The organism is Streptomyces capparidis (genome assembly GCF_054782095.1).
Genome location: NZ_BAAGTD010000022.1, coordinates 1 through 57,671 on the forward strand (window position 1 = coordinate 1; position 57,671 = coordinate 57,671).

Here is a 57,671-nt window from a genome sequence, read left to right on the forward strand (position 1 = left end):
CAGATGCCCACCGGTCCGCGACACCGCCTCCACCAGGAACGACCTGATCTCCCCCGCCAGCTCCACCAACTGCTCGGGGGTGAGCCGGTCCAGATCGCGCGGTCCACGAATACGGGTCAGCAGGCTCACCCGTTCCTCCTCACATCGTGTGTCCGGGGCGTCCTTGCCCCTCGGCAGAGCTGTCCCGGCTCAGCCGGTCCGCCCGAGTCTAGTCTCCGCCCCGGCGGAACGACCCTGACCGCTTGTGGGCCTTACGGGGCGAGCGGGGGCGGTGTGGCGCGCGCACGGGAGTGCCCGGCCCGCGGAGGAAGCCCTCCGCGGGCCGGGCACGTTTCGGTCCCCTGCGGTCGTCCGCGGTCGCGGGCGCGCCGGGTTCAGGCGCGACCGGACGCCTTCTGGGTGCGGCGCGAGACCGAGTCGATCACGACCGCGGCCAGCAGCACCGCGCCGGTGATCATGTACTGGACGGCCGCGGCGACGCCGAGCAGCGCCATGCCGGAGCCGATCGACATGATCACGAGCGTGCCCAGCAGGGCCGACCAGGTGTTGCCCCGGCCGCCGAAGAGGCTGGTGCCGCCGATGACGGCCGCCGCGATGGCGTTCATCAGCAGGTTGCCCTGGCCGGCGTTCTGGTTGGCCGCCGCGATCTGCGAGGCGATGAACAGGCCGCCGACGGCCGCCATGGTCCCGGCGATCATGAAGACGGAGATCCGGATCCAGGCGACGTTGATGCCGGCCCGGCGGGCCGCCTCGACGCTGCCGCCGAGCGCGAAGATCTTGCGGCCGTAGGTGGTGCGGCGCAGCACGAAGTCGAACGCCACGATCACCGCGAGGAAGATCACCAGCGCCAGCGGCAGGCCCTTGTACTGGTTGAGCACGTACGCCGCGGCGTAGGACGGGACGGCCAGCGCGGCCGTGCGCAGCACGATCTCGCTCAGCGGGCGGCTGGGCACGCCGACGGCCTGGCGGCGGCGGCTGTCCAGGAACACGGCGGCGAAGTACCCGGCGACGCAGACCGTGGCCAGGCCGTAGGCGGCGGCGACGTCGCTGAAGTAGTAGGTGGTGAGGTCCGCCACCAGGCCGGAGTCGTCGATGTTGATGGTGCCGTTGTCGCCCAGCACCTGGAGCATCAGGCCGTTCCAGCCGAGCAGGCCGGCCAGGGTGACGACGAACGCGGGCACGCCGATCTTGGCGAAGAAGAAGCCGTGGACGGCGCCGAGCGCGGCGCCGGAGAGCACCGCGAGGATCACGGCCTGCCACTCGGCCATGCCCTCGTTGACGGCGAGGACGGCGAAGATGGCGGCGGCCAGGCCGCTGACCGAGCCGACGGACAGGTCGATCTCGCCGAGCAGCAGCACGAACACGATGCCGACGGCGATCATGCCGGTGCCGACGATGTCGATGGAGAGGTTGGAGAGGTTCTCCGCGGACATGAAGGCCGAGTCCTGGGCCTGGAAGATCGCCCAGATGATGATCAGGCCGATGACGACCGGGAGGGCGCCGATGTCGCCGCTGCGCATCTTGCGCACGAACTCGTCCCAGTACCCCTTGAAGCCCTGCTGGCGCACCAGCAGGCGGGGGTCCACCGCGGGCACGGCGGCAGCGGCGGGCGCGGGGGCGTCCACCTCACCGGTCGGCTTGCGGTCCGGGTCCTTGGTGACGTTGGCACTCACTTGGCAGCCTCCGCGCTGCTGCGGGCCCGCCGGCGGGTCACGGCGTTGTCCGTGGCACCGGTGATGGCCGCGATGATCTCTTCCTGAGAGGTGGACGCGACGTCGAAGACGCCGTTGTTGCGGCCCAGGCGCAGCACCGCGACCTTGTCCGCGACGGCCTTGACGTCGGCCATGTTGTGGCTGATGAGGATGACGCCGAGGCCGCGCTCCCGCAGCCGCTCGACGAGGTCGAGGACCTGGGCGGTCTGCTCGACGCCGAGGGCGGCGGTGGGCTCGTCCAGGATCACGATCTTGGGCTCGCCGAGCAGGGAGCGGGCGATGGCGACGGTCTGCCGCTGGCCGCCGGACAGCGAGGCGATCGGGATGCGCACGCTGGGGATGCGGATGGACAGGGTGTCGAGCAGCTCGCGGGCGCGGCGCTCCATCTCCACCTCGTCCAGGACTCCGGCGCGGCGGATCTCCCGGCCGAGGAAGAGGTTGCCGACGACGTCGAGGTTGTCGCACAGCGCGAGGTCCTGGTAGACGGTCGCGATGCCGAGGTTCTGGGCGTCGTGGGGGCGGTGCACCTGGACGGGCCGGCCCTCCCACTCGATGACGCCCTCGTCGTTCGGGCCGACACCGGCGATGACCTTGACCAGGGTGGACTTGCCGGCGCCGTTGTCGCCCACCAGGGCGACGACCTCTCCGGCGTGGACCTCCAGCTCCACATCGGTCAGCGCCTGGACGGCGCCGAACCGCTTGGAGATCCCGCGCAACGCCAGCACGGGCGTAGCGGACACGATGAACCATCTCCTTCGCCGCCTGAACGGCGGGGGTGCCTCGCCGGCCAGGCGGACGGCGCCTGGTGCGGGCGAGGGAAAGACCGGGGGTGGCGAGCCTTGGCGGCTCGGGCGGGGACACGGTTCCGTCCGGCGCCCCGCCCCGGTAGCGGGGTTTTTTGGTGGGGCGGGGCGCCGGACAGGTCCTGGGCCGCCGGCGCGGGGCGCCGGGCGGGCGGGACACCGGGTCCCGCGGGTGTCCCCGAAGGGGGACGAAAGGTTACTTCAGGCTGATCTTGTCGCAGGCCGCCTTGTACTTGCCCGTGCAGATCTGCTCGACGGTCCACAGACCGTCCTTGACCACCGTGTCGGCGATGTTGTCCTTGGTCAGCGCGATCGGCTTGATAATCTTGGACGGGACGCCCTTGGTGGTGTCGCTGTCCACGGTCTCCGGGGCGACCTTGGAGACGTCCTCGCCGCGGGCGGCGGCCACGGCCATCTCGGCGGCGGCGTCGGCCTCCGGCTTGTACGGCTTGTAGACGCTCATGAACTGCTCGCCCGCCACGATGCGCTGCACGGCGGCGAGTTCGGCGTCCTGGCCGGTGACCGGCGGGACCTTGGAGAAGCCGGCCGCCTTGATGGCGGTGATGATGCCGCCGGCCATGCCGTCGTTGGCGGAGTAGAAGCCGACGATGTTCTCCTTGCCGAGGGAGGAGATGGCGCCCTTGGCGTTCTTGTTGGCCTCTTCCGGCTTCCAGCCGACGGTGTCGTACTCCTTGCCGACGTCCACCTTGCCGTCGAGGACGGAGTGGGCGCCCTTCTTGAAGAAGGCGGCGTTCGGGTCGCCGATGTCGCCGTTCATCATGACGATCTTGCCCTTGGACGCGTCGGCGCCCAGCGCGTCGAGCAGGGCCTGGCCCTGGACCTTGCCGACCTCCTCGTTGTCGAAGGAGGTGTAGCCCTTGATCGGGCCCTGGGCCAGCCGGTCGTAGGCGATGACCGGGATGCCGGCCTGGTCGGCCTTGCGGACGGAGGAGGCGATGGACTTGTAGTCCACCGCGTCCAGGATCAGCGCGTCCACCTTCTTGGTGATCATCGTGTTCACCTGCTGCTGCTGGGTGGACGCGTCCTGCTTGGCGTTGTTGTACAGGACCTCGCAGTCCGCGCACAGCTCCTTGATCTTGGCCTCGATCAGGGGCTTGTCGAACTTCTCGTAGCGCGCCGTCTGGTTCTCCGGCAGGAGCAGACCGATGGTGAGCGCCTTGTCCTTCTTGTCGCCGGAGTCGCCGCCGTTGCCGTCGCCGCCGGACTCCTTGGCCTCACCGCAGGCGGCGAGCACGACGGCCATGGACAGCGCGGTCGTCACGACCGCAGCACGACGCAGATACGTCTTCAAGGGGGGACCTCCCTGACAGGGCCGCACCGTCGCGGCCGAGGTTGCAGCGAAGTCAACTCCGCGCGCCACTATGCCGTCAAGAAGTAAAAACTTAACGACCTGGCAACGGGCCAATTCGTTATCTATCTGAACGCAGCCGGTAGGGGGAAGGCTCCGGGACGCAACCAGGCGCCCGGCGGGGAACGACGGAGGCGGGCCGCGTCCCGTCCACGACCCGCCTCGCCGAGCACCGGCGGCGGATCAGGGGACGGCCTCTATCGCGTCCCGGCGGCGCCGCACCGCGCCCACGCCCGCGCCGCCGACCGGACCGGCGCCCGCGCGCCCGGCGTGGGCGCCCACCGCGGGCGCGTCGTCGGCCGCCTCGAGCAGCGTGGAGTCACCCATCTCGCTGAGCACCAGGGCCAGCGCGCCCAGCACCTCGGCCCGGCTGCCGAGCGCGCCCGGCACCACCGACAACTGCCGCGCCGCGCTGGGGATGGCGTACCTGGCCACCGACTCGCGGATCGGCCCGAGCAGCAGCTCCCCCGCCTCGGCCAGGTCGCCGCCGAGGATCACCCGGCGCGGGTTGAGCAGGTTGCACAGGTTGGCGACGCCCATCCCGACGTGCCGCCCCGCGTCCGAGATGACCCGGCGGCAACCCAGGTCCCCCTGCGCCGCGAGCTGCACCATGCGCGGCACGGTCAGACCCGTGCCGTGGCTGTTCTCCAGCAGCGCCAGCATGTGCCGGGCCGCGGTGAACGTCTCCAGGCAGCCCCGGTTGCCGCAGCGGCACACCGGACCCGACTCGTCCAGCGTGATGTGCCCGATCTCCCCGGCCGTGCCGCCGGGCCCGCGGTAGATCCGCCCGCCCATGACCAGGCCGGCGCCCACGCCGCTGGCGACCTTGATGTACGCCAGGTCCTTCAGCCCCCGGCCGCTCCCCCACACCAGCTCGCCCAGCGCGCCGAGGTTGGCGTCGTTGTCCACGTACACCGGCATGCCGAGCCGCTCGGCGAGCTCCTCGCGCGGCTTGATGCCGCCCCAGCCCGGCAGGATCGCCGTCGAGCCCAGCGCCCCGGACTCCACGTCGATCGGGCCGGGCACGCCCAGGCCCACGCCGAGCACCTTGTCGGTGCTGATGCCGCTGTCCTCGATCAGCTTGGCGACCAGGCGCTCGGCCCGGTCGAAGCCCTGGGCCGCGGAGGCGTCCACGTCGATCGGCTCGGCCTGCTCGGCGAGCACCTGGTGGGCGAGGTTGCCGATGGCCACCCGCAGGTGCGAATGGCCGAAGTCCACGCCGATGACCACGCCCGCGTTCCCGCTCAGGGACACGCTGCGCGCCCGGCGGCCGCCCGAGGAGGTCGGGGTGACCTCCACCGTCCCGTTGTGCCGCAACTCCCGGACGATGTTGGAGACCGTGGCCGCGGACAGGCCCGTCGAACGGGCGATCTCGGCCTGGGTCAGCGATCCGGCCATCCGCACGGCGCGCACGACCCGCTCCAGGTTTGCCCGGTGCAGCGACGACTGCGAGCCCGGAGTCTCCACCACGGTCAATCCACTCCTGCCTCGGCGACGCCGGAAGGAGCGTCGCCGACTTTGACGAAGCCGCGTCGATGAGGCCCCGTCGCCTACAACCTGTGAAGTCTAAGCTGAGCTGTATGGATGATGTTCCGTCAAGGGCAACGAAGAATTTGCCCTCATGATGGGCATCTTTTCCGTCACTTGAACAGGCAAAAATGAGCGAACGGGACATTTGTCCCGCTCGCTCATGTGTTCACAGTAGTAATACTTTAGAGGGGCGGCGCGTACCCGCCGTGGACCCCCCGGCGTCCGCGCGCCCTACTTCAGGGCACCAGCGGTCAGCCCTGCCTGCACCTGGCGCTGGAACACCACGTACACCACCAGCACCGGCAGCATCGCGATCACCAGACCTGCGAAAAGTCCAGACCAGTCCCCCTTGTAGCCCTGGCTCGCGGCCAGCGCGGCCAGGCCCTGGGGCAGCACCATCTTCTCCTGGTCGTTGATTATCACCACGGGCAGCAGGTACTGGTTCCACTGCCCCAGGAAGTTGAAGATCCCGATACTGATCATGCCCGGCTTCGCCATCGGCAGCATGACCTGGAAGAACGTACGGGTGTGCGAGGCCCCGTCCAGCGTGGCCGCCTCCGCGACCGACGAGGGCAGGGTGCGGAAGAAGGCGGTCAGGAAGAAGACGGTGAACGGCAGCGAATAGGCGATGTAGACGAGGATCAGCCCGTGGTACGTGTTGATCATGTCCATGTTGTTCAAGACATAGAACAACGGCACCAGGGCGAGGATGATCGGGAAGCCCATCCCGGCCACGAAGAGGTAGTACACGAAGCGGTTGCCGGGGAACTCGAACCGCGCCAGCACGTAGGCCGCCATCGAGCCCAGCAGCATCGTGCCGATGAGGGACCCGGTGACGACGATCACCGAGTTGAGGAAGTAGTCCCCCATGTCCGCCTTGCCCCAGGCGCGGGACCAGTTGCTCCAGTGCAGGGTGCCGGGCAGCCCCCACGGATCGGTGAAGATCTCGTTGTCGCTCTTGAACGAGCTGACCACCGCCCACAGCAGGGGCAGGGTCACCAGCAGCCCCCACACCAGGAGGAACAGGTGCGAGAAGGCGTTGAGCACCCGCCCCTCGCCGCCGCCGGCCGGGGCCGCGGACGGCGGCGGGAGGTCGTCCTTCCCCGTCGGGAGGGGGGCGGTGGCCGGTCCGGTCCGCGCGGTCGCGGGGTCCTCGCCGGGGGCGGCGCCTGCCTTGGTCGTGTCGGTCATCAGTACTCCAGCCGCTCGCGCCGGCCGAGCCGCATGACGATCCCGGCGAAGATCATGGTGACGATCAGGAGCGCGACGCCGAGCGCGGTGGCGTAGCCGGCCTGGCCGTCGCGGAACGCCTTGCTGTAGACGTAGTAGGTGAGCACCTGGGTGGAGTAGTCGGGACCGCCGGGACCCACGGTCATGATCTGCACCACGGCGAAGACGTCCAGCGCCATGATCCCCATGTACACCCATCCGGTCTGGACGGTGTCCCACAGCAGGGGGAGGGTGATCCGGAAGAACGTCGTGGTCCGGCCGGCCCCGTCGAGCAGCGCGGCCTCGTAGAAGTCCTTGGGGATGGAGCTCATGCCGGCCGAGAACAGCACCACGTAGAAGCCGACGTTCCACCAGATCATCACGGCGGTCAGGCACCACAGCGCCAGGTCGGGGTCGCCCAGCCAGTCCGGCTGGACCGACCCCAGGCCCACCCCCCGCAGGAAGGAGTTCAGCGCTCCGCTGTTGGGGTTGTAGGCGAACTGCCACAGCAGGGCCACGATCGCGATGGACAGCACCTGCGGGAAGAAGTAGACGACCTTGTAGACGCCCGAGCCGCGCACCCCGGCGACGGCCGAGCCCTTCCCGCCCCTGCCGCCGACGTTCAGCATGAAGGCGAAGAACAGCCCGAGCCCCAGGGTGACCAGCGGCAGCACCAGCAGCAGGATCAGGTTGTGCCACAGGGCCTTCCAGAACACGTCGTCGTGCAGCATCCGGTCGTAGTTGTCGAACCCGACCGTGCGGTAGTCCGAGCTCAGGCCCGTCCAGTCCGTGAAGGAGTAGTAGATCGCCTGGACGAACGGCGAGATCACGAAGACCGCGTAGATCGCCAGTGGCAGGGCGAGGAACCCCGCGATGAACCGGTACTTGACGAATGTCCGGTAGTGCCGTGAGTACTTCAGGCCCTGGGGCCTCCCCGGAGCCCGGGGAGCGCCCCCCGCCGGGCCCTGGGTCTTGCGGGCCGCGGTGGCCCCGGGAGCGCTGTCCGCCATCTCACCCTGCCTTCGTCCCTCGTGCCCTGCCCTGCCGTGCCCCGGTGCCGGGGCCGCCGGCCGTGCCGCCGCTGGTGGAGGGGCGCTCAGGTGTGCCTGTACTTCTTGACGGCGTCGTCCTTGCGGGTCTCGTCGGTGTACTTCTGGGCGCGCTTGATGGCCTGGTCGGGCGTCATGCGGCCGGCCATCATCTCGCCGATCACACCGACGCCGATCTTCTCCTTGTTCAGGGCGACGTACCAGTCCTGGAGGCGCGGGTTGAGGATGTTGTCACCCGCCTGCTCCAGCGCCTTGGTGGCGGAGGCCAGGCCCGGCGGCAGGTCCACGCCGGTGGTGCCGCCGTTCATCGAGGTGAGCGAGGAGACGCTCTTGACGAAGTTCCGCGACGCCTGCTCGCCGAGCATGATCCGCAGCAGCTCCATGCCGCCCTCGGGGTTCTTGGCCTTCCTCGGCACGACGAACGGCTCGCCGCCGGAGGCCCAGATGGTGCCGAAGGGCAGCTTGTCGGAGCTGTCCAGGCTGGGCGGGGCGCCCACGGCCATGCCGAAGTCCTTCGGCGTGGTCTTGGAGGACTCGTTCTCCACCCAGGAGCCGTTCGGGATGAACAGGGCCTTGCCCTGGTTCCAGGCGGTCTGCGACTGGATGTGGTCCAGGCCCGGGGTGCCGCGGAGGATGTACCCCTTGGCGTGCAGCTCGTAGTACGCCTCGAACGCCGCCTTGACCGCCGGGTGCTTCCAGGCGTCCGGGTCGAGGTTGTCGATCGCGTCCAGCACCTCCCGGCCGCCGATCTTGCCGATGAACGGGAAGAGGCTGAACGGGATGTAGTAGGGGTGCTTGCCCGCGTAGGTCCAGCCGGCGATGCCCTTCTTCTTGGCCTCGGCGCACACCTTGAGCATGTCGTCCCAGGTGGTGGGGTACTCCCAGCCGTGCCGGTCCAGGGTGGTGCTGGAGTACCAGATGCCGTAGACGGTGTAGGCGTAGTAGAGGATCCACACCTCCTTGCCGGTGAACTGGCCCATCTCGACCACGCCGGGCCGCAGCGTGTCGCGGACCTTCTTGGCCGGGTCGTCGATCGACGGGGCGTCCAGCAGGGGGGTGAGGTCGGTGAGCTGGTCCTGGCCGACGAGGGTGCCCATGTCCATCTGCTCGGCGCCCGAGTTGTCGATCAGGTCCGGCGGGTTCCCGCCGTTGAACCGCGGCTGGAGGGTGGACTGGATCTTCTGGGTGGCGGTGTGCTTGATCTTGCCCTTGGTGCCGGGGAACGCCTGGACGTAGAGCTTCTCGGCGTCCTTGGCGTACTGGTCGCCGAAGCCGCCGTCGAATATCACGACCTCGAGCGCGGCGCCCTCGTTGACCGCGAGGGGGTTCTTGTCGCTCTTCTCGCCCTTGTCGACTTTCTTGTCCCCGTCGTCCCCGCCGCTGGCGCAGGAGGTGAGGAAGGCCGTCGCCGGGGCGGCGACAAGGCCGAACGCGGCCGCGGATCGCATCAGGTCTCGGCGGTTGAAGTCGGATCCCATGCTCAAGTCCTCGCCTTCTCCAGGACTCATGCGGTGCACCGGAATTCCGCCGGCCCTACCGCGCTCACGTGCAACCGGATCGTGCTGGCGCCCCCGGGGACTTCGGTGGGTGGAGCTGTGCGGCAAAAGGCCCCTAGACGGGCACAGGTATAGTCCACTCGCCTTGAGAAAGGCAAGATCACGGACGGTCCGGCGTCCAGTCTTTCCCGAGTTGATACAAGCGCGGCTGACGTCGGGCCAGGCGGGACGGCCCGGCCGGGAAATCCCGGAAAAAGCGGAGGGGCCGCCTCCCCCGGGGCGGGGGAGGCGGCCCCTCGGCGGACCGCCGCGCCGGGCGGGCCCGGCGCGTGGGAGTACCGGGGTGCTCCGCGCGGACTACTTGCGGATGAGCGACCGCAGCACGTACTGCATGATGCCGCCGTTGCGGTAGTAGTCGGCCTCGCCGGGCGTGTCGATGCGGACCACCGCGTCGAACTCCTTGCCGGTGTCCGTGACGACCTTGACCGTCCGCGGGATGCCGCCGTCGTTGAGCGCGATCACCCCGGTGATGGAGAAGGTCTCCTCACCCGTCAGGCCCAGCGACTGCGCGCTCTCCCCCTCGGGGAACTGGAGCGGCAGCACGCCCATGCCGATCAGGTTGGAGCGGTGGATGCGCTCGTAGGACTCGGCGATGACGGCCTTGACGCCGAGCAGCGCGGTGCCCTTGGCCGCCCAGTCGCGGGAGGAGCCGGAGCCGTACTCCTTGCCGGCCAGGATGACCAGCGGGACGCCCTGCTCCTGGTAGTGCTGGGAGGCGTCGTAGATGGTGGTGACCGGGGCGCCCTCGACGGTGAAGTCGCGGGTGAAGCCACCCTCGGTCCCCGGGGCGATCTGGTTGCGCAGCCGGATGTTGGCGAAGGTGCCGCGGATCATCACCTCGTGGTTGCCGCGGCGCGAGCCGTAGGAGTTGAAGTCGCGGCGGTCCACCCCGTGCTCGGTGAGGTACTTGCCCGCGGGGCTGTCGGCCTTGATGGCGCCGGCCGGGGAGATGTGGTCGGTGGTGACGGAGTCGCCGAGCTTGGCGAGCACCCGGGCACCGGTGATGTCCCGCACCGGCTCCGGGTCCTGGCCCATCCCCTCGAAGTACGGGGGCTTGCGCACGTAGGTGGACTGCGGGTCCCACTCGAAGGTGTCGCCGGTGGGCACCGACAGCGCCTGCCACTGGGCGTCGCCCGCGAAGACGTCCCGGTAGCCCTGGCCGAACATCTCCTGGCCGATCGCGGAGGCCACGACCTGCTCGACCTCGGCCTCGGAGGGCCAGATGTCCTTCAGGTACACCGGCTCGCCGTCGGCGCCGGTGCCCAGCGGCTCGCTGGTGATGTCCAGGTCCATGGTGCCGGCGATGGCGTAGGCCACGACCAGCGGCGGGGACGCCAGGTAGTTCATCTTGACGTCGGGGTTGATGCGGCCCTCGAAGTTGCGGTTGCCGGAGAGGACCGAGACCACCGCGAGGTCGTTGTCGTTGACGGCCTTGGAGACCTCCTCCGGCAGCGGGCCGGAGTTGCCGATGCAGGTGGTGCAGCCGTAGCCGACGAGGTTGAAGCCCAGCTTGTCCAGGTACGGGGTGAGCCCGGCGCGGTCGTAGTAGTCCATGACGACCTTGGAGCCGGGGGCCAGGGTGGTCTTCACCCACGGCTTGCGGGTCAGGCCCTTCTCCACGGCCTTCTTCGCCAGCAGGGCGGCGCCGACCATGACGTACGGGTTGGAGGTGTTGGTGCAGGAGGTGATGGCGGCCACCGCCACCGCGCCGTGGTCGATCACGTAGCTGGAGCCGTCGGGGGCGTCCACCGTGGTCGGGCGGCTCGGACGGCCCGTCGCGCCGGCCGCGGCGGACGGGTGGCCGGGCGCGCCGGCGCCGTTGTCCACGTGCCCGTAGGCCGGGGCGTCGCTGGCCGGGAAGGACTCGGCGCTGGCCTCGTCGACCGGGGAGGCGGAGGCGTCCGGGCTGATGGCCGTGTCGGTGACGTAGTGCAGCACGTCACGGCGGAACTGCTGCTTGGCCTCGGCCAGCACGATGCGGTCCTGCGGGCGCTTGGGGCCCGCGATGGACGGCACCACGGTGGACAGGTCCAGCTCCAGGTACTCGGAGAACTCCGGCTCGGCGGCCGGGTCGTGCCACAGGCCCTGCTCCTTGCAGTACGCCTCGACCAGGGCGAGCTGCTGCTCGGAGCGGCCGGTGAGCCGCAGGTAGGTGATGGTCTCGGCGTCGATCGGGAAGATCGCGGCGGTGGAGCCGAACTCCGGCGACATGTTGCCGATGGTGGCGCGGTTGGCCAGCGGCACGGCGCCGACGCCCTCGCCGTAGAACTCCACGAACTTGCCGACCACGCCGTGGGCGCGGAGCATCTCGGTGATCGTCAGCACCAGGTCGGTGGCGGTGGTGCCGGCCGGGAGCTCGCCGGTCAGCTTGAAGCCGACGACCCGCGGGATGAGCATCGACACCGGCTGGCCGAGCATGGCGGCCTCGGCCTCGATGCCGCCCACGCCCCAGCCGAGGACGCCGAGGCCGTTGACCATCGTGGTGTGCGAGTCGGTGCCGACCAGGGTGTCGGGGTACGCCCTGCCGTCGCGGACCATCACCACGCGGGCCAGGTGCTCGATGTTCACCTGGTGCACGATGCCGGTGCCGGGCGGGACGACCTTGAACTCGTCGAACGCGGTCTGGCCCCAGCGCAGGAACTGGTAGCGCTCCTTGTTGCGGCCGTACTCCAGCTCGACGTTCTGGGTGAACGCCTCCGGGGTGCCGAAGCGGTCGGCGATGACCGAGTGGTCGATGACCAGCTCGGCGGGGGCCAGCGGGTTGATGCGGGACGGGTCGCCGCCCAGCTCGCGGACGGCCTCGCGCATGGTGGCGAGGTCCACCACGCAGGGCACGCCGGTGAAGTCCTGCATGATCACGCGCGCCGGCGTGAACTGGATCTCCCGGTTCGGCTGGGCGTTGGGGTCCCAGCCGCCGAGGGCACGGATGTGGTCGGCGGTGATGTTCGCCCCGTCCTCCGTCCGCAGCAGGTTCTCCAGGAGGACCTTCAGGCTGTACGGGAGGCGCGCGGCGCCCTCGACCTTGTCCAGCCGGAAGATCTCGTACGACTCGGCGCCCACGCGCAGGGTGCTGCGGGCATCGAAGCTGTTCGCGGACACGACAGTCTCCTTCATCAACGTGCGCGTACCCCGACAATCCTGCCGATAGAGCCGAGCGGCGATCAGGTAAGGTGACCCTAACTTGGGACACTCCTGGCCGGGGCACGGCCGGGTACGGGTCGGCAGATATCTCGATGTCGAGATAACAGTAGTACATCGGCACGCCGGACGGCGCCTCGAGGGGTGGTGTTCCGCCCCGGCGCGGCGCGGCGGGGCCGGGGGCTCCGGCCCCCGGGGGCCGGAGCCCCCGGCCCCGGCACGGGGTCCAACGGCCGGGCCCGCCCCTACGTGCCCCGCAGCGCCTTCTCCATCACCAGTTCCCCGGTCACCCCGTCCGGCAGCGGCTCGCCCCGCTCCGGGACGAGGACGAACCCGTGGCGGCGGTAGAGGGCGAGGGCGGGCGCGTTGCCCGGGAGCACCGCGAGCCTGAGCACCGACGCCCCCGAGGCGCGCGCCCAGCCCACCACCTCCGCCACCAGCCGGTCCCCCACTCCGCAGCCCCGCGCCCGCGGGCTCACCCACACCGACCTCAGCTCGCTCACCCCGCCGCCGCCCGGCACGCCCCTGGCCGTCCCGGCGGCCCGCCCGTCCAGCAGCGCCAGCAGGTTGCAGGCGCCCGGCGCCGTCAGGCGGGCCCGCCACTGCTCCTCCCCGCCGCGGTGCCAGTCCGCCAGGCGGGCCCGGAAGGCGTGCGGGTCCTCGGTCAGCGCGGCGAGGCGCGCCTCCCGCCACAGCGGCCAGTCGTCCTCGGTGGTCCGGCGCAGGAGCAGCATGCCGCCGAGTGTGCCACCGCCGGCCGGGCGCGGCCGGGTTGAGGGGGCGTCAGGTAGGTGCGGCCGGGCGGCGGGTAGGCGGGCGGCATGGGACGTGTGCTCGTCGGAACGTGCTCGTGGACGGACAAGGAGCTCATCGCCTCGGGGTGGTACCCGGACGGGGTGGACGGCGCGGAGGGGCGGCTGCGGTACTACGCGAGCCGGTTCCCCGTGGTGGAGGTGGACGCGACCTACTACGCGCTGCCCAGCGTGCGCAACAGCAGGCTGTGGGTGGAGCGCACACCCGAGTCGTTCGTCCTCGACGTCAAGGCGTTCTCCCTGCTGACCGGCCACCCCACCCCGCCCTCCGCCCTCCCGGCGGCGCTCCGCCCCGCGGGCGCCGGGGCGCGGCTGTACCCGGGCGACCTGCCGGACGCCGCCCTGGACGAGGTGTGGGAACGCTTCCTCGGGGCGCTGGCCCCGCTGGCGGAGGCCGGGAAGCTGGGCGCGGTGCTGGCCCAGTTCCCGCCGTGGTTCGCGCCGGGTCCCGGGGCGGAGCGGCGGATCCTGGAGTGCCGGGACAGGTGCGCGCCGTACCGGATGTCCGTGGAGTTCCGCAACGCGGCGTGGCTGGCCGGGGAGCGCCGCGCCGCCACCCTCGCGTTCCTGCGCCGGCACGGGCTGCCGTACGTGTCGGTGGACATGCCGCAGGGCCACCCGTCCTCGCTCCCGCCGGTCGCCGAGGCCACCGCGGCCGACCTGAGCGTGGTGCGCTTCCACGGCCGCAGCCCGCGCTGGGCGGACGGCGGCAGGACGGAGCGGTACCGGCACCGCTACACCCGCGACGAGCTGCGGCAGTGGGTGCCGCGGATCCGGGAGCTGGCCCGCGGGAGCGAGGCCGTGCACGTGCTGATGAACAACTGCTGCGGCGACGCGGCGCAGCGGGCCGCGGAGGAGATGCTGGGGCTGCTGGACGAGGACGGGGTGGCGGCCGGGGCCCCCGCGCAGGTCAGCCGGCCAGTGTCGCCACCAGCAGGGCCTTGATGGTGTGCATGCGGTTCTCGGCCTGGTCGAAGACGATCGAGTGGCGGGACTCGAACACCTCGTCGCTGACCTCAAGGTGGGTGAGCCCGGTGCGGGCGTGCAGGTCGCGGGCTACCGCGGTGCCCAGGTCGTGGAAGGCGGGCAGGCAGTGCAGGAACTTCACGTCCGGCCGGCCGGTGGCGCGCAGCACGTCCATGGTGACGCTGTAGCGGCGCAGCAGCGCGATCCGCTCGTCCCAGATCTCCTTGGGCTCGCCCATGGACACCCACACGTCGGTGTAGACGAAGTCCGCCCCGTACACCCCGGCCTCGACGTCCTCGGTGTGGGTGACGCGGGCGCCGGAGGCGGCGGCGAGCTTCTCGGCCTGGGCGAGCACCGGCTCCTCGTTCCACAACTGCCGGGGCGCGACGACGCGGATGTCCATGCCGAGCAGGGCGCCGGTGATCAGCAGGGAGTTGCCCATGTTGCCGCGGGCGTCGCCGAGGTAGGCGAGGGTGACGCCGCCCAGCGGCTTGTCGGTGTGCTCGGTGACGGTGAGGACGTCGGCGAGGGTCTGGGTGGGGTGCCACTGGTCCGTGAGGCCGTTCCACACGGGCACGCCCGCGTGGCGGGCGAGTTCCTCGACGACCTCCTGGCCGTGGCCCCGGTACTGGATGCCGTCGAACATCCGCCCGAGCACCCGGGCAGTGTCCTTCACCGACTCCTTGTGGCCCATCTGGGAGCCGCTGGGGTCGAGGTAGGTGGTGGCGGCGCCCTGGTCGTGGGCGGCGACCTCGAACGCGCAGCGGGTGCGGGTGGAGGTCTTCTCGAAGACCAGGGCGATGTTCCGGCCCGTCAGCCGCCGGTACTCCACGCCCGCGCGCTTGTCCGCCTTGAGCCGGGCGGCGAGGTCCACCAGGTGGAGGTACTCCTCCGCGGTGAGGTCCGACTCCTTGAGGACGCTCCGACGGCGCAGGTCGACGGCCATGGGTGGCTCCTTGTGCGTGCTCGGCCGGGGGCGGGGCCGGGGCGGGCGGGGGGCTGGCTTGGAAGTATATACGGTTCTCTGAATTTTTATGCTGGACAGTGGACCCGGTCCCGCCGCGGCCCCCGACGGCGCCCGCCCCGGCGCCCGCCCCGCTACGCCGGCGCGCCGACCGGATCGCGGGTGACGGGGCAGCTCATGCAGCGCGGCCCGCCCCGGCCCCGGCCCAGCTCGCTGCCCGGTATCTCGATGACCTCGATGCCGCGCTTGCGCAGATGGGTGTTGGTGGTCGCGTTCCGCTCGTAGGCCACGACCACGCCGGGCTCCAGCGCCAGCACGTTGCAGCCGTCGTCCCACTGCTCCCGCTCGGCCGCGTGCACGTCCTGGGTGGCGGTGAGCACCTGGATGCCGTCCAGGCGGAGCGCGTCGGCGATGGCCCGGTGCATGTGCTCCGGCGGGTGGTCGGTGACCTTCAGCTCCTGCTCGTCGTCGCCGGGCTCGATGGTGTACGAGCGCAGCATGCCGAGCCCCGCGTACTTGGTGAAGGTGTCGCCGTCCACCATCGTCATCACGGTGTCCAGGTGCATGAAGGCCCGGGACTTCGGCATGTCCAGCGCGACGATGGTGTGCGCGGAGCCCCGCCGGAACATCCCCCTGGCCAGCATCTCCACCGCCTGCGGGGTGGTGCGCTCGCTCATCCCGATGAGCACCGCGCCGCCGCCGATCACCAGCACGTCCCCGCCCTCGATGGTCGCCGGGTAGGCGTTCTGGCCCTCGGACCACACATGGAAGCCGGTGTCCGCGAACAGCGGGTGGTGCCGGTAGATCGCCTCGAAGTGGACGGTCTCCCGCTGGCGGGCGGGCCAGCGCATCGCGTTGATGCTGACCCCGTCGTAGATCCACGCCGAGGTGTCCCGGGTGAACAGGTGGTTCGGCAGCGGGGCCAGCAGGAAGTCGTCCAGGTCCATGACGTGGAAGCGCACCGACACCGGCTCCGGCGCCCGCTGGAGGAACTCCCGCTTGGTCATGCCGCCCACCAGGTGCTTGGCCAGCACGTCGGAGGGCAGCCCGGCGAACACCTCCCGCAGGTGGTCGGCGGCCAGCGGCCCGTACTCGTTCACGCCGAACACCCGCTCGAGCACCAGGTCCCGCGCCTTGGGCACGTCCATGGCCTCCCGCAGCAGGTCGCCGAAGAGGTGGACCTCCACCCCGCGGTCCCGCAGCACGTCGGCGAACCCGTCGTGCTCGGCGCGGGCCCGCCGCACCCAGAGCACGTCGTCGAAGAGCAGGGCGTCCTTGTTCGACGGGGTGAGCCGCTTGAGTTCGAGGTCGGGGCGGTGCAGGATCACCCGGCGCAGCCGCCCGGCCTCGGAATCGACGTGGAAGCCCATGCATCCATCCTTCCACCCGGCCTGGGTCCTGCCGGGCGCGAGTTCGTCGGGGCACGGCCGCGGCGGGGTTCGCCCGCCGCGGCCAGTTGGTAAGGCAACCCTTACCCCAAGGAGGGCGCAGGTCAACCGGGTCCGGTGCCCCGAGGCGCGCGGCCCGCCGCCGGGACCGCGACCGGACGGGCCGCCGGACCCGCCGGCCGCGGCCGGTCCGGGCTCACAGCCTGGGGTCCACCGGCTCCGACTCCAGCGCCAGCACCGCGAACACCGCCTCGTGCACCCGCCACAGCGGCTCCCCCGCCGCCAACCGGTCCAGGGCCTCCAGGCCGAGGGCGTACTCCCGCAGCGCCAGCGAGCGCTTGTGCCCCAGGTGCCGCGCCCGCAGCCGCTCCAGGTGCCCGGGCCTGGCGTACTCGGGACCGTAGATGATCCGCAGGTACTCCCGACCGCGGCACTTGATCCCGGGCTGCACCAGCCCCTTCTCCCCGCGCGCGTACGCCTGGAGCGGCTTGACGACCATGCCCTCGCCGCCCGCGCCGGTCAGCTCCAGCCACCACGCGGTGGCCGCCTCCACCGCGGCCGGGTCGCCGGTGTCCACCACCAGGCGCTCGGTGCGGCGCAGCAGCGGTGCGGCCCCCCGCTCCGCGGCGGCGGCCTCGTCCGCGGCGGCCATCCGGTCGATCCAGGCCAACTGGGTGTCGTGGGCGACGGTGGCGAGGGAGCGGCCCTCGGCGGCGAGCAACTGGAACGGGGCCAGGCGCACCCCCGCCAGGCCGTCCACGCTCCAGCAGTAGCGGCGGTAGGCGTCCCGGAACGCGGACGCGTCGGCCGCCCGCTCCCGCTGCCGCTCCAGCAGCCCGGACACCTCCACGCCCCGCCCGGCCGCGCCCCGAAGGGCCGCCAGCGCCGGCGGGAACACCGCGGCCGCGGCCGCGCCGACCGCCGCGTACTGGTGCCGCAGCAGCCCGGACGCCTTCAGCGACCACGGCATCAGCTCCGCGTCGAGCGCCAGCCAGCCGGTGTCCAGCTCCTCCCACAGACCGGCGTCGCCGACGGCCCGCCGCAGCCCAGCGAGTACCTCCTCGGTGGCCCGAGCCGTGTCGAAGAACGGCCGCCCGGTGCGGGTGTGCACCGCGCCCGTCGTCCCGTCGGCGACACCGAACCGCTTCGCCGCCGTCTCCGCGTCGCGGCACAGCACCGCCACGGCCCGCGAGCCCATGTGCTTCTCCTCGCAGACCACGGTGCCGACCCCGTCGGCGCGGTAGGCCGCGAACGCCTCCGCCGGGTGCTCCAGGAACCCCCCCCGCGCTGAGGTGGCGCACGGCGCCATCGTCGGCGGCAGGTAGACCAGCCAGCGCGGGTCCACCGCGAACCGGCTCATCACCTCCAGGGCCGCCGCGGCGTTCTCCTCCCGCACCGCGAGCCGCCCGTGCCGGGAGGTCTCCACCACGCGCCGCCCGGTGACGTCCGCCAGGTCCAGCGGCCGGTCCGAGCCCTCCTGCCGGCTCTCGCCCCGCAGCGGGCGCACCGGCTCGTACCACACCCGCTCCGCGGGCACCGCGACCAGCTCCCGCTCGGGCCAGCGCAGCGCGGTCAGGCTGCCGCCGAAGACGCAGCCGGTGTCCAGGCAGATGGTGTTGTTGAGCCAGGACGCGGTGGGCTGGGGCGTGTGGCCGTAGACCACGGCGGCCCGGCCCCGGTAGTCCTCCGCCCACGGGTAGCGGACCGGCAGCCCGTACTCGTCGGTCTCGCCGGTGGTGTCGCCGTACAGCGCGAAGGAGCGCACCCGGCCCGAGGTGCGGCCGTGGTACTTCTCCGGCAGCCCGGCGTGGCACACCACGAGCCCGCCCCCGTCCAGCACGTAGTGGCTGACCAGGGAGTCGACGAACGCCTCGGCCCGGGCGCGGAACCCCTCGTCCTCGGCGTCCTCGGCCTCCATCTGCGCCACGGTCTCGGCCAGGCCGTGGGTGAGCCGCACCGGACGGCCCTTGAGGTACCGGGCGAACTTGTTCTCGTGGTTGCCGGGCACGCACAGCGCGTGCCCCGCCTCCACCATGCCCATCACCAGGCGCAGCACCCCGGGGCTGTCCGGGCCGCGGTCCACCAGGTCGCCGACGAACACGGCGGTGCGCCCGGCGGGGTGCTCGGCGTCCACCGGCCGCCCCCGCCCGTCGCGGCGCAGGGTGTAGCCGAGCCGGGTGAGCAGCGCCTCCAGCTCGCCGCGGCAGCCGTGCACGTCCCCGACGACGTCGAACGGGCCGGTGAGGTGGCGCAGGTCGTTGTAGCGGCGCTCGGTGACGATCCGCGCGGCCGCCACCTCCTCGGCGCCGCGCAGCACGTGGACCTTGCGGAAGCCCTCGCGCTGGAGGGAGTTCAGGGAGCGGCGCAGCTCGCGGCGCTGGCGCGGCAGCACATGGCGGGGCAGGTCCGCCCGGTCGGGCCGGCGGGCGTTGCGCTCGGCGCAGACCCGCTCGGGCACGTCGAGGACGACGGCGACGGGCAGCACGTCGTGCTCGCGGGCCAGCGCCACCAGCTTCCTGCGCGCCTCGGACTGGACGTTGGTGGCGTCCACGACCGTCAGGCGGCCGGCCGCCAGGCGCTTGCCGGCGATGTAGTGCAGCAGGTCGAAGGCGTCCGGGGTGGCCGACTGGTCGTTCTCGTCGTCGGCGACCAGGCCCCGGCACACGTCGGAGGAGACCACCTGGGTGGGCAGGAAGTTGCGGTGCGCGAAGGTGGACTTGCCGGACCCGGTGGTGCCGACGAGGACGACCAGGCTCAGGTCGGGCACGGCCAGGCAGGCGCCGCCGGTCTCCGGCGCGGCGTCGGTGTCGGTCATCGGGGGGTCTCCTCGGTGTTCGGCGCGGGGGCGGTGGTGAACACGGCCATCTGCGTGGGCGGGCCGACCTCCGGGTCGTCGGGGCCGACGGGCCGCAGCGCCACCTGGTAGCCGTACCGGTCGGCGACCTGCCCGGCCCAGGCGCGGAACTGCGCCCGGTCCCACTCGAACCGGTGGTCGGGGTGGCGGAACCGCCCGGCGGGCAGGGTCTCCCAGCGCACGTTGTACTCGGCGTTCGGCGTGGTCACCACGACGGTGGCCGGGCGGGCCGCGCGGAACACCGCGTACTCCAGCGCGGGCAGCCGCGGCGGGTCGACGTGCTCGACCACCTCGCTGAGCACGGCCGCGTCGTAGCCCTCGAGCCGCCGGTCGGTGTAGGCGAGGGAGCCCTGGAGCAGCTTCACCCGCGCCGACTGACGCTCGGACATCCGTTCCAGGCGCAGCCGCCGCGCCGCCTCCTTCAGGGCGCGCGCCGAGACGTCCACCCCCACCACCTCGGTGAACGCGGCGTCCTTCAGCAGCGTTCCCACCAACTGGCCCTGCCCGCAGCCCAGGTCCAGGACCCGCTGCGCCCCGGCGGCCAGCAGCTCCCGCCGGATCGCCTCGCGCCGCTGCACGGCCAGCGGCACCGGCCGCTCCTCGGTGTCGGCGTCCTCGTCGACGGCGTTGTCCAGCTCCTCCGGCGCGGTGTCGTCCGCCTCGGCCAGCCTGGCCAGCTCCAGGCGCTCCAGCGCGTCCCGGGTCAGCGACCGGCGGCGGGCCAGGTAGCGGCGGGAGATCAGGGCCTGCTCCGGGTGGTGCGCGAGCCAGCCCTCGCCGGCCCGCAGCAGCTTGTCCACCTCGTCCTCGGCGACCCAGTAGTGCTTGGCGTCGTCCAGCACCGGCAGCAGCACGTACAGGTGCCGCAGCGCCTCGGCGACGGTGCGCTCCCCGGTGAGCACCAGTCGCACGTACCGCGACCCGCCCCACTCGGGGAACTCCTCGTCCAGCGGCACCGGCTCGGCCTCCACCGCCCACCCCAGCGGCTCGAACAGCCGGCGCACCAGCTCGGCGCCGCCCCTCGCGGGCAGTGCGGGCACCTCGACCCGCAGCGGCAGCGCCCGCGCGACCAGTTCGGGGCGGGCGTCGCACCGGCCCCTGAGCGCGCTGGCGAACACCGTCCGCAGCGCCACCGCGAGCAGCGAGGAGGCCGCGTAGGGGCGGTCGTTGACATAGCTCGCCAGCGCGGAGTCGGGCGCGCCGCCACGCCCCTTGCCCTTGCCGCGGCGGACCAGCGCCACCGGATCGACGTCCAGCAGCAGCGCGGCCGTGCAGCGGTCCGGGGACGCCTCGGGGTAGAACACGTGCGCGTCGCCGTGGGACGTGGAGAATTGCTGCGCCTTGTCGGGATGCTTGTGCAGCAGGTACCCGAGGTCGGTCGGCGGAGTCTGGTCGTCACCCGTGGTGCTGATCGTCAGGAACACATGAGCGAGTATTCCGGCGCGAGGTTCCGGGCTGTACCGGATTTTCCGCGGGCGCCCGGGGTCCGCCCTTGACCTCAAGATTTGTTGAGCTTTTAGCGTCGTCGTCCGTAGCGCACACCCAGGCGGCCCGGCGGGAACGGCCGCCACGGACAACCCGGAGGACGCGATGACGACCACGACCGACACCAGGGACGGCGGGAGCGGGGCGGCGGTGGCCGTGCTGGGCCTCGGCGAGATGGGCTCCGCGATCGCGGGCACCCTCCTCGGCGGCGGGCACCCGGTCGCGGTGTGGAACCGCTCGCCCGGGAAGGCGGACGACCTGGTGGCCCGGGGCGCGCGGCGGGCCGCGACCGTGCGCGACGCCGTCGCCGCGGCGGAGCTCGTCGTCGTCAACGTCAAGGGCGGCGCCACCGCCCGGGAGGTGCTGGACGCGGCGGGCGACGCCCTGGCCGGCCGGGCCGTGGTCAACCTCACCGACAGCACGTCCGCCGAGGCCAGGACGGTGGCCGAGTGGGCGGCCGGGCGGGGCGCGGCCTACCTGCACGGGCAGATCATGACGATCGCCCCGGGCCTGGGGCACCCCGACGCGGTGGTGTTCTACGGCGGCGAGCGGGCCGTGTACGACCGGCACAGCCCCGCCCTGCGGCTGCTGGGCGGCCGCGGCACCCTGGTCTCGGCCGACCCCGGGGTGCCCGCCCTGTACGGGATGGCCGTGCACGGCACGATGTGGGGCGCCCTGAACGGGTTCCTGCACGCGGCGGCGCTGCTGACGAGCGCGGGCGTCGAGGTGAAGCGGTTCGCCGAGGACGCGGGCCCGTCGCTGGCCGCGCTGACGGCGTTCCTGCCGTCGATCGCCGACGAGGTGGACAGCGGCCGGCACGCCGTGGAGTACGGGGCGCTGCGCCACCACCTGCCGTCGGTGGAGGACCTGCTCCGCGAGAGCCGCGCCCGCGGCATCGACACCGAACTGCCCGCCCGCACCCTGGCCCTGGTCACCGAGGCGGTGCGGGCGGGGCACGGCGACGACAGCTACTCGCGGCTGGTGGAGCACTTCCGGAACGGGTGAGGCGCCGTCCGGTCCCGCCGTGCCGCGCTCCGGCACGGCGGGACCGGTGCCCCGCCGCGGGGCCGGGACGCGTCAGCCGAGCTGCCGCTGCACCTCGGTGGAGATCAGCTCCAGGTGGTCCAGGTCGGCCAGGTCGAGGATCTGGAGGTAGACGCGGCTCGCGCCCGCCTCGCGGTAGCGGGCGATCTTCTCCACGACCTCGGCCGGGGAGCCCGCCAGCCCGTTCTGCCTCAGCTCGGGCACCTCGCGGCCGATGGCGGCGGCGCGGCGGGCCACCTCCGCCTCGTCCCTGCCGACGCACGCCACCAGCAGGCAGGAGTACACCATCTCGTCCGGCCCGCGGCCCGCCTCGCGCACGGCCCGGCGCACCCGCCCGAACTGCTCCGCGGCCTCCTCCACCGAGCAGAACGGCGCGTTGAACTCGTCCGCGTACCGGGCGGCCAGGGCCGGGGTCCGCTTGGCGCCGCGGCCGCCGATCAGCACCGGCACCCTGTCCTGGGCGGGCTTGGGCAGCGCCGGGGAGTCCTTGAGCCGGTAGTACGTCCCGTCGTGGGAGAACGTCTCGCCGACCGGGGTGCCCCACAGGCCGGTGACGATCGCGAGCTGCTCCTCCAGGCGGCCGAACTTCTCCTTGGGGAACGGGATGCCGTACGCGGTGTGCTCCTCCTCGTACCACCCGGCGCCGATCCCGAGCTCCACACGCCCACCGGACATCTGGTCCACCTGCGCGACGGTGATCGCCAGCACCCCGGGGAGGCGGAAGGTGGCCGCGGTCATCAGGGTGCCCAGCTTGACGCGCTCGGTCTCCCGGGCGAGGCCGGCGAGGGTGATCCAGGCGTCGGTCGGGCCCGGCAGGCCGTCCACGTCCCCCATCTTCAGGTAGTGGTCGGACCGGAAGAAGGCGTCGAACCCGAGGTCCTCCGTGGCCTTGGCCACGGTGAGGAGGGTGTCGTAGGTGGCCCCCTGCTGGGGTTCGGTGAAGATGCGAAGATCCATGCGCCCCATCGTGCTACACCCCCGGGCGCGCGGGACGCGGGGCCCGGCGCGCGGGCGGGGCGGGGCCGCCGGTCTCACCCGGGCGGTGGTCCGACGAGCCGGACCAGGGCGGCGTCCAGGGAGGCCGGCGCCCAGGGCGGTGGGCCGTCCGGCCGCCACCACCGGACGGCGGCGATCTCGTCATTGGGGCGGAACCCGCCGCCCCCGCCGGCCCGGCCCGTGAACAGCGCCCCGTACTCGACGCGCGGCCCCGGCGCGAGCGCGAAACGGGCGTACCCGGCGAAGCCGAGCGGCCCCGCCGGTTCCCGGCCCGTCTCCTCCCGCAGCTCCCGCAGCGCCGCCGAGCGCGGGGACTCGCCGGGCTCGATGCCGCCGCCGGGCAGCTCCCAGGAGCGGCGGAAGCGGTCGAGGACCAGCAGGACCCGCCCGTCGCGCCACAGCGCCACCAGGGCCAGGGGCAGCGGCGCGTCGCCCGGTGGCGCCTCCTCCCGGCCGCGGTCGAAGGCGAGCAGGGCGTTGCCGCGGGCGTCCACGGCGAGCGGCGCGGGGCCGGGGTCGGTCACGGCCGTGTCGTTCCCGGGCGCCGCCGGCGCGGAAACCTCCCCGTTGGGGTGAAAAGCGGCGCGCGGATACGGTTCGCCTTCCGGTGGGGCGCCTAGCGTCCGCGGCATGAGCGAGACCTCGTCGGCCGGGCCGGGACGGCCCGTGCGGCCCGCCGTCACCGAGTTGCGACTTGCCGCGTTCAAGTCGCACCGGGGCGTGCGGCTGCGGCTCGGGCCGCTGACGGTCCTGGTGGGCGGGTCCGGGGTCGGCAAGACCAACGCGCTGGAGGGGCTGGCGCTGCTGGGCGCGCTCGCGGGCGGGGCGCCGCTGGCCGAGGCGTTCGGGGCGGTGCGGGGCGGGGCGGCCGGGTGCGTGCCCCTGGGGCCCGGGCACGGCCGGGCGGCGGGACTCCTGCGGCTGGGGTGCACGGTGGACGGGCCCGTGGGGCCGGTGTCGCTGGACGTGGCGGTGCGGGCGGGACCCCAGGGGCCGCGGGTCGCCGGGGAGCGGCTGACCCGCGCGGGCGTGACGCTGCTGGAGACGGCGCTGCGGGACCCCGCGCGGCGCCGGGTGCAGGCGGCCTGGCACACCGGGGGCCGCTGCGGGGTGACCCGGGCGGCGCTGCCGGACGACCGGCTCGGCTCGGCGCTGCTGCCGCTGCGGGTAGCGGGCCGTACCGAGGGGCAGCGCCTGGTGCTCGCCGCGGCCGAGCAGCTCCTGGTGGGGCTGCGCGCGGTGTTCCCCGTGGACCCGGACCCGGGGTCGATGCGGGGCTGGGTGGACGCGGGCGAGGGGCGGCTGCACGCCAGCGCCCGCAACCTGTCGGCGGTGGTGCGGCGCACCGAGGCGGAGTGCCGGGTGCGGCACCGGCTGCTGGGCGAGGCGCTGCGGGCGGTGTGCCCGTACGAGGTGGCCGGGGTGCGGGCGGTGCCGGGGCCCGCGGGCACGGTGATGGCCGCGGTGGACCGGGCGGGCCTGGGCCCGGTGCCCGCCGCGCTGCTGGGCGGGGGCGAGCTGCGGGCGCTCGCGCTGGCGCTGGTGCTGCTGACCGGCCCAGGGGTGCTGGCGGTGGACGCCGCCGAGGTGCCGGACGCCCTGCAACTGCTGACCGTCGCCGCCGACGACCTGGACCGGGGCCTGGACCGGCCGCAACTGCGGGAGCTGCTCGCCCTCGCGGCCCGGATGTGCGAGCGGGGGCATGTGCGGCTGCTGGCGACGGCGCACACCCGGGAGTGGGTGGCGGACGTGGCCGGGGTGAGCGCCGTGCCCCTGGGGCGGGCGCCGCTGGCGGGGTGAGCCGGGCGGGCGGGCGCCGTCTCACCCGCGGACCTCCGGCAGTCGCGCCAGGGCCCTGACGACCTCGGCGGCCAGCACGGCCTGGCCCGCGGCGGCGAAGTGGATGCCGTCCGCGCCGAGCAGGCCGGGGCGGGCGTTGACCGGGTGGTCCCACATGTCCACGAGCACGGCGCCGTGGTCGCGGGCCACGTCGCGGGTGAGGTCGTTGAGCGCGCGCACCCGCGCGGGCCAGTCCGGGAAGCCCGGCACCGTGAACGCCCGGCCGAGGGTGAACGTGGTCAGCCGGGCGCCGGTGTCCGCGGCCAGGGCGAAGACGCGCCGCAGGGTGCGCTCCAGGGCGGCGAAGTCGGGTTCGGGGCGGAACAGGTCGTTGGCGCCGCAGGAGAGGTGGACCAGATCGGGGCGGAACGCGGCCATGGGGCCCGTCTGCGCCGCCAGCGTCCCGGCCGCGGTGGCGCCCGGCCGCGCGGTGGCCAGGTGGACGAGGTCGGGGTCGGCGCGGCGCAGGGCGCGGACGACGCGGCCTGGCCAGCCGCCGGGGGCGTAGCCCGGGCTCGGGTCGCCGGTGCCCGCGGCGAGGCTGTCGCCGACGACGGCGAACCGCCGCCACGGGGCGCCGCGGAGCAGCGCCGCCGCGCGCGCCGGGGGCAGGCACAGGGGGTCGGTGTCCTCGGTGAGGTGGTTGCCAGCGGTGGAAGTCACCAAGTAAACGTACGATCGTTCGTACAGTTGGCGCAACCGTGCGGTGGGGCGCGCCGTGGTACACCTGGTGCCGTGAACGAGCCACCCCCGGACCTGGACGCCCTGCGCAAGCGCCTCGCGGAGTTCGCCGAGGCGCGGAACTGGCAGCCGTACCACACCCCGAAGAACCTGGCGGCGGCGCTGAGCGTGGAGGCGTCGGAGCTGCTGGAGATCTTCCAGTGGCTGACGCCCGAGGAGTCGGCGCGGGTGATGGCCGAACCGGACACGGCGCACCGGGTCGAGGACGAGGTCGCCGACGTGCTGGCGTACCTGCTCCAGTTCTGCGAGGTCCTCGGTGTGGACCCGCTGCGGGCGCTCGCGGAGAAGATCGAGCGGAACGAGGAGCGGTTCCCCGCGCCGGGGCGGCCCTGACGGCGGCGTCTCGCGGCCCGGACCGGATTCCGCGTTTCGCGGCGGCACCGATTAGCGTTCCGGTGTGAGCACTGAAACCACCTCCCCCCGCACCACCGGTGCCACCGCCACCGGCCTGGCCACCGTCGCCTCCGACGGCACCGTCCTCGACACCTGGTTCCCCGCCCCCGCCCTCTCCGCGGAGCCGGGCCCCGCGGGCACCGTCCGGCTGACCGCCGAGCAGGCCGCCGCCGAGCTCGGCGCGGACGTCGCCGGCGCGCTGGGCGAGGACCCGGTCCGCGCCGTCGAGGTGGTCGCCGTCCGCACCACCCTCTCCTCCCTGGACGACAAGCCGCTCGACGCGCACGACGCCTATCTGCGCCTGCACCTGCTCAGCCACCGCCTGGTGCGGCCCAACGGCCAGAACCTCGAGGGCCTGTTCGGGCTGCTGGCGAACGTCGCCTGGACCAGCCTCGGCCCGTGCGCGGTGGACGGCGTGGAGCAGGCCCGGGTGCGGGCCCGCGCCCGGGGGCGGCACCTGTCGGTGTACGGCGTGGACAAGTTCCCGCGGATGACGGACTACGTGGTGCCGTCCGGCGTGCGGATCGCCGACGCCGACCGGGTGCGCCTGGGCGCCCACCTGGCGGCGGGCACCACCGTGATGCACGAGGGCTTCTGCAACTTCAACGCGGGCACGCTGGGCACCTCGATGGTCGAGGGCCGGATCAGCCAGGGCGTGGTGATCGGCGACGGCTCCGACGTGGGCGGCGGCGCGTCGATCATGGGCACGCTCTCGGGCGGCGGCAAGGCCGTGATCTCCGTGGGCGAGCGCTGCCTGCTGGGCGCCAACGCGGGCCTGGGCATCTCCCTCGGCGACGACTGCGTGGTGGAGGCGGGCCTGTACGTGACGGCGGGCACCCGGGTCACCCTGCCCGACGGGCAGGTCGTCAAGGCCGCCGAGCTGTCGGGCCGCGACAACCTGCTCCTCCGCCGCAACTCGGTCTCCGGCGCGGTGGAGGTGCTGGCCCGCTCCGGCTCGTGGGGCGGCCTCAACGCCGAGCTGCACAGCCACAACTGAGGCGCGGCCGCCCGGGTGGGCCCGCGCCGCGGCGCGGGCCCACCCGGCGCGTCACTCCCGGCCGCGCCAGCCCCGCGGGTCCACCCCGCCCGGCACGGCGTCCTCCGGCCGGTAGGGCTCGCGGGTGAAGACGAACGAGCCCAGGTCCAGGTGGCTCACCGGCCCGTCGGGGCGGCGCACCACGCGCAGCACCTCGCCCGCGTGGTACCCGTCGAGCCCGGTCCACGTGCCGTCGTCCCGGGCCGAGAACCGCGACCCGCGGCTGCCTGCCTCCCCGACCGGGGTGAGCTCCAGGTCGCGCGCCCCGCGCAGCGTCAGCAGGTACGGCGTCGTCCCCCAGTACCAGGGCCCGGTGAGCTCCAGCAGCCCGGTGTCCAGGCCGCGGGACGGGGTCCAGGGCTCGGGGATCCGCGGCTCCCGCTCGGCCACGATCCGCAGCAGGTCGGCGGCGACGGCGCTCACGGCGGGCCCCGAGGTGCAGTTGGCCAGGGCGACGGCGGCCAGCCCCTCCTCGGGCGAGGCCCACAGCGTGGCCAGGAACCCGGGCATGGACCCGCCGTGCCCGATCAGGGTGCGCCCGTCGATCCGGGCGAGCCCCAGCCCCAGCCCGTAGCCGGTGACCCAGTCCGGCCCGCCCGGCGGCGCGGCGGGCTCGCGCATCTCGGCGAGGGTGTCCGCGGCGAGCACCTCCTCGTGCCCGTCCATCAGGAACACCGCCCACCGGCACAGGTCCTCGGCGGTGGACCACAGCTCGCCCGCGGGGGCCATGCGCCCGGTGCGCTGCACCTCCTCGGCGAGGACGGCGTCCGCCCACGGGTGGACCGCCCAGCCGCGGGCGTGCCCGGGGCCCGGCTCGGCGCAGGTGCGGCCCATGCCGAGGGGACGCAGCACCTCGCGGCGCAGCACCTCGTCCCACGGTGCGCCGCGCAGCCGCTCCACCAGGGCGCCGAGCAGGGCGTAGCCGGGGTTGGAGTAGTGGAACCGCTGCCCGGCCGGGTGCCGGGCGGGCTCCTCGCCGAGCAGGTCGCCGAGCTCGGGGCGCAGCCCGCCCGGGGTGCGCTCCCACCACGGCCCCGGGGTCTCCGCGGCCAGGCCCGCGGTGTGCGACAGCAACTGGCGCACGGTGACCTGGCCGACGCCGGTGCCGGGCAGGTGCTCGCCCAGCGGGTCGCCGAGGTCGAGCAGGCCCTCGTCGCGCAGCCGCAGCACGGTGACGGCGACGAACGTCTTGGTGAGCGAGCCGATCCGGTACTGGGTGTCGCCGTCCGGCGGCGAGCCGTCCACGAACCCCCGGCCCCGCGCCCACACCGGCCCGCCGTCCCGGGCGACCGCGCCCACCAGGGACGGGGCGCGCCCCTCGGCCTGGCCGGTGGCGACCCGGTGGAGGAGGGCGCGGCGGGTCTCGGGGAGCAGGGCCGCGGGTTCGCCGTGCGTTGCCGATGTGTTCGGTGTTGCGTCGAAGGTCATGACACCAGGGTGCCCCGAGGGGCGTCCCCGGCGTCGGCCGTCTCCGCGGCACCGGCCGCGCGGATGTCCTCCCCCCGCGGGAGGCCGGACCGGGCGCGCCGCCACGCCGCGTCGCGCAGCAGCCGCAGCCCGTTGAGGCCGACCAGCACGGTGGAGCCCTCGTGCCCGGCGACGCCGAGCGGCAGCGGCAGGTGCCAGGCCAGGTCCCACACCACCAGGACGGTGATGCAGGCGCCCGCGATCACCAGGTTCTGCTTCACCAGGCGCCGGGCGCGGCGGGAGAGGGCGGTGGCGGCGGGGATGGTGGCGAGCTCGTCGCGGACCACCACGGCGTCGGCGGTCTCCAGCGCCAGGTCGGATCCGGCGCGGCCCATGGCGATGCCGGTGTGCGCGGCGGCCAGGGCGGGCGCGTCGTTGACCCCGTCGCCCACCACCAGCACCCGGCGGCCGTCGCGCTCCAGTTGCCGCACCACGGCGACCTTCTCCTGCGGCAGCAGCCCCGCCCGCACGTCCGTGATGCCGACCTCGGCGGCCAGGCGGGCGGCGGCGCGCGGGTTGTCGCCGGTGACCAGCAGCGGGGCGCGGCCGGTGAGCCGGGTGAGGGCGGCGACGGTGGCGGCGGCCTCGGGGCGCAGCCGGTCGGCCACCCCGAGCACCCCGGCGGGGGCGCCGTCCGCGGTGACCAGCACGGCGGTGCGGCCCTCGTCCTCCAGGGCCGCGGCGACGGCGAGCGCGGCGTCCACGCGCGGCCCGGTGTGCCCGTCCAGCAGGCGGCGGGGGCTGCCGACGGCCACCAGGACGCCGTCCACCGCGGCGGTGACGCCCAGGCCCGGGGTGGAGGCGAAGTCCGCGGCGGGCGCGGGGGTCAGGCCGCGGGCGCGGGCGGCGTCCACCACGGCCCGCCCCAGCGGGTGCTCGCTGGGGTGCTCGGCGGCGGCGGCCAGCGCGAGCAGCCCGTCCTCGCCGACGCCCGCGCCGGGCAGCGGCCGGACCTCGGTGACCCGCGGGGTGCCCTCCGTCAGGGTGCCGGTCTTGTCCAGCACCACCGCGTCCACCTGGCCCAGCCGCTCCATGACGACGGCGGACTTCACCAGCACCCCGTTGCGCCCGGCGGTGGCGATGGCCGAGAGCAGCGGCGGCATGGTGGCCAGCACCACCGCGCACGGCGAGGCGACGATCATGAAGGTCATGGCCCGGAGCAGGGTGGGCTCGAACGCGGCGCCGAACGCCAGCGGCAGCAGGAAGATCGCCAGGGTGGCGGCGACCACGCCGACGCTGTAGCGCTGCTCCACCTTCTCGATGAACAACTGCGTGGGCGCCTTGGTCTCCGACGCCTCCTCGACCATCGCCACGATGCGGGCGATCACCGAGTCCGCCGGGTCGCGCTCGACGGTGACGCGCAGGGCGCCGGTGCCGTTGAGGGTCCCGGCGAACACCTCGTCGCCCGGGTGCTTGGCCACGGGCAGCGGCTCGCCGGTGATGGACGCCTGGTCCACCTCACTGACCCCGTCCACGACCCGCCCGTCGGCGCCGACGCGCTCACCGGGCCGGACCAGCACGGTGTCGCCGACGGCCAGCTCGGCGGTGGGCACGGTCTCCTCGCGCCCGTCCGAGGTGAGGCGGGTCGCGGTGGCGGGCGCGAGGTCGAGCAGGCCGCGCACCGAGTCCGCGGTGCGGGCGGTGGCCAGGGCCTCCAGGGCGCCGGAGGTGGCGAAGATGACGATGAGCAGCCCGCCGTCCATCACCTGCCCGATCGACGCGGCGCCGAGCGCGGCCACGATCATCAGCAGGTCCACGTCCAGGGTGCGCTCCCGCAGCGCCTTCAGCCCCGCCCACGCGGGCTCCCAGCCGCCGGTGACGTACACCAGCGCGTACAGCGGCCCCCACAGCCAGGCGCCCGCGCCCAGCAGTTGGGCGGGCAGCGCGACGAGGAAGAGCACCAGCGCGGCGGCGGCCCACCGGACCTCGGGCAGCGCGAGCATCCGGGTGCGGCGCACCGCGGGCGGACGGGCGGTGGGGGGCATGGCGGGGACGTCCTTCCCATCGGAGGGCGCGAGGGCACGGCGGCGCGGCGGCGCGCGGGAATCCCGGCGCCGTCCGCCGCGCTCACCATACATGAACGCATGAATACTCGTTCATGCCATCAAGTGTGATGAGTAGGATGGTGCCCATGGGCCACGGAGTCGCCACCCCCGCCGAGAACGCCGTTCCGCGCAGCCGCCTGGACCCGGCCAGCGCCGCGAAGGTGGCCACCACCCTCCAGGCCCTGGCCACCCCGTCCCGCCTGCTGATCCTCGCCCGGCTCCGCGAGGGCCCCCTGCCCGCCACGGAGTTGGCCGCCGAGGTCGGCATGGAGCAGTCCGCCTGCTCCCACCAGCTCCGCCTGCTGCGCAACCTGGGCCTGGTGGTGGGCGAGCGCAAGGGCCGCTCGGTCGTCTACGCCCTGTACGACAACCATGTGGCGGAGCTGCTGGACCAGGCGGTGTACCACATCGAGCACCTCCGCCTCGGCATCACGGACGCGCCCGGGGAGGAGTAGCCCGAGCGGTCGGCGGGGACGTCGGCGCGGCGGGCCGCCGTCCCGGCGGTGGCCATTCGTATCGATCCGGCCGTGCCCTCCGGCGCACCGGGGGACGCTCTGCCGGGCCCGCCTTCCCGGTCGGCCGTTTGTCGCGGGTTTCCCCGCCCTCTTGGCCGCGTGTCGCCGGTGTCCGAGGATTCTCCCTGTCCGCACGGCGCCGGGACACGGCGTGGCCGAGCAACGGGAGATGTGGCTTGAGCATGAGCACGGGCAAGCGGCTCACCGGGGAGATCCTGATCATCGGCGCCGGTGTGGTGGGCGCGTCGGTCGCGTACCACCTCACCGAGCTGGGGCACGACGAGGTGACGGTGCTCGACGCCCGGGAGCGCGGCGTGCTGCCCGGATCGACCGGCCTGGCCCCCGGCCTCGTCGGCCAGCTCAGCACCGCCCCGGAGCTGACCGCGCTGGCCAAGGACAGCGTCGCCACCTACCTCGCGCTCTGCCGGACCCGGCCCGCCCCGGTCTTCCACCAGGTCGGATGCCTGGAGATCGCCACCACCCGGGCCCGTCTGGAACAGGCCCACCACGACGTCGAGCACGGCAGGCGGGCGGGGATCGAGGCGCGGGTGATCGATGCCGCCGAGGCCGCCGCCCTGGCCCCCGCCCTGGTCGACGCCGACCGCGCGCTGGGCGCCCTGCACATCCCGTCCGACGGCGCCGCCGACCCGGCCGCGCTCGTCCACGCCCTGGTGGACGCCGCGGAACGGCGCGGAGCGCACTTCCGCTTCAACACGCCCGTGCGGGCGCTGGAGATCGAGAAGGGCCGGGTCGTGGGCGCGCGCACAGACCGGGACAGCGCGCCGGTACGGGCCGACCGGGTGGTGCTGGCCACCGGAATCTGGGGCCCCGTGCTGGCGGCGGGCGCCGGAGTGCGGCTGCCCATGGTGGCCGTCCAGCACCCCTATCTGTTCACCGCCGACCTGCCCGGCCTCGACGACACCCCGGTCGACGCGCCGATCGTCCGCTACCCCGACCACCTGGTGTACACCCGCCGCCACGGCCGCCGGTACGGACTCGGCAGCTACGCCCACACCCCGCTCCCGCTGGCCCCCTCCCCCGCCCTCGCCTCCGCGGAGCTCCCCTTCCCCGAGAGCGCTTTCACGGCCGCGCTCGAGGAGGCCACCGCCCTCGTGCCCGCCTTCCGCACGGCACCGAGGGGACGCCGCCTCAACGGCCTGTTCGCCATGACCCCCGACGAACTGCCCCTGGTCGGCCCCGTCGCGGGCGCGCCGGGCCTGTGGTGCGCGGAAGCCTCCTGGGTCACCCACGCCGGCGGCGTGGGCCGCCAACTCGCGCACATGCTCCTGGACACCGGCGACCTCCTCGTGGACCCCGAGCGCCTGTCCCCCGACCGCTTCGCCACCTGGAGCGAGCAGAAGATCCACGAGACGGCACTGAGCCACTACCGGGGCATCTACGACGCCCACTGACGTGCGGGGGACGGGGGGCGGCGGACGGGGCTCCGGGCCGGGCTGTCGCCGGCGGCCGGCGCTGCCCCCGACGTGGGCCGCCACGGGGCGCGGCGGACGGGGGCGGCACCGCGTCGGTCGGCCGTCACCCGGCCCGGCAGCCGGGCGCGGCCTCGGCGAAACGCGGGCGGGCGCGGCCACCGGGCATGAGCGAACCGACGCGGACGCACACAGCGGACCCAACCGCGCCACCGGCGGGCGCGCGGGCGGGCGCGCCGCTGCCGCCGTCCGGGGGCCGGCGCTCGCCGCGGTGGGGCGGGGCGAGCTGCTCGGGAGCGGAGGGGCGGGCCCGGGGCCCGCGTCGGTGGGCGCGGGGAACACGCGCGCCGACCGGTGCGGCTCGCCACAGGGCGGTGTGCGTCCGGTCGGCTCCGCCGCGACTGCCCGGGGCGCCGGGGGTGCGTTCGAGGTGTGAAGGCCGGTGGTGTGCCTGTCGTGCTTGCTCCACCCGCCCGGCGGGGCCGCCCGCGACGGATGGGAGCGCTCCCATGCATGCGGGACGCTAACAGGTCGGCCGGGGCGCGGGAAGAGGTTGTTCACGGGATTGTTACACGGCGCTGGGCCGGGAGCCGGGGCGGCGACCGGCGGCGGGGCCGCCCTCACACCGTCCGACCTGCCCCGACGCACCACGAGCGCCACCACCACCCCGCCTGACCGGGCCCCCGGCCCGCGGCAGCGCCCCTCCGCGGCGAGACCCGGCGACCGGAACCCCCGCCCCGGCGGGAAGCCGCCCACAACGCGATATGACGATTGTTCAGGAAACACAGACACACCGTCACCCACCCCCGCCCGGGCCGTGACTAGCTGAAAGAGGTCTTCACCGGACGGCCCCGCCCCCGCACCCCCGCCGGACCCCTTGCCGACGCCCCGCCCCGCCCTTACAGTCCCACCACGGCAGTGAAAAGGGAGCGCTCCCAGGCATGTCCTCGCCCCCCACCGCCGGAGAGACATCCATGAGAGCCCGCCCACGCACCGCCGCCGCGGTCGTCGCCGTTCTGCTCGGAGTACTGGCCTCGCTCCTGACCACGGCGCTGCCCGCGCACGCGGACGAGCAGATCTGCACCCAGTACGGCAGCACCACCATCCAGGGCCGGTACACGGTGCAGAACAACCGCTGGGGCACGAGCGCCACCCAGTGCATCAACGTCACCGGCACCGGGTTCAGCGTGACCCGCGCCGACGGGTCGGTGCCGACCAACGGGGCGCCCAAGTCGTACCCGTCGATCTACGCCGGCTGCCACTACACGAACTGCTCGCCGGGCACCAACCTGCCCGCGCGCATCGACACGATCAGCTCGGCCCCGTCGAGCATCTCGTACACGTACCCCAGCGGCAGCGTGTACAACGCCTCGTACGACATCTGGCTCGACCCGCAGCCGAAGAAGGACGGGGTGAACCAGACGGAGATCATGATCTGGTTCAACCGGGTCGGCCCCATCCAGCCCATCGGCTCCCAGGTCGGCACGGCCTCGGTCGGGGGCCGCACCTGGGAGGTGTGGACCGGCAGCAACGGCTCCAACAACGTGATCTCGTTCGTGGCCCCGTCCGCCATCACGAGCTGGAGCTTCGACGTCAAGGCGTTCATCGACCACACCGTCAGCCGCGGCATGGCCGGCAGCTCCTGGTACCTGACCAGCATCCAGGCCGGCTTCGAGCCCTGGCAGGGCGGCGTGGGCCTGGCCGTCAACTCCTTCTCCGCCGCGGTGAACACCGGCTCCGGCGGCGGAGGCGGCGGCAACCTGGCGTGCCGGGTCGCCTACACGCCCAGCACCTGGTCGAACGGCTTCACCACCGATGTGGCGATCACCAACACCGGCAGCACCACGGTGGACGGCTGGCAGCTCCAGTTCGCCCTCCCGCAGGGCCAGTCGATCACCAACGCCTGGAACGCGACCGTGTCGCCGACCTCGGGCACCGTCTCGGCGCGCAGCACCAGCGGCAACTCCCGCATCGCCCCCGGAGGCACCGCGTCCTTCGGCTTCCAGGGCGCCTACAGCGGCACCTTCGCCGAGCCCACGGCGTTCAGCCTGAACGGTTCGCCCTGCACGGTGGCGTAGCCCCGTTCCTCGCCCACCCGCCCGCCGCGTCGCCCGCCTCCCCACTGGCGGGCGACCGCGGCGGGCGGTGGCATGTCCTCCTGGACGCGACGGGCGGTGCGGCGGTCGGAGCGCCGGTCACCCCCGCCCGTACACCACCGACCACGGCCGGGGCGCCTCCGGGGGCGGGCGGTGGCGGGTGGTGGTGCCGTCCGCGGTGAGGACGGTGGCGGCCAGCTCGGCGAAGTGGCGGGTGGCCGGGTGGGTGGGGGTGGCGGGCCAGGCGGCCGAGGTCTCGCGGGTGAGCGGGCGGCCGGCCAGGGGGCGCCAGACGACGCGGGGCTCCTTGCGGGCCACCGGGCCCTGGTCGAACGCCACGCCGTGGCCCGCCGCCACCAGGCCGACCAGGAACTCGGGGTTGCGGGCGTGGCGGACCCGGGCCGGGGTGAAGCCGTGGCCGCGGCACACGTCCAGGGTGCGGTCGTACCAGCCGGGCGCGGCGGCGCGGGGGAAGAGCACCAGGTCGTGGCCCGCCAGGTCGGCCAGCGCCACCTCCGGCAGTTGGGCCAGGGGGGAGGTGCGGGGCAGGACGACGCCCAGGTCCACGGACACGCCGGGGCCCAGGGTGAGGCCCGTGGCGTCCACCGGGTGGTGCACCAGGCCGATGTCGAGCTGCCCCGAGGCCAGCAGCCGCAACTGCTCGGCCACGGTGACCTCCCGGAGGTCCACGGACAGCTCGGGCGCCGCCGACACCAGCGCGTGCAGCACCGCCGCCGGGGTCTCCGGCGGCACGCCCGCGCGCAGCGTGCCCAGCGCGCCGTCGCGGACCCGCCGCGCCAGGGTGCGCAGCCGCTCCTCGCGGGCCAGCAGGGCGCGGGCCTCGTCCAGCAGCAGCGCGCCCGCCGGGGTGAGGCCGACCTGGCGGCGGGACCGGTCGAACAGGTCCACCCCGAGTTCGCGCTCCAGGCGCCGCACGGACTGGCTCAGCGGCGGCTGGGCCATGCCGAGGATCTCGGCGGCGCGGCTAAAGTGCAGCTCCTCGGCGACGACGACGAAGATGCGCAGGTGGCGGATGAGATCCACGGGGCGACCCTACGGGATGCCCGGCGGCGGCGCGGACGACGACCCTGAGCTGGACGCCGTGTTCGCGGCGGCCGGCGCCACCGGCCGCCTGCACGCCGTGGACATCGACGGCGGCGGCGAGGCGGGCACGGGCGCGGACGAGCCGGTGGTACTGGCCAGCGTGTTCAAGGTGCTGCTGGCCCTGGAGTTCGCCCGGCAGTCGTTCGCGGGGCAGCTCGACCCGCGGGAGCGGGCGGTGGTGACGGCGGCGGACCGGCTCGGCGGCTGGGGGACGGCGGGCTGCCTGGACGACGTGGAGATGTCGCTGCGCGACCTGGCGCTGTACATGATGGCGATGAGCGACAACTCCGCCGCCGACGTGCTGATGCGCCGCGTCGGCCCGGACACCGTGCGACTGCTCGCCCGCGAGCTGGGCCTGACCCGCACCCGGATCACCGGCGGGCCGCGCGAGATGCTCGCCACGATGATCGCGGACGTGGGGGCGCGCGACGAGGCGGAGTTCGCCGCCGTGTACCCCGCGCTGCCGCCGGAGCGCATCCGGCGGCTGCGGGTCCTGGACCCGGCGCACGGCAACGCGTCCACGCCCCGCGAGGTGACCACCCTGCTGCGGCTGATCTGGACGGACCTCGCGGGCCCGCCCGAGGCGTGCGCGCTGGTGCGGTCGCTGATGGCGCAGCAGGTGTTCCGGCACCGGCTGCCCACGGGCTTCGCGGACGAGGTGCGGGTGGCCGCCAAGACCGGCACGCTGCCCGGTCTGCACAACGAGGCGGGCGTCGTCGAGTACCCGGACGGCGGACGGTACGCGGTCGCGGTGTTCGCCAGGACCGCCGAGCCCACCGCGGTGCGGGCCGGGGTGGACGCGGCGATCGGGCGGGCGGCGCGGCTCGCGGTGGAGCGGATCCGGGCGGGTTCTCCGGGGTCCTGCGCCGCTCGGCACCCCGTTGACCTGCGCTCATAGGCGGACGCATATGCAGCGGTCGGCCCTTTGATCTTGGACGGGCGAGGACCGGGGATGGTCTGCTGCGGCCATGGACGGACGTGACGTGTTCAGGGGAAGCGGCGCGGGCCCCGCCCGCGACGGCGGTTTCGCGCGGCGGTGGCTGCTGCGCGGCGCGGTGGCGGCGGGCGCCGCGGTGCCCGTGGCCAGGGCGGTGCCCGCGGCCGCGGCGGAGCCGGGCCGCCGGAGCCGGACGGCGACCGGCTCGGCCACCTTCCGGTGGCTCGGCACCAGCGGGTGGCGGATCGACATCGGCGAGCGCACCGTGCTCTTCGACCCGTACCTCAGCCGCTTCGAGACCGGCCTGTTCGCCGGGCCGGGGAGGTTCGACCCGGCCACCCGGCTGACGACCAGGCCCGACGTCGTCGACCGGCACGCCGGGCGCCCCGAGGTGATCCTGGTCAGCCACAGCCACTGGGACCACTTCGCCGATGTGCCGTACCTGGCCAAGGCGGTGCCCACGGCGCGGATCGTGGGCACCGAGACCACCTACCACCTGCTGCGCGCGTACGGCGTGGACGGGACCCGGATCAGCGTGGTCAGGGGCGGCGAGGTGCTGGACTTCGGCGGGTTCACGGTGGAGGTCGTCTCCAGCCTGCACAGCCGGAACAAGAGCCACTCCTACTTCGAGCCCGGCACGCTGCACGGCGTCCCGGCGGAGCCCACCACCATCGCGCACCTGCCGGAGGGCGACACCCTGGCGTTCCAGGTGGCGGTGGCCGGCGGCCCGTCCGCGTTCCTGATGGGCGCCAGCGACATCAACGAGCGCAACGCCGCGGGGCTGCGGCCCGACGTGGCGATGGTGGCGGTGCCGAGCAGCACCTCCACGCACCGCTATGCGGCCCGGCTGATGAGGGCGCTCGGCAACCCCGGGGTCGTCGTGCCGGTGCACTGGGACAACTTCGAGACCTCCATCGAGGACCCGGTCCTGGCGGACCCCACCATGCGCCTCGCCGAGACGGTGGACCAGATCCGCAGGCTCAGCCCGGGGACGCAGATCGTGATGCCGCAGTACCTGACGCCGTACCGGTTCTGAGCCCGGGCCCCGCGCCCCCGGCGGGCGGCACGTCCCGGACGCGCCGCCGCGGGGCGGCCGGGGCGGGGCGGGCTGTGCGACCCTGTGCAGTGGACGAGGAGGTCCCGCGATGGTGGACGACGCTGCCGTGCCGGACGTGGTCGGCAAGGTGTACGGACCGCACGACCTGGCCGCCGATCCCGCGTTCGCCGGGGGGTTCATCAACTTCGGGCTGTGGGACGGCATCGACCTGGACGGCCCGCTGACCGTGCCGGACCGCGTCCGCAGCCAGCGGCAGCTCTATGCGAGGGTGCTCGGCGCGCTGGCGCCCGCCGAGGGCCGCCGGGCGGTGGAGGTGGGCTGCGGGATCGGGCTGGGCTGCGCGCTGGCCCTCGGGGAGTACGGCTTCGCCGAGGTCACCGGCGTGGACATCCACCCGGCCCAACTGGAGCGGGCCCGCCGCGCCAACGCCGGGCTGCTGGCCGAGGAGCCGCGGCGACTGCGCTTCGTGCGGGGCGCCGCCGAGCGGCTGCCCTTGGCGGACGGCGCCGTGGACCGGGTGTACTCCGTCGAGGCCGCCCAGCACTTCCGCGACCTGCCCGGGTTCGCCCGGGAGGCGGCGCGGGTGCTGCGGCCGGGCGGGCTGCTCGCCGTCAGCAGCTTCTTCGTCCCCGAGGGCGGCACCGGACACGCGGCGCGACTGGCCGGGCTGCTGGACAGCTTCGCCACCGGCCTGGACGTCGCCCACCCGCTGGCCGCCCTGACCGGGGCGCTCACCGGGGCGGGTCTGGCCGAGGTGTCCGCCGTCTCCGTCGGGGCGTCGGTGTGGCCCGGCTGGGACCGCTGGCTGGCCGGGGTGCACCCGCCGGACTCGTGGGCCCGCAACTTCCTGCCCGCCCACCGGGACGGCCTGCTCGACTACTACCTGGTGACGGCGCGGCGCCCGGCGGCGTGACCGGCGCGCCGCCGGGCGGGGCGGGTCAGCCCTGGCCGGGCGCCCGCACGTACATGCCGTTCGGGCCCTTGCCCGGGGTGTTGCGGCACTCCAGGCGCTGCGGCGCGTCGGCCTGCTCCTGCCGGGCGAGGTAGGCGGCCAGGCACCTGCCGAGCGCCCGCTGCCCGTGGGAGTCGGGGTGGAAGGACTCCTGGACCTTGCCCTGCACGGGGTTGCCGAGCAGGTCGGCGGAGAGGAACCGGACCCACTCGGCGGTCGCGGCCGGCTGCGGGTTCGCCAGGGAGCGCCCGGGGCCGGGCTGGTGCGCGGCGTCGGCGCACACCTCGTGCCCGTCCAGGGCGTGCTGGAGGTCGAGGTAGCCGGTCTTCTTCTGCCGGGCGACCTTGGCGAGCATGCCGGCGATCCCCGGCACCAGGGTGCCGCGCGCCCAGTCGGCGTCCTGGTCGTACAGGGGGCAGCCGCCGGTCTGCCAGCGTTGCGAGGCGACGCTCACTCCCTGCGGGTGGCGGAAGTCCTCGGCGAGGGGGACGGGCGAGGGGTAGGACTGGAGGGCCAGGACGTAGTCGTCCCGCGTGTAGCCGGCCGACTCCATGGCCGCCCGCACGCTGTCGACCACCCGTTTGACCCGGTCGGGGACCTGGGTGCGCATCCGGTTCCGCAGCGGCTGGTCCCACTCGGCCTTGCAGGGGGAGCCGAGCAGCACGAAGCTCCTGACGCAGTCCTCCATGACGGCGCCGAAGGACAGGTCGTTGCCGCTGATGGAGAGCTGGATCGCGCGGACGTCGTACCGGGTGGCGATGTCCGCGAGCTGGTCGGCCTGCGGCTTCTCGCCCTTGAAGGCCATGCCGCCGTCGGCGGAGCGCAGCACGTGGACGGTGCGGGCGCCGGAGCAGGCGAGGTTGATCCGGGCGGCCTCGGTGGCCAGCGGGGCGCTGACGATCTCGGCGACGTCCGACCGGTGGCAGCCACTCGCGTAGGAGTCGCCGTAGACGGCGGTGGGGTCCTTGTGGCACGTCTCCTTGCCGCACACGGTGGCCCGGTCGGTGCCCCGCATGTCGTCGGCCGGGAGCTCCGGCCCGGGTGTGTTGCCCTGCCAGCGTCCGCCTTCGCCGGAGATGTAGCTGTCCCCGAGCGAGACGACGGCGGGCTCCTGCTTCTCCCGCGCGTTGCCCTGCGCGGACGAGGGGTGGGCTGCGGCGGTCGAGAGCAGCACGGTGAGCGTCGCCGCCAGAGCGAGGCACGGTCGCATGAGTGCTCGTTGCCCAGCCACCGAGACAAAGAAACTGATTATCGCTAAAAGGGCGTAGAGGGAAGTGATGCGCCATCAATCATAGGAAAACAGGAGAGATGCGATCTGAATCCGCCTTTTCCTTTTCCTTTCGGTCGTGCGGGCCGGTTCGCGTACCCCGTCGGATGCGCTCGCGCGCTCACAGCCGGAGCACAGGCCCGCCACACGGGTCTGACAGGCTGGGCGGCGAGCTCGGTCGGCATGCCAACCCACTCCGTCCGGGGCAGCGACCCCACCCCCGACACCCTGCCGGTCCGGGAGCACCTTCCGGCCCGCGAGGACACCGCGCCGACCCTGGCGGGCCGGCCGCGCGCCGGCCACCGGGGCGCTGCCGCTGGACCGGCGCGTCGCGGGGGTGCCCGGGCGGCGCCCGGGTCCGTTCCCGTTGCCCTGACGTCGGCGTCAAGGGTTGGCGTCGCCGCCATGCGCATCGGTGAACTCGCGGAGCGGGCCGGGGTCAGCACCCGGACCCTGCGGTACTACGAGTCCCGCGGGCTGCTCGTCTCCCGCAGGGACGGCAACGGGCACCGGGTCTACGGCGAGGACGACCTGCGCCTGGTGGAGCAGATCCGCGTCCTCCAGGACTTCGGGTTCGGCCTCGAGGAGACCCGGCCGTTCGTGGACTGCCTGCGGGAGGGGCACCCGGCGGGGGACTCCTGCCCGGCCTCCCTGGACGGCTACCGGGCCAAGCTCGCCGAGCTCGACGCGCTGATCGACCAGCTCACGGCGGTGCGCACCCAGGTGCACGGCCGGCTGCTGCGGGCCGAGGCGCGGGCGCCCGGCGGCCCGGAGCCGCGCTGCCAGTGGAGAGGATGACGATGACACCGACGACAGGCGTGGCCGAGGTCACCGACGGCACCTTCGCCGGCGAGGTGCTGGCGGCGGAGCTGCCGGTGCTGGTGGAGTTCACCGCCGACTGGTGCCCCCCGTGCCGGCAGCTCGCCCCGGTGCTGCGGGAGGTCGCCGAGGAGGAGCGCCACCGGCTGAAGGTCGTGGCGATCGACGTGGACGCCAACCCCGAGACGACGGCCGCCTACGGGGTGCTGTCCATGCCGACGCTGATCCTCTTCCGGGGCGGCGAGCCGGTGGCGTCGATGGTCGGCGCCAGGACCAAGCGCTGCCTGCTCAAGGAGCTGGACGACGCGAGGTGAGGCCCGGGGGCGGGCGGGCCGCGGTGGACGGCGGGCGGAGGCCGGGGGACGTCCCCCAGGCCCGTCCCGCCCGGCCTTGCCGACCGGGCCCTCCTGCCCGAGCCCTCGGGCCCGAGCCTTCGCGGCCGAGCCGTCCTGACCGAGCCGTCCCGGCCGAGACAACTCGACCGAGACGACTCGGCCGCATTTTCTTGACCGAGCGTTCCGATAAGAGCTACTGTCCTGTCGTGGCCAGGACCAAGGAATTCGACCCGGACGCCGTGCTGCGCTCGGCGATGGAGCTGTTCTGGGAGCGCGGCTACGAGGCGACGTCCATGGCGGACCTGGTGGCGCACCTGGGCATCGGCCGGGCCAGCATCTACGCCACCTTCGGCAGCAAGCACGACCTGTACCTGAAGGCGCTCGACCGGTACGGGGAGTTCACCGACACGGCGCTGCTCGACAACCTGTCACAGCCGGGCCCCGCGCTGCCCGCGGTGCGCGCGGTGGTCCGCGGGTTCGCCGCCGAGGCCACCGGGGAGCGCCGGGGGCGCGGCTGCCTCGTCACCAACACGGCCACCGAGCTGGCCCCGCACGACCCCGACTCCGCCCGCCGGGTCCGGGCGAGCTGGAACCACCTGGAGACGCTGCTCGGCTCCGCGCTGACCAGGGCGCGGGCCCAGGGCGAGCTGCCCGCGGACCGCGACCCGCGGGCGCTGGCCCGGATGCTGCTGGTGCTGCTCCAGGGGATCCGGGTGGTCGGCAAGGCGGGTGACGACCCGGCCAGGGTCCGCGACGCGGCCGAGCAGGCGCTGGCCCTGCTGACCTGACCCGGGCGCCCGCCGCCCCTCGCCCACGCCCCCGCGCCCGCGCCCTCAGCCCGAGGAAGAGTCACGCATGCCCGCATTCGAGAACGATCGGTCAAATAAAAGGAGGGGTGACGGCCCTCGCCCCGTCCCCTCCACCGGTCCCGGCTTCGCCGTCCTCGCCGCCGTCCAGGTGACCCTGATCCTCACCCTGGCCGCCATCTCCGTGCCGCTGCCGCGCATCGGCGAGGAGTTCGGGCTCGACCACTCCGGGCTGGTGCTGCTCACCTCCGCCTACGGGCTGCCGTTCGCCGGGCTGCTGCTGCTCGGCGGCAGGCTCGCCGACCGGTACGGGGGGCGGCGGATGTTCACCGCGGGCCTGGCCCTGTTCGCGGTGGCCTCCGCGGCCGTCCCGCTCGCCCCCACCTTCGCCGCCCTGACCGGGCTGCGGTTCGCCCAGGGCGCCGCGGCGGCCCTGACCGCGCCCGCCGCCATGGCCGTGCTCCGGGTGCTGCTCCCGGGGCCCGCCGCCCACGCCAGGGCCATGGCGACCTGGGGCGGCCTCTCCGTGCTCGGCGCGACCGGCGGCAGCCTGCTGTCCGGGGTGGTCTCCACGTACACCTCCTGGCGCTGGATCTTCGCCGTGCCCGTGGCCGTGTCGGCCGCCGCCCTGGCCTGCGCGCCCCGGTGGCTGCCCGCGGACCCGGAGCGCACCCGGGTGCCCACCCTCGACCTGCCCGGAGCGGCGCTGGCCACCGCCGGGGTGACGCTGACCGGCTACGGCCTGATCGCCACCGACGCCCACGGCTGGGGCGCCGGTTCCGCCCTGGTGCCGCTGCTGTCGGGGGCGGCCCTGCTCGCGGCGTTCGTCCTGCTGGAGCGCCGGACCCGTGAGCCGCTGCTGCCGCCGGCGTTCCTGCGCCACCCGTCCCGCGCGCTCGGCACGGCGGCGGTGGCGCTGACCGCGGCGGGCACGGCCCTGGTCTTCTTCCTGCTGCCGCTCGGCTTCCAGCAGGAGCGCGGCTGGTCGCCGCTGCGCACCTCGGCCGCGTTCGTCCCCTACACCGCCGTCCTGCTCGCCGCCGGACGCGCCGCGGGCCCGCTGATCGCCCGCTTCGGCGCCCGGGCGGTGCTGGCGGCGGGCCTGGCCGCGGGCGCGGCCGGGATGCTCACCCTCGCCGCCTTCGACGGCGACCGGTACCTGCCGGGGCCCGCGGCGGGGCTCCTGCTGCTCCCGGCGGGCGCGGCGCTCGCCTTCGCCGGGTCCGCCGTCCTCGCCGTCGAAGGGGTACCGGCCCGTCAGGCGGGCCTGGCCGGCGGGGTGATGAACACCGCCATGGAGGCCGGCCCCACCGTGGGCCTGGCGATCCTGCTGTCCCTCGGCGGGCCCGCCGCCGCGCTCACCGCGGCCGGGGCCTGCTTCGCGGCCACCGCGGCGCTGACCGCCCTGGCGGCCGGGGCCCGGCCGCCCCGCGGCCCACGCGGCCCCCGCCCGGCGGCGCGCCCGGCCGCCGCCCCCACGACCACCGTCCCGTAAGCGGGCCCGGAACCGACCGGGCCCGGCACACCACGACCATCCAGGGAGCGACCCACCATGCACACCACCCCCCGCTTCACCGGCAGGACCGTCCTCGTCACCGGCGGCGGCACCGGCCTCGGCCGCGGCATCGCGCGGGCGTTCGCCGCCGAGGGCGCCCATGTCGTCGTCTCCGGCCGCACCGGGCGGACCCTGGAGGAGACCGTCGGGCTGATCGAGGCGGACGGCGGCAAGGCGGCCGCCGTCGTCGCCGACACCTCGCGCGCCGACGACGTGGCCGCGCTCGTCCGGCGGACCGTCGAGACCTTCGGCGGCCTGCACGTCGCGGTCAACAACGCCGGGATCCTGCGCGGCCTCGGCCCGGTCGGCGACGTGTCCGAGGACGACTGGCAGGCGCTGCTCGACACCAACGTCACCGGCGTGTGGCTGGCCATGAGGCACGAGATCGCCCACATGCGGGAGAACGGGGGCGGCGCCATCGTCAACGTCTCCTCCAACCTCGGCGCCCACCTGCGGATCCCGAACCTCGGCGCCTACCTCACCACCAAGGCCGCCGTGGCCGCCCTGACCCGGGCCGCCGCCCTGGACCACATCGGGCAGGGCGTGCGGATCAACGCGGTGAGCCCCGGCGCGTCCGACAGCACCATGTCGCTGCTGCCGGGCGAGACCGAGGAGCAGCGCGCGGCGCGGATGCGGGAGACCAACCCGCTGGGCCGGGTGACCGGCGCGGACGAGGTGGCCGCCGCCGTGCTGTACCTGGCGTCCGACGCGGCGGGCGCGGTCGTCGGCGCCGACCTGGTGATCGACGGCGGCGCCGCGGCGTGACCCCGCCCGCGGGGCCGGGGCGGGCCGGGCCGGGGGGCCGTCCCCGCCCCGGCCCGCCGGGCGGTCAGCGGAAGTCGTCGGCGTGGTCGCGGGCCCACTCGGCGAAGGTGCGGGCCGGGCGGCCGGTGACCTGCTCGGCGGTGGGCTGCGGCCCCAGCGCGGAGGCGTCGAACTCCGCGGCGGCGTGCGGGTCCGCGGGGTTGCCCTCGTAGTCGGTGAAGCCGAGCAGGAAGTCCGCGGCGGCCGCGGCGAAGCCGCCCTGCCGCCGGTACAGCTCCCGCGCCTCCTCGGGGGTGACCCGCTCGAAGCGGATCTCCTCCCCGATGGCCGCGGCGATGGCGCGGGCCTGGTCGCGCAGGCTGATCAGCTCGGGTCCGTTGAGGGTGTGGGCCGCCCCGGTGTGGCCGTCCTCGAGCAGGGCGGCGACCGCCACGTCGGCGACGTCCCGCTCGTGCACCGGGTACCACCCGGACTCCGGGTACGGATCGCGCACCACCCGCTCCGCCCGGATGGACGGCCCCCACAGCTCCACCTTGTTCACCGCGAACTCGCCGGGCCGCACATGGGTCCACTCCAGGCCCGACTCCTCCACGGCCCGCTCCACCGGCAGGTGGACCGTGGTGTCGTGGCCGCCGGTCACCGCGCCCGAGGACAGCACCACGACGCGCCGCACCCCGGCCTCAGCGGCCATGGCGGCCACCTCGCGGGCGGTCTCGGCGACGGGGAAGAGGTACATCCGCTCCACGCCCGCCAGCGCGTCCCGGAGCGTGGCGGGCCGCCGCAGGTCGCCCGCGACGACCTCGGCGGCCCCGGGCAGGCGGGCGCTCCCCGGGTCGCGGGTCAGGGCGCGCACGTCCACGCCCGCGTCGATCAGTAGCCGGGTCACCTCCCGGCCGACGTTCCCGGTCGCGCCGGTCACCAGGATTCGCATGCGCACTCCTCCGCCCGGGCCGCCCGTCCGCCCGGGTCGTCCCGTCCGCCCGGGGTGGCGGCCCGCTCGTTCTTCCGCATCTTTTCCGTATGACGTACGGGATCTGCTTTACCGTAGCCTATACGGGAAACCGGGCGGCACCACCCGAACGGAGGAACGGACCGGACCATGGCGCGCGAGAGCAGCGGGGAGGGCGACCCCGACCGGACCCTGCGGCTGCTGTGGCGCGGGCACGGCCCCCGCAGGCCCGCGCGCGGGCGCCCGCCGCGGGTCACCGTGGACCAGGTCGTCGCCGCGGCCGTCGCCGTCGCCGACCGGGCCGGGCTCGACACCATGACGATGGAGAAGGTCGCCGACGAGCTGGGCGTGGGCACCATGACGCTGTACACCCACGTCCCCGGCAAGGCCGAGCTCATCGACCTGATGGTGGACGCGGTGTGGGCGGAGCCCGCGCTGCCGCTCGGCGCGGAGGCGGGCCCGGACGGGTGGCGGGAGCGGATCGCGCTGTACGCCCGGCGGACCGCCGCCATGCACCGGCGCCACCCATGGCTGCGGGAGGTCTCCACCGTGCGGCCTCCCCTCGGGCCCGGCCTGATGGCCCGGCAGGAGTACCTGCTCGCGACCCTGGCCGGCACCGGGCTGAGCGCCCGCGCGGCCGCGGCCGCGGCGGGGGCGATCGTCACCTTCGTGGACTCGGCGGCGGCCGTGGGCGCGCAGTTCGCGGCGGCACAGCGGGCCGGCGGCCAGTCGGAGGCGGACTGGTGGGCGGCGCGGCAGTCCTTCTGGGAGGACGTGTTCGACCCCGCCCGCTACCCCGCCATCACCCGCGCCTGGCAGGAGGGCGGGCTGCTGCCCAGCGCCGAGGAGGCCGCCGCCGAGGCGCACGAGTTCGGGCTGCGCACCCTCCTCGACGGCATCGAGGCCGCCGCGCGCGACGGGCGCTGAGCGGACCGCCCGCTGAGCCGACCGCCCGCGGCGGCAGGCGCCCTGCTGCGGGGGCCGGCGGTCAGCGCGCCCCGCCGGGCGGGCCCAGCAGGGCGATGGAGGCCCGGACCGCGACCTCGGTGATGTCGCCGACCCGGCCGCCGTCCTCCACGGTGGTGGCGATCAGCTCCCGCAGCCCGCCCAGCAGCATGATCGCCAACTGCCTGGACACCGGGCCGACGCCCACGGACGTCCACTCGTCGGTGTCGCACAGCCTCAGGATCATGGTGACGAAGGCCTCCTGCGCCTCGCGCTGGAGGTCGCGCGCCGGGTCCCCGAGCGCCGGCACGTCCCGGATCCAGCTCAGGGTGAGCGCGGGCTGGGCCTGCGCGCACCCGATCCACGCCTCGATCGCCTGCCGGACCTGCGTCCGCCAGGGCGCCTGCGGATCGACGGCGCGCTCGATCCGCCGCACCATCTCCTCGTTGGTCTCGGTGAGCAGCGCGACGAAACACGCGTCCTTGCCGGAGAAGTGCTCGTAGAAGGTGCGGCGCGAGGTGCGGGCCCGGCGCACGATGCCGGCGACCGTGGTGGCGCGGTAGCCGTCCTCCACGATCGACGCGGCCAGGCCGTCGAGCAGCCGGCGGCGGAAGCCGGCCGGGTCACCGGGGCCGGCCGCGGCCGCCTCGCCGGCGGGGCGCACACGTCGGGCAGTCGTCACCGTCGTCACGCTACACCTCCGTCCCCGCGGGGCCCTTGACACCGTGGTACGCCAGCGTACCGTTCGGTTGGTACGCCCACGTACCACGCCGGGAGGGCACCGATCCATGACGACCGTGACGCTTCCCCCAGGCCCGAGGACCCCGCGCTGGGCGCAGGGCGCCTACGCTCTCGCCGTCCCCTGGCACGGCCTGCCGCGACTGCGCGAGCACTACGGCGACGCGTTCACCGTGAACGTGCCGGTGTTCGGCCGCGCCGTCGTCATCAGCGCCCCCGAGCAGATACGGCAGCTCTTCCAGGCCGGCACCGACGTCGCCGACAACCTCGAACCGAACCTCGGCCGGGTGCTCGGCCCCGCCTCGCTGTTCGCGCTCGACGGCGAGGAGCACCGCAGGCGGCGCAGGCTGCTCGTCCCGCCGTTCCACGGCCGCAGGCTCGCCGCATACGAGCGGATCGTCGAGGAGGAGACCGCACGCGAGCTGGCGACGTGGCCGCAGGGGCGCCCGTTCGCGACGCTGCCGTCGATGATGCGGGTCACGCTCGACGTCATCCTGCGCGCGGTGTTCGGGGCGCGGGGCGAGCAGTCCGCCCGGTTGCGCGCGCTGCTGCCGCCGCTGGTCGGGCTCGGCTCCCGGCTGGCCGTGCTGCCCTTCCCGCGGCTCGCCCGGGGGCGGTGGAGCCCCTGGGAGCGGTTCCGCGCGATGCGCCGCGACTACGACGCCGCCGTGGCGCGGCTCATCGACGCGGCCCAGGGGTCCGGGGACCTGGACGGGCGCGACGACGTGCTCGCGCTGCTCCTCCAGAGCCGCTACGACGACGGCTCGCCGATGAGCCGCGCCGAGGTCGCCGACCATCTGCTCACCCTGCTCGCCGCCGGGCACGAGACCACGGCGACGACGCTGGCCTGGGCCGTGGAGCGGCTGCGCCGCCACCCCGCCGTGCTGCGCGACCTCGCCGCCGAGGCGGACCGCGGCGGCACGGCGCTGCGCGAGGCGGTGATCCGGGAGGTGCAACGCACCCGGCCGGTCGTGGACATCGTGGGCCGCCGGGTCACGGCCGAGCGGCTGCGCCTGGGGCCGTGGACGCTGCCCAGGGGCTGCACGGTCCTGGTGAGCATCGGCCTCGTCCACGCCGACGAGCGGCTCTTCCCCCGCGCCGGGGCGTTCGACCCGACCCGGTTCACGGACGCGAAACCCGACCTGTACCAGTGGATACCGTACGGCGGCGGCATCAGGCGCTGCCTCGGCGCGGCCTTCGCGCACATGGAGATGGACGTCGTCCTGCGCACCCTGCTGCGCGAGGTCACCCTGCTGCCGACCGCGGCGCCCGGCGAGCGGTGGCGCTTCCGGGGCGTGGCCAACGCCCCGGCCCGGGGCGGCCGGGCCGTCGTGCGCCGCCGCACTCCCCTTCCCGCGCCGTCCGCCGGGGCCGGCCCCACCGGAGCGCGGCCGTGACCGAGCGCCTGAGGGCCGCCCGCCCGCCGCGCACCCGGGAGGAGGCGGTGGAGCGCGCCGTGCGGAAGTTCCGGCACATCGGCTCGCACGGCTTCCCGTTCGACCCTAGTAGGGGGTGCCCGCCGGTCGGGGCGGGCCCGGGAGGCGGCGGGTGGTGGGTGGGCCGGTGGCGGGGGCGGGGTGGACCAGGCGACCGTGGGAGATGAGGGAGGCGGCCTGTTTGAGGCGGCGGACCCGGATGCTGACCCGGTAGGCGTCGATGCCGGGGACGGCGGCGACCCGGGTGGTGAGGTAGCGGTAGAAGTCCGCGGCGTCCCGGCAGACGACGACGGCCATCACGTTGTGGTCGCCGGTGGTGGCGCCGGCGAACGCCACCTCGTCGTGCCGGGCGAGCTCCTCCCCGGCGTCCTGGAGGCGGGCGGGGGCGACGCGCAGCCACAGGGTGGCGTTGAGGTGGTGGCCGAGGCGCTCGGGGAGCAGGTCGACGTCGTAGGTGAGGGTGCCCGCGGCCTCCAGGGCGTTCAGCCTGCGGGCGACCCGGGCCTTGGACCAGCCGGTGAGCTCGGCCAGCCGGGTGTGGGTGGCCCGGCCGTCCTCGGCGAGGGCGTCGAGGAGCGGGGCGTCGTCGCCGGTCGGGGGCGTCAGGGGCCCGTCGGGCGCGGGAGGCCGGTCGCCGGTGAGCAGCCGCGCCTGCTCGGGGGTCAGGTGCCCGCCGTAGCCGGTCCAGTTGGACGTGCCGGCGTTGCCGAACGGGTGGATGAGCAGGTCGATGCTCATGTCGAGGACGGAGGCCGACCTGGGCAACTGCCGCAGCAGCAGGTCGTCGCCCTGGGCCTCGACCGGTGAGCGGATGGTGCAGATGATCTCCGAGCCGCCGGAGGCGAGGCCGGCGTAGGCGATGTCGGGCCGCCGGGTGAGGGCGTCGGCGAGCGGGCCGACGCGGTCGGGGCGGCAGCGGATGCGGGCGACCCACTGGGCCTTCCCGTGCACGGCGGGGTTGACCAGGCCCACCACGCGCATCACCCCGTTGCGGCGCAGGGCGTGGTAGCGGCGGGCCGCGGTCTGCTCCGACACCCCGGCCACCTCGCCGATGAGCCGGAAGGGGGCCCGCGGCGCGCACTGCAACGCGCGGAGGATCGTCCGGTCCACCTCGTCCGCCATGAGGGAAGTGTGACAGCAACGGGAGCCGGATGGAGGTTTTGGCCGGTCTCGAGCCGCCGCTTCGGTGATGGTCGAGCGGCTCGCCGATGCTGGGGTCCGCGTCCCGGAGGGGGCGGGGCTGCGCGAGCAGCACAGCAGTGGCCGACAGCGGCGCGCCGCGCCAGAAGGAGAGTTCCCGTGCACGTCACGACACCGGCGAGCGGGCCGGGGGGCCGGCGGGCCGCCACGCTCGTCATGGCCTGCCTCGGCGTCTTCGTCGCCTATCTGCCGGTCACCACCGTCTCCGTGAGCCTGCCCGCGATCGGCGAGGCGCTGGACGCGTCCACGGCCGAGCTGTCCTGGGTGCAGGACGCGTTCGTGCTGCCCATGGCCGCGTTCATCCTCACCGCCGGGGTCTTCGGCGACGTGCGGGGGCGCAAGGCGGTCTTCCAGGCGGGCCTGCTGTTCTCCGCCGCGGGCGCCGCCGTCGGGCTGGCCGCGGGGTCGGTGGAGGTCCTGTACATCGGCCAGGCCCTCGCCGGGCTCGGCGCGGCGGCGCTGCTGCCCACCACGCTGGCGCTGATCAGCCACGCGGTGCCCGACCCGCGGGAGCGCGGCCGGTTCATCGCCCTGTGGGCCACCTCCCTGCTGTCGGCGCTGGCCGTCGGCCCGCTGATCGCCGGGGTGATCGTGGACCACGCCTCCTGGCGCTGGATCTACCTGCTGCCCCTGCCCGTCGCGCTGCTCGCCGTGGCGTTCGCCGCGCGACTGCTGCCCGACTCGCGGGCCCCGCACGGCCGCAGGCTGGACTGGCCCGGTCAGGTCACCGCGGCGCTGGCGATCACCGCGCTGGTGTACGGGGTCATCGAGGGCGGCGCCGACTCCTTCACCAGCGCCGAGGTGCTGGCGGCCCTGGGCGTGGCCACCGTCAGCGGTGCCGCGTTCGTCCTCGTCGAGCGGCGCAGCGACAGCCCGATGCTGGACCTGGCGCTGTTCCGCAGCCCGGCGTTCACCGCCACCACCCTCGTCGCGATGATCAGCTTCCTCGGGCTGATCGGCTTCTTCTTCGTCCTCAGCCTCTACTTCGGCATGGTGCAGCGGCTGGACACCCTGGAGGCGGGCTGGCGGCTGTTCATGGTCACCGCGACGGCCATCGCGGTGGGCGGGCCCGTCGCGCGCCTGATGAACCGGGTCTCCCCCCGCACCATGATCACCGGCGGTCTGCTCGTGGTCACCGGCTCGCTGCTGGCGCTGCTCAGCGTGGACGCCGACACCTCCTTCGCCTCCGTCTCCTGGCGGCTGGCGCTGCTCGGCCTGGGCATGGGCGCCGTCACCACGCCCATGACCGCCACCGCCGTCTCCTCCGTGCCGCACCACCTGGCCGGGATGGCGGCGGCGGGCAACAACGCGTTCCGGCAGGTCGGCGGCGCCCTCGGCCCGGCCGTCCTGGGCATGCTGCTCACCACCAGGGCCGTGGACACCCTCCCCGGCCACCTCACCGACGCCGGGGTGCCGGAGGCGACGCGGCAGGAGGTGGTCGCGGCCGCGGACGCGGGCGGCCTCGGCGCCGCCGCGCAGATGGACCTGGGGGCGGACACCGGCCGCGTCCTGGGGGCGGTGAGCGAGGCGTTCCTCGACGGGCTGCGCCTGTGCCTGATCGTCTCCGCGGCCCTCACCCTGCTCGCCGCCCTGGTCGCCGCCGCCCTGCTGCGCCGCCCGCGGCAGGCGGCGGGCGGCCCGGGGGCAGCGGGCGGTCCGGGGACGGCGGGCCTCCCGGGTGCGGCGGGCGCCCAGGGTGCCCCGGGCGCCGCGGACCGCGCCCCCTCCGCCGCACCCGCCGGGGCCGCACCCGCCGGGGCCGCGCCCGCCGCTCCGGCCGCCGCGGGGGAGGACGGGACGCCGGGGGGCCGGCACGGGTGACGGTGCGGACGGCGGCGGGGCGGACGGCGGGTGAACCGGTTCATCCGCCGCCGTCCGACATCTTGACGTGTCCGGGTCACGACGCGTCTCATGGGAGCGCTCCCATCACACTGCTCGTCCAAAACCACCCCACCTGGAGCCGCAGTGAGAAACGGAACGACAACGAGCGAGCGCTCCCCGGCCGCGGGCGTCCGCCGCCGCGCCGGCGTGGCCGCCGCCCTGCTCGGGCTGCTGGTCGGCCTGCTGGGCCTCGGCGGGCTCGCCCCGGTGGCGCACGCCGAGGACACCGCCGCCCCGCGGGCGACCGGCCTGCACATCGAGGACGGCCGTCTGCTCGAGGCCAACGGCAACGACTTCGTCATGCGCGGCATCAACCACGCCCACACCTGGTACACCGGCGAGACCCAGTCGCTGGCCGACATCAAGGCCACCGGCGCCAACACCGTCCGCGTGGTGCTCTCCAACGGCCACCGCTGGACGAGGAACAGCCCCGAGGACGTGGCGGACATCGTCGCCCGGTGCAAGGCGAACCGGTTGATCTGCGTGCTGGAGGTGCACGACACCACCGGTTACGGCGAGGAGGCCGCGGCCGCCACGCTCGACCAGGCGGCCGACTACTGGATCGGCCTGAAGGACGTGCTCGCCGGCCAGGAGAACTACGTCATCATCAACATCGGCAACGAGCCCTGGGGCAACACCAACCCCTCCGGCTGGACCGCGCCCACCGTCGCTGCCGTCCAGAAGCTGCGCGGCGCCGGGTTCGAGCACACGATCATGGTGGACGCGCCCAACTGGGGCCAGGACTGGGAAGGGGTCATGCGCGCCAACGCGCGGACCGTCCACCAGGCCGACCCCACCGGCAACCTGATCTTCTCGATCCACATGTACAGCGTCTACGACACCGCCCAGGAGATCAGCGACTACCTGAACGCGTTCGTCAGCGCCCGGCTGCCCATCCTCATCGGCGAGTTCGGCGGCCCCGCCGACCAGTGGGGCGACCCGCACGAGGACGCCATGATGGCCACCGCCGAGCAGCTCGACCTCGGCTACCTCGCCTGGTCCTGGAGCGGCAACACCGACCCGATCCTGGACATGGTCACCGACTTCGACCCGGCCCGGCTCACCTCCTGGGGCCAGCGCATCGTCAACGGCCCCAACGGCATCGCCCAGACCTCCGAGGAGGCCACCGTCTTCGGCGGCTCCGGCGGCGACCGGCAGCCCCCGACCGCGCCCGGCACCCCGGCCGCCGGGGCGGTGACCGCCACGTCCGCCACCCTGAGCTGGGCGGCGTCCACCGACGACGTCGGCGTCACCGCGTACGACGTGGTCCGCGTCAACGGCACCGCCGAGACCCCGGCGGCGTCCTCGGCCACCACCACCGCCACCGTGACCGGTCTCGCCCCGGGCACCGCCCACACCTTCGCCGTCTACGCCCGCGACGCGGCGGGCAACCGCTCGGCCCGCTCCGGCACGGTCACCGTCACCACGCAGAACGGCAACCCGGGCGGCGACTGCTCCGTCCGCTATCGGGTCGTGGGCCAGTGGTCCGGCGGCTTCCAGGGCGAGATCGTGATCGGCAACAAGGGCACCTCCCCCGTCAGCGACTGGACTCTCGTCTTCGCCTTCCCCGGCGGGCAGACCATCACCAACATGTGGGGCGGCACCCCGAGGCAGAGCGGCGACTCGGTGACCGTCACCCCCGCCTCGTACACCTCGACGATCCCGGCCGGCGGATCGGTCACCCTCGGCTTCGTCGCCCGGGGCGGCACGGGCGCCCCGCCGAGCTCGTTCACCCTGAACGGCGGGGCCTGCACGGCGGTCTGACCCCGCGACGCGACCCTCACCGGCGGGGCGCCTGGGCCCCGCCGGTGAGCCACGCCCCGCCCGCCCCGGGGCGGGCGGGTTACTCCTCGCCCCGCCCCGCGCCCGCCGCCACCGGCTCGCGCCGCCGCTGCTCCGCGGCCATCCGGCGGCCGGGCAGCACCACGAGGACGATCAGCGTGCCCGCGGCCATGATGATCCCGCCGACGAGGCTGGTCCTGGCCACACCGTGGGCGAACGCCTCGTGGACGGCGTCGATCACGGCCTGCGCCCGCTGCGGCCCGCCGGACGGGTCCCGGGCGACCCGCTCCGCGACCGCCAGGCCGCCGCCCACCGACTCCCCGGCCGCGTCCAGCGCCGCGCCCGGCAGCCGGGCCCCCACCAGGTCGGCCAGCTCGTCGCGGTAGGCCGTGCCCAGCAGCGAGCCCAGCACCGCGATGCCGAGGGAGCCGCCGAGCTCGAGCGCGGTGTCGTTGGCACCGCCGCCGACGCCCAGCTCGGACTCGGGGAAGGAGCCCATGATGGTGTCCGTGGCCGGGGACACGCTCAGGCCGATCGCGAAGCCGAGCAGCAGCAGCGGCGCCAGGAAGTCGCCGTACCCCGAGCCCTTGTCGACCGGGACGAGCAGGAGCACGCCCGCGGTGCCGATCGCCATGCCGGTCACCACCAGCGCCTTCATGCCGAGCCGCGGGGTCAGGCGGCCGGTCACCGCCGCGCCGAGGAAGACCGCCCCGGCCAGCGGCAGCAGCCGCACGCCGGTCGCCAGCGGGCCGTAGCCCAGCACGAACTGGAGGAACTGCGTGGCGTAGTAGATCGCGCCGAAGGTGCCGAAGAAGAAGAACAGCACCGCGATCATCGAGCCGCCGAAGGGGCGCTGCCGGAACTTGCGCACGTCCAGCATGGGGTGCGGGTGCCGCAGCTCCCACCGGACGAAGGCGGCCAGGCCCGCGCCCGCGACCACGGCGGCGGCGACCGGTCCGGCGCCCCAGCCGAAGTGCGGGCCCTCGATGGTCGCGTAGACCAGGCAGCCGACGGAGACGATCGACAGCAGGCCGCCCACGTAGTCGATCCGGCCCATGCCCGCCGCCTTCGACGGCGGCACCAGGGCCAGCGCGCCGACGACGGCGGCGACCGCGACGGGGACGTTGATCAGGAAGGTGGAGCCCCAGGAGTGGTCCTCCAGCAGCCAGCCGGCCACCAGCGGGCCGACGGCGACGGCGAGGCCGGAGGTGGCGGTCCAGGCCGTGATGGCCCGGGCCCGCTCGTCCTTCGGGAACGTCGCGACCAGCAGCGACAGCGTGGCGGGCATGACCACGGCGGCGCCGACGCCCATCACGGCCCGGGCCGCGATGACCAGCTCGGTGCGGTCGGCCAGACTGCCCGCCACCGCCCCGGCCGCGAAGACCACCAGGCCCGTGAGCAGGGCGCCGCGGCGGCTGTACTTGTCGCCCAACGAGCCCAGCACCAGCATCAGCGCGGCGTAGGGGACGGTGTAGCCGTCGATCACCCATTGCAGGTCGCTGCTGCTCAGGCCCAGGTCACGGGTCATGTCGGGCGCCGCGACGATCAGGGACGTGTTGGCCATGACCACGATCAGCAGGCTCAGGCAGAGCACCAGCAGGGCCCACCAGCGCCGGGGATAGGGCCCGGCCATCTTCTCGACGGGTGTGCTCGCGAGGAAGGGCATCGCAGGCTCCTGGGGGACGAGTCAATTGCCCACTGATGAGCAGACTATTTACTTGCCCAATGATGTGCAAATATCCCGGGGGTCCTTCGCGCAGCAGGACGGACGGGGCGGCTCTCCGTCCATGGTCGTGTCGCGGGACCGGCCGCGCTCGTCGAGGAACCGGCCGTGGCGGCGGCTCGGCGCCGTACGGCTCACCACTCACCACCGGGCGCGCCCGCGAGCCCCGCCACGGGCGCCTCTGGCCCGAACGGGTGAGACGGACCGTGCTCCCCCCGGGCGGCTCAGTCCCCCGGCGGCTCAGTCCCCGGCGGCGGGCTCTCCGGCGGCGGGCTCCCCGGCCGGCGCCGCGGGCGCGATCTCGCCGACCACGGCGCGCGCCCGCGCCTGAGGCACACCGGCCGCGACGAGCATGGCGACGGCGACCCGGGTCGCGTCGTTCTCCAGTTCCCCGGCGTTGACCGACTCCAGCAGGGCGACCGTCATCGCCTCCAGGGCGGCGCTCAGCGCGGCGGGCGGCAGATGGGTGTGGAAGACACCGTCCCGCTGCCCCCGCTCCAGGATGGCCGCGACCTCGGCGCGGGCCGGCGAGAGGATCTCGGCCACGCGCTCCGCGCCCAGGTCGTGCCGGGCCAGCGCCAGCAGCATCCGGTAGCGGTCCCCCACGGGCCACATCGCCAGCGTGAAGTGCGCGAGCGCCCGCTCGGCCGGTTCCCTCCGCCCCGCCTCGGCCTCCAGGGTGCCGCGGAGGACCTCGGACGCCTCCTCGGCGAGCGCCTCGAGCAGCGCCCCGCGTCCGGGGAAGTGGCCGAAGAGGGTGCGCCGCACCACGCCCGCGGCCCGCGCCAGCTCCTCCAGGGTGATGTCCGGGTTCCGCCCCAGCTCCCGGCGGGCCGTGGCCAGGATGCGCGCCCGGTTGGACCGCGCGTTGCGCCGCAGCGGCTCGCGGGCGGCGGGCTTGGTCACGGGGAACCTCGGCGGATCGGTACGGGGCGGACGGTGCGGGGGCGGGACGGCACGGGGGCGGACCGGTGCGGGGGGCGACGGCGCGGGCGCCGTGCGCGGACCCAATTCTGGCACGGGCGCCCGGAGCCGGGGCGGCGCGCGCGCCGCCCCCGCCGACCCCCGCCGACCCCCGCGAACGCGAAAAAGGGCCTCCCGGCAGCCGGTCGCCTCAGCGACCTGAACTGCCAGGAGGCCCTGTCCTCAGGTGCGGGTCCTCACGCCCGGGTCCTCACCCCCGGAACGCCGACCCGGTTCGTCACACCCGGTTCGTCACGCGGTCTTCGTCGCGCTCAGGATGGCCGGCACGGGGATGACGTCCTGCGGGATGTCGGTGGGGTCCTTGGCGATCGCCTTCGTGACCGTGAACCCGCACTCCTCCATCCAGCGCCGGTAGGTGGACAGCTTCTGCGGCCCGCCCTGGCCCATGGTGCAGCCGATGAAGAAGGCCGGGAAGAAGTCGACGTTGTAGTTGTCGGCGTCCTTGATGTCCTCGGGGTACACCGGCACCATCACGTGGACCTGCGCGCCCACCTCCAGCGACTTGTTGACGCCCTGGAGGATCCGGAACACGTCGTCCTTGTCGAACATGTCCAGGAAGTGCTTGATCAGCACCACGTCGAAGCCGGTGGGTATGCCTTCGAAGACGTCACCGCCGATGAAGGAGCAGTGCTCCTCCACGCCGTTGGCCTTGAAGTTCTCCAGGCACTCCCGCTCCTTCTCCGGCAGGTCGAAGGTGGTCACCCTGAGTCCGGGCGAGGTCTTCATCCGGTAGGTGTGGATCGCCCCGAGACCGGTGTTGCCCGCGACGTCGAGCACCTTGGCGCCGGAGGGGACGTCGATGTTCTCGAAGAACCAGGGGTCGATGCGGGCGGTGACGGCGTTCATCAGCGTGGCCCAGGACTCGCGCAGGTCCTGGTGCTCGGCGACGGCGCCGTACAGGGTCCCCTCGGCCCCGTAGAGCTCCTTCAGACCGACGAGGGTGCCGGTCCGCACGCTGTCCGTGAGGTAGAACAACTGCCGGAGCGCCACCACCTTGATCATGTTCATGTAGGTGAGCGCCCGCTTCAGGTCGCCCTCGGGGACGGCCGCGAGCGCGTCGAGCGTGTAGGCGCCCGACTCCTCGTCGTATGCGACGAAGCCCTCCTTGACCAGCAGGAACAGGAGCTGCTCCACGGCGTCCGGCTTGCCTCCGACGGCCTCGCCGAGCTGGGCCGCGGTCAGGCCGGGGGTCTCCCGCAGCCTGTCGATGATGCCGAGCTCGAAGCAGGACAGCAGGGTCATGAACCGCGCCGGTCCCACCATGTATTCACGGAAGCGCGCGAGCGTGGCTTCTGGCGTCATTTGCACTGATCCCTTTCGAGTTGGTTTTCCGCACCACCGCGGCGCACCGGGTGGAACCGGCGCCCGTCCCGGGTGAGGAGCATGTGGTCGCCGGTGCGTGCGTCACCGTTCGCATGAGGTGTCCGGGGCCGGTGCACCGGGGTCAGGCCCGCCCCTGGAGCTGTTCCTGGAGCCGGCGGGACAGCTCGACCCGCCGCACCTTGAGGGTGGCCGTCCGGGGCAGCTCGGCCTGCGGGATCTGCACCGGGTCGGCGAGCTGCGGGAACTCGGCGGCGGCCGCCCGCCAGCGCTCGGGGTCCAGCGGCTTGTCCTCGTTGGTGCAGATCACCGGGACCGCCTCGGAGTTGGGGCCCTGCACCACGACGAGCTCGCTCAGCTCGTCCAGCCTGCTCAGCACGAGGTCCTCGACCTCCAGGATGCTGCGCACCCCGGGGATCATGTCGATCTCCCGGTCGAGCATGTGCACGCAGCCGAGCCTGGTGCGGTAGCCGACGTCCCCGGTCCGCCACCAGTCGCCGTGCCGGTTGTCGTCGTACCGGTCCTGCTCGCCGAAGTAGGTCTTCGCCAGGCCCTCCCAGCCGACCTCGATGAAGCCGGGGTTCGCCTCGGACGGCGGGTTGCCGTCCCGGCTCACCACGCGGACCTTCGCGCAGCCCGGCATGGCCCAGCCGACGCAGCGCCCGTTCGCCCGGTGCGC

General features: G+C 74.4%; 48 protein-coding genes (1 of these 48 running past the window's edge). 20 read left to right on the top strand and 28 right to left on the bottom strand.

Annotation, left to right across the window (positions count from 1 at the left end):
- The 10 genes from ACYVO2_RS18895 to ACYVO2_RS18940 all read right to left on the bottom strand — a co-directional run.
- Positions 1-129 (bottom strand): 1-deoxy-D-xylulose-5-phosphate synthase N-terminal domain-containing protein (locus tag ACYVO2_RS18895; RefSeq protein WP_461009143.1); only part of this gene is annotated, 129 nt, incomplete at its 3' end.
- Between the two features lie 245 nt (positions 130-374).
- Entirely contained in the window at positions 375-1,625 is a 1,251-nt protein-coding gene (locus ACYVO2_RS18900; RefSeq protein WP_461009144.1) for a sugar ABC transporter permease, read from the bottom strand.
- 44 nt (positions 1,626-1,669) lie between these two features.
- Entirely contained in the window at positions 1,670-2,452 is a 783-nt protein-coding gene (locus ACYVO2_RS18905; RefSeq protein WP_461009045.1) for an ATP-binding cassette domain-containing protein, read from the bottom strand.
- 259 nt (positions 2,453-2,711) lie between these two features.
- Entirely contained in the window at positions 2,712-3,827 is a 1,116-nt protein-coding gene (locus ACYVO2_RS18910; RefSeq protein ID WP_461009046.1) for a substrate-binding domain-containing protein, read from the bottom strand.
- A gap of 240 nt (positions 3,828-4,067) precedes the next feature.
- On the bottom strand, positions 4,068-5,351 hold the full coding sequence (locus ACYVO2_RS18915; protein ID WP_461009145.1) for an ROK family transcriptional regulator: 1,284 nt from the start codon (positions 5,349-5,351) through the stop codon (positions 4,068-4,070).
- 294 nt (positions 5,352-5,645) lie between these two features.
- Complete coding sequence (locus tag ACYVO2_RS18920) at positions 5,646-6,605, bottom strand: carbohydrate ABC transporter permease (protein ID WP_461009047.1); 960 nt, start codon at positions 6,603-6,605, stop codon at positions 5,646-5,648.
- Positions 6,605-7,633, bottom strand: a complete 1,029-nt coding sequence (locus ACYVO2_RS18925; protein ID WP_461009048.1) for a carbohydrate ABC transporter permease — start codon at positions 7,631-7,633, stop codon at positions 6,605-6,607. Before ACYVO2_RS18925 ends, ACYVO2_RS18920 begins: the two co-directional genes overlap by 1 nt.
- An 86-nt stretch (positions 7,634-7,719) precedes the next feature.
- On the bottom strand, positions 7,720-9,150 hold the full coding sequence (ngcE, locus tag ACYVO2_RS18930; protein WP_461009146.1) for an N-acetylglucosamine/diacetylchitobiose ABC transporter substrate-binding protein: 1,431 nt from the start codon (positions 9,148-9,150) through the stop codon (positions 7,720-7,722).
- 375 nt (positions 9,151-9,525) lie between these two features.
- Complete coding sequence (locus ACYVO2_RS18935) at positions 9,526-12,327, bottom strand: aconitate hydratase (protein WP_461009049.1); 2,802 nt, start codon at positions 12,325-12,327, stop codon at positions 9,526-9,528.
- 284 nt (positions 12,328-12,611) lie between these two features.
- On the bottom strand, positions 12,612-13,100 hold the full coding sequence (locus ACYVO2_RS18940) for a GNAT family N-acetyltransferase (protein ID WP_461009050.1): 489 nt from the start codon (positions 13,098-13,100) through the stop codon (positions 12,612-12,614).
- An 87-nt stretch (positions 13,101-13,187) separates the two neighbouring features.
- Here ACYVO2_RS18940 and ACYVO2_RS18945 point away from each other — a divergent pair, with 87 nt between their 5' ends.
- On the top strand, positions 13,188-14,123 hold the full coding sequence (locus ACYVO2_RS18945; RefSeq protein WP_461009051.1) for a DUF72 domain-containing protein: 936 nt from the start codon (positions 13,188-13,190) through the stop codon (positions 14,121-14,123).
- Here ACYVO2_RS18945 and argF read toward each other — a convergent pair.
- The 4 genes from argF to ACYVO2_RS18965 form a co-directional block, all read right to left on the bottom strand.
- Positions 14,089-15,090, bottom strand: a complete 1,002-nt coding sequence (gene argF, locus ACYVO2_RS18950; protein ID WP_461009052.1) for an ornithine carbamoyltransferase — start codon at positions 15,088-15,090, stop codon at positions 14,089-14,091. The genes ACYVO2_RS18945 and argF overlap by 35 nt on opposite strands.
- A gap of 152 nt (positions 15,091-15,242) precedes the next feature.
- Entirely contained in the window at positions 15,243-16,478 is a 1,236-nt protein-coding gene (locus tag ACYVO2_RS18955; protein WP_461009053.1) for an arginine deiminase, read from the bottom strand.
- 214 nt (positions 16,479-16,692) lie between these two features.
- A complete protein-coding gene (locus ACYVO2_RS18960) occupies positions 16,693-19,311 on the bottom strand; it encodes a polynucleotide kinase-phosphatase (protein WP_461009054.1) in 2,619 nt (872 codons plus the stop codon).
- A complete protein-coding gene (locus ACYVO2_RS18965; protein WP_461009055.1) occupies positions 19,308-20,774 on the bottom strand; it encodes a 3' terminal RNA ribose 2'-O-methyltransferase Hen1 in 1,467 nt (488 codons plus the stop codon). The genes ACYVO2_RS18960 and ACYVO2_RS18965 overlap by 4 nt, the downstream gene beginning before the upstream one ends.
- Before the next feature lie 166 nt (positions 20,775-20,940).
- On the opposite strand from ACYVO2_RS18965, the gene ACYVO2_RS18970 reads away from it, so the two are divergent.
- Positions 20,941-21,840, top strand: coding sequence for an NAD(P)-dependent oxidoreductase (locus tag ACYVO2_RS18970; protein ID WP_461009056.1), 900 nt, complete (start codon positions 20,941-20,943; stop codon positions 21,838-21,840).
- A 72-nt stretch (positions 21,841-21,912) separates the two neighbouring features.
- Here the strand turns inward: ACYVO2_RS18970 and ACYVO2_RS18975 are convergent, their stop codons facing one another.
- Complete coding sequence (locus ACYVO2_RS18975) at positions 21,913-22,836, bottom strand: LLM class F420-dependent oxidoreductase (protein WP_461009057.1); 924 nt, start codon at positions 22,834-22,836, stop codon at positions 21,913-21,915.
- Positions 22,837-22,910: 74 nt separating this feature from the next.
- Complete coding sequence (locus ACYVO2_RS18980) at positions 22,911-23,399, bottom strand: NUDIX hydrolase (RefSeq protein ID WP_461009058.1); 489 nt, start codon at positions 23,397-23,399, stop codon at positions 22,911-22,913.
- A gap of 106 nt (positions 23,400-23,505) precedes the next feature.
- On the opposite strand from ACYVO2_RS18980, the gene ACYVO2_RS18985 reads away from it, so the two are divergent.
- Positions 23,506-24,675, top strand: coding sequence for an AAA family ATPase (locus ACYVO2_RS18985; RefSeq protein ID WP_461009059.1), 1,170 nt, complete (start codon positions 23,506-23,508; stop codon positions 24,673-24,675).
- 21 nt (positions 24,676-24,696) lie between these two features.
- Here the strand turns inward: ACYVO2_RS18985 and ACYVO2_RS18990 are convergent, their stop codons facing one another.
- Positions 24,697-25,377 carry an SGNH/GDSL hydrolase family protein gene (locus ACYVO2_RS18990; RefSeq protein WP_461009060.1) on the bottom strand — a complete coding sequence of 227 codons (681 nt, stop codon included), beginning with the start codon at positions 25,375-25,377 and terminating at the stop codon, positions 24,697-24,699.
- 72 nt (positions 25,378-25,449) lie between these two features.
- Between ACYVO2_RS18990 and ACYVO2_RS18995 the strand changes: the two genes are divergently transcribed.
- Positions 25,450-25,788: a nucleotide pyrophosphohydrolase gene (locus ACYVO2_RS18995; RefSeq protein WP_461009061.1), complete on the top strand. Its 339-nt coding sequence runs from the start codon at positions 25,450-25,452 to the stop codon at positions 25,786-25,788.
- Between the two features lie 64 nt (positions 25,789-25,852).
- Entirely contained in the window at positions 25,853-26,845 is a 993-nt protein-coding gene (gene dapD, locus ACYVO2_RS19000) for a 2,3,4,5-tetrahydropyridine-2,6-dicarboxylate N-succinyltransferase (protein WP_461009062.1), read from the top strand.
- Positions 26,846-26,896: 51 nt separating this feature from the next.
- Here the strand turns inward: dapD and ACYVO2_RS19005 are convergent, their stop codons facing one another.
- Positions 26,897-28,312 carry a serine hydrolase domain-containing protein gene (locus tag ACYVO2_RS19005; RefSeq protein WP_461009063.1) on the bottom strand — a complete coding sequence of 472 codons (1,416 nt, stop codon included), beginning with the start codon at positions 28,310-28,312 and terminating at the stop codon, positions 26,897-26,899.
- Positions 28,309-30,336: a heavy metal translocating P-type ATPase gene (locus tag ACYVO2_RS19010; RefSeq protein WP_461009064.1), complete on the bottom strand. Its 2,028-nt coding sequence runs from the start codon at positions 30,334-30,336 to the stop codon at positions 28,309-28,311. The genes ACYVO2_RS19005 and ACYVO2_RS19010 overlap by 4 nt, the downstream gene beginning before the upstream one ends.
- Before the next feature lie 146 nt (positions 30,337-30,482).
- Here ACYVO2_RS19010 and ACYVO2_RS19015 point away from each other — a divergent pair, with 146 nt between their 5' ends.
- The 3 genes from ACYVO2_RS19015 (at position 30,483) to ACYVO2_RS19025 (ending at position 34,419) form a co-directional block, all read left to right on the top strand.
- The gene (locus ACYVO2_RS19015) at positions 30,483-30,851 is read left to right on the top strand and encodes an ArsR/SmtB family transcription factor (protein WP_461009065.1); all 369 of its coding nucleotides are present in this window, start codon (positions 30,483-30,485) and stop codon (positions 30,849-30,851) included.
- Between the two features lie 242 nt (positions 30,852-31,093).
- The gene (locus ACYVO2_RS19020; RefSeq protein ID WP_461009147.1) at positions 31,094-32,323 is read left to right on the top strand and encodes an NAD(P)/FAD-dependent oxidoreductase; all 1,230 of its coding nucleotides are present in this window, start codon (positions 31,094-31,096) and stop codon (positions 32,321-32,323) included.
- A gap of 992 nt (positions 32,324-33,315) precedes the next feature.
- Entirely contained in the window at positions 33,316-34,419 is a 1,104-nt protein-coding gene (locus tag ACYVO2_RS19025) for a GH12 family glycosyl hydrolase domain-containing protein (RefSeq protein ID WP_461009066.1), read from the top strand.
- A gap of 117 nt (positions 34,420-34,536) precedes the next feature.
- Here ACYVO2_RS19025 and ACYVO2_RS19030 read toward each other — a convergent pair whose 3' ends face one another.
- Positions 34,537-35,472, bottom strand: coding sequence for a LysR family transcriptional regulator (locus ACYVO2_RS19030; RefSeq protein ID WP_461009148.1), 936 nt, complete (start codon positions 35,470-35,472; stop codon positions 34,537-34,539).
- A gap of 25 nt (positions 35,473-35,497) precedes the next feature.
- Between ACYVO2_RS19030 and ACYVO2_RS19035 the strand changes: the two genes are divergently transcribed.
- The 3 genes from ACYVO2_RS19035 (at position 35,498) to ACYVO2_RS19045 (ending at position 38,448) form a co-directional block, all read left to right on the top strand.
- A complete protein-coding gene (locus ACYVO2_RS19035; protein ID WP_461009149.1) occupies positions 35,498-36,439 on the top strand; it encodes a serine hydrolase in 942 nt (313 codons plus the stop codon).
- Between the two features lie 142 nt (positions 36,440-36,581).
- On the top strand, positions 36,582-37,514 hold the full coding sequence (locus tag ACYVO2_RS19040) for an MBL fold metallo-hydrolase (RefSeq protein ID WP_461009150.1): 933 nt from the start codon (positions 36,582-36,584) through the stop codon (positions 37,512-37,514).
- A gap of 109 nt (positions 37,515-37,623) precedes the next feature.
- Entirely contained in the window at positions 37,624-38,448 is an 825-nt protein-coding gene (locus ACYVO2_RS19045; RefSeq protein WP_461009067.1) for a class I SAM-dependent methyltransferase, read from the top strand.
- A gap of 25 nt (positions 38,449-38,473) precedes the next feature.
- Here the strand turns inward: ACYVO2_RS19045 and ACYVO2_RS19050 are convergent, their stop codons facing one another.
- A complete protein-coding gene (locus ACYVO2_RS19050; RefSeq protein ID WP_461009068.1) occupies positions 38,474-39,697 on the bottom strand; it encodes an SGNH/GDSL hydrolase family protein in 1,224 nt (407 codons plus the stop codon).
- A 462-nt stretch (positions 39,698-40,159) separates the two neighbouring features.
- On the opposite strand from ACYVO2_RS19050, the gene ACYVO2_RS19055 reads away from it, so the two are divergent.
- From ACYVO2_RS19055 to ACYVO2_RS19075, 5 genes are all read left to right on the top strand, one after another.
- Positions 40,160-40,552, top strand: a complete 393-nt coding sequence (locus tag ACYVO2_RS19055) for a MerR family transcriptional regulator (protein WP_461009069.1) — start codon at positions 40,160-40,162, stop codon at positions 40,550-40,552.
- A gap of 2 nt (positions 40,553-40,554) precedes the next feature.
- Entirely contained in the window at positions 40,555-40,887 is a 333-nt protein-coding gene (locus ACYVO2_RS19060) for a thioredoxin family protein (RefSeq protein WP_461009070.1), read from the top strand.
- A 227-nt stretch (positions 40,888-41,114) separates the two neighbouring features.
- Positions 41,115-41,696, top strand: a complete 582-nt coding sequence (locus tag ACYVO2_RS19065) for a TetR/AcrR family transcriptional regulator (protein ID WP_461009071.1) — start codon at positions 41,115-41,117, stop codon at positions 41,694-41,696.
- 67 nt (positions 41,697-41,763) lie between these two features.
- On the top strand, positions 41,764-43,209 hold the full coding sequence (locus ACYVO2_RS19070) for an MFS transporter (protein ID WP_461009072.1): 1,446 nt from the start codon (positions 41,764-41,766) through the stop codon (positions 43,207-43,209).
- 57 nt (positions 43,210-43,266) lie between these two features.
- A complete protein-coding gene (locus tag ACYVO2_RS19075) occupies positions 43,267-44,034 on the top strand; it encodes an SDR family NAD(P)-dependent oxidoreductase (protein ID WP_461009073.1) in 768 nt (255 codons plus the stop codon).
- Positions 44,035-44,098: 64 nt separating this feature from the next.
- Here ACYVO2_RS19075 and ACYVO2_RS19080 read toward each other — a convergent pair whose 3' ends face one another.
- Positions 44,099-44,965, bottom strand: a complete 867-nt coding sequence (locus tag ACYVO2_RS19080; RefSeq protein WP_461009074.1) for an SDR family oxidoreductase — start codon at positions 44,963-44,965, stop codon at positions 44,099-44,101.
- Between the two features lie 168 nt (positions 44,966-45,133).
- Here ACYVO2_RS19080 and ACYVO2_RS19085 point away from each other — a divergent pair, with 168 nt between their 5' ends.
- Positions 45,134-45,910, top strand: coding sequence for a TetR/AcrR family transcriptional regulator (locus ACYVO2_RS19085; RefSeq protein WP_461009075.1), 777 nt, complete (start codon positions 45,134-45,136; stop codon positions 45,908-45,910).
- A gap of 61 nt (positions 45,911-45,971) precedes the next feature.
- On the opposite strand, the gene ACYVO2_RS19090 is transcribed toward ACYVO2_RS19085, so the two are convergent.
- Positions 45,972-46,610 (bottom strand): TetR/AcrR family transcriptional regulator, encoded by a 639-nt coding sequence (locus ACYVO2_RS19090; RefSeq protein WP_461009076.1) that lies wholly within the window; start codon positions 46,608-46,610, stop codon positions 45,972-45,974.
- A gap of 106 nt (positions 46,611-46,716) precedes the next feature.
- On the opposite strand from ACYVO2_RS19090, the gene ACYVO2_RS19095 reads away from it, so the two are divergent.
- Positions 46,717-48,063 carry a cytochrome P450 gene (locus ACYVO2_RS19095; protein WP_461009077.1) on the top strand — a complete coding sequence of 449 codons (1,347 nt, stop codon included), beginning with the start codon at positions 46,717-46,719 and terminating at the stop codon, positions 48,061-48,063.
- Positions 48,064-48,168: 105 nt separating this feature from the next.
- Here ACYVO2_RS19095 and ACYVO2_RS19100 read toward each other — a convergent pair whose 3' ends face one another.
- The gene (locus ACYVO2_RS19100) at positions 48,169-49,224 is read right to left on the bottom strand and encodes an Lrp/AsnC family transcriptional regulator (protein WP_461009078.1); all 1,056 of its coding nucleotides are present in this window, start codon (positions 49,222-49,224) and stop codon (positions 48,169-48,171) included.
- Between the two features lie 177 nt (positions 49,225-49,401).
- Between ACYVO2_RS19100 and ACYVO2_RS19105 the strand changes: the two genes are divergently transcribed.
- A complete protein-coding gene (locus tag ACYVO2_RS19105; RefSeq protein WP_461009079.1) occupies positions 49,402-51,123 on the top strand; it encodes an MFS transporter in 1,722 nt (573 codons plus the stop codon).
- A gap of 144 nt (positions 51,124-51,267) precedes the next feature.
- The gene (locus ACYVO2_RS19110; RefSeq protein WP_461009080.1) at positions 51,268-52,947 is read left to right on the top strand and encodes a cellulase family glycosylhydrolase; all 1,680 of its coding nucleotides are present in this window, start codon (positions 51,268-51,270) and stop codon (positions 52,945-52,947) included.
- Positions 52,948-53,026: 79 nt separating this feature from the next.
- Here the strand turns inward: ACYVO2_RS19110 and ACYVO2_RS19115 are convergent, their stop codons facing one another.
- From ACYVO2_RS19115 to ACYVO2_RS19130, 4 genes are all read right to left on the bottom strand, one after another.
- Positions 53,027-54,631 carry an MFS transporter gene (locus tag ACYVO2_RS19115; protein WP_461009081.1) on the bottom strand — a complete coding sequence of 535 codons (1,605 nt, stop codon included), beginning with the start codon at positions 54,629-54,631 and terminating at the stop codon, positions 53,027-53,029.
- A gap of 297 nt (positions 54,632-54,928) precedes the next feature.
- The gene (locus ACYVO2_RS19120; protein ID WP_461009082.1) at positions 54,929-55,594 is read right to left on the bottom strand and encodes a TetR/AcrR family transcriptional regulator; all 666 of its coding nucleotides are present in this window, start codon (positions 55,592-55,594) and stop codon (positions 54,929-54,931) included.
- Between the two features lie 309 nt (positions 55,595-55,903).
- On the bottom strand, positions 55,904-56,974 hold the full coding sequence (locus tag ACYVO2_RS19125) for a methyltransferase (RefSeq protein ID WP_461009083.1): 1,071 nt from the start codon (positions 56,972-56,974) through the stop codon (positions 55,904-55,906).
- 142 nt (positions 56,975-57,116) lie between these two features.
- Positions 57,117-57,671, bottom strand: partial view of a class I adenylate-forming enzyme family protein gene (locus ACYVO2_RS19130; protein WP_461009084.1) — the 3' end only. 1,032 nt of this gene lie beyond the right edge of the window; the window shows 555 of its 1,587 coding nt (coding positions 1,033-1,587); its start codon lies off the right edge, out of view; it ends in the stop codon at positions 57,117-57,119.

Excerpts from the sequence above, each read along its gene's own strand:
- ACYVO2_RS19015 (WP_461009065.1), top strand. The coding sequence starts at position 30,483 with ATGGGCCACGGAGTCGCCACCCCCGCCGAGAACGCCGTTCCGCGCAGC.
- ACYVO2_RS19085 (WP_461009075.1), top strand. The coding sequence starts at position 45,134 with ATGGCGCGCGAGAGCAGCGGGGAGGGCGACCCCGACCGGACCCTGCGG.
- ACYVO2_RS18960 (WP_461009054.1), bottom strand. The coding sequence starts at position 19,311 with ATGACCGACACCGACGCCGCGCCGGAGACCGGCGGCGCCTGCCTGGCC.
- ACYVO2_RS18945 (WP_461009051.1), top strand. The coding sequence starts at position 13,188 with ATGGGACGTGTGCTCGTCGGAACGTGCTCGTGGACGGACAAGGAGCTC.
- ACYVO2_RS19080 (WP_461009074.1), bottom strand. The coding sequence starts at position 44,965 with ATGCGAATCCTGGTGACCGGCGCGACCGGGAACGTCGGCCGGGAGGTG.
- ACYVO2_RS19095 (WP_461009077.1), top strand. The coding sequence starts at position 46,717 with ATGACGACCGTGACGCTTCCCCCAGGCCCGAGGACCCCGCGCTGGGCG.
- ACYVO2_RS19075 (WP_461009073.1), top strand. The coding sequence starts at position 43,267 with ATGCACACCACCCCCCGCTTCACCGGCAGGACCGTCCTCGTCACCGGC.
- ACYVO2_RS19060 (WP_461009070.1), top strand. The coding sequence starts at position 40,555 with ATGACACCGACGACAGGCGTGGCCGAGGTCACCGACGGCACCTTCGCC.
- ACYVO2_RS18920 (WP_461009047.1), bottom strand. The coding sequence starts at position 6,605 with ATGACCGACACGACCAAGGCAGGCGCCGCCCCCGGCGAGGACCCCGCG.
- ACYVO2_RS19100 (WP_461009078.1), bottom strand. The coding sequence starts at position 49,224 with ATGGCGGACGAGGTGGACCGGACGATCCTCCGCGCGTTGCAGTGCGCG.
- ACYVO2_RS19025 (WP_461009066.1), top strand. The coding sequence starts at position 33,316 with ATGAGAGCCCGCCCACGCACCGCCGCCGCGGTCGTCGCCGTTCTGCTC.
- ACYVO2_RS19070 (WP_461009072.1), top strand. The coding sequence starts at position 41,764 with ATGCCCGCATTCGAGAACGATCGGTCAAATAAAAGGAGGGGTGACGGC.
- ACYVO2_RS18940 (WP_461009050.1), bottom strand. The coding sequence starts at position 13,100 with ATGCTGCTCCTGCGCCGGACCACCGAGGACGACTGGCCGCTGTGGCGG.
- ACYVO2_RS18955 (WP_461009053.1), bottom strand. The coding sequence starts at position 16,478 with ATGGGCTTCCACGTCGATTCCGAGGCCGGGCGGCTGCGCCGGGTGATC.
- ngcE (WP_461009146.1), bottom strand. The coding sequence starts at position 9,150 with ATGGGATCCGACTTCAACCGCCGAGACCTGATGCGATCCGCGGCCGCG.
- ACYVO2_RS18985 (WP_461009059.1), top strand. The coding sequence starts at position 23,506 with ATGAGCGAGACCTCGTCGGCCGGGCCGGGACGGCCCGTGCGGCCCGCC.
- ACYVO2_RS18975 (WP_461009057.1), bottom strand. The coding sequence starts at position 22,836 with ATGGATCTTCGCATCTTCACCGAACCCCAGCAGGGGGCCACCTACGAC.
- ACYVO2_RS18970 (WP_461009056.1), top strand. The coding sequence starts at position 20,941 with ATGACGACCACGACCGACACCAGGGACGGCGGGAGCGGGGCGGCGGTG.
- argF (WP_461009052.1), bottom strand. The coding sequence starts at position 15,090 with ATGGCCGTCGACCTGCGCCGTCGGAGCGTCCTCAAGGAGTCGGACCTC.
- ACYVO2_RS19115 (WP_461009081.1), bottom strand. The coding sequence starts at position 54,631 with ATGCCCTTCCTCGCGAGCACACCCGTCGAGAAGATGGCCGGGCCCTAT.
- ACYVO2_RS19020 (WP_461009147.1), top strand. The coding sequence starts at position 31,094 with ATGAGCACGGGCAAGCGGCTCACCGGGGAGATCCTGATCATCGGCGCC.
- ACYVO2_RS19045 (WP_461009067.1), top strand. The coding sequence starts at position 37,624 with ATGGTGGACGACGCTGCCGTGCCGGACGTGGTCGGCAAGGTGTACGGA.
- ACYVO2_RS19125 (WP_461009083.1), bottom strand. The coding sequence starts at position 56,974 with ATGACGCCAGAAGCCACGCTCGCGCGCTTCCGTGAATACATGGTGGGA.
- ACYVO2_RS19005 (WP_461009063.1), bottom strand. The coding sequence starts at position 28,312 with ATGACCTTCGACGCAACACCGAACACATCGGCAACGCACGGCGAACCC.
- ACYVO2_RS19010 (WP_461009064.1), bottom strand. The coding sequence starts at position 30,336 with ATGCCCCCCACCGCCCGTCCGCCCGCGGTGCGCCGCACCCGGATGCTC.
- ACYVO2_RS19055 (WP_461009069.1), top strand. The coding sequence starts at position 40,160 with ATGCGCATCGGTGAACTCGCGGAGCGGGCCGGGGTCAGCACCCGGACC.
- ACYVO2_RS18925 (WP_461009048.1), bottom strand. The coding sequence starts at position 7,633 with ATGGCGGACAGCGCTCCCGGGGCCACCGCGGCCCGCAAGACCCAGGGC.
- ACYVO2_RS19050 (WP_461009068.1), bottom strand. The coding sequence starts at position 39,697 with ATGCGACCGTGCCTCGCTCTGGCGGCGACGCTCACCGTGCTGCTCTCG.
- ACYVO2_RS19035 (WP_461009149.1), top strand. The coding sequence starts at position 35,498 with ATGCCCGGCGGCGGCGCGGACGACGACCCTGAGCTGGACGCCGTGTTC.